The 53,120-nt window shown below is 63.5% G+C and carries 63 protein-coding genes; 34 read left to right on the top strand and 29 right to left on the bottom strand.

The window, feature by feature from the left end; all coding sequences use genetic code 11:
- The first annotated feature begins 80 nt into the window (after nt 1-80).
- The 4 genes from AC2FM3_RS04340 to AC2FM3_RS04325 all read left to right on the top strand — a co-directional run bounded on the left by AC2FM3_RS04340 (nt 81) and on the right by AC2FM3_RS04325 (nt 5,730).
- Nucleotides 81-1,274, top strand: coding sequence for an aminotransferase-like domain-containing protein (locus tag AC2FM3_RS04340; RefSeq protein ID WP_496679333.1), 1,194 nt, complete (start codon nt 81-83; stop codon nt 1,272-1,274).
- Between the two features lie 44 nt (nt 1,275-1,318).
- Complete coding sequence (locus AC2FM3_RS04335; protein WP_496679332.1) at nt 1,319-1,723, top strand: hypothetical protein; 405 nt, start codon at nt 1,319-1,321, stop codon at nt 1,721-1,723.
- Nucleotides 1,724-1,860: 137 nt separating this feature from the next.
- On the top strand, nt 1,861-5,316 hold the full coding sequence (locus tag AC2FM3_RS04330; RefSeq protein ID WP_496679330.1) for a chromosome segregation SMC family protein: 3,456 nt from the start codon (nt 1,861-1,863) through the stop codon (nt 5,314-5,316).
- Between the two features lie 54 nt (nt 5,317-5,370).
- Nucleotides 5,371-5,730 carry a hypothetical protein gene (locus tag AC2FM3_RS04325; protein ID WP_496679328.1) on the top strand — a complete coding sequence of 120 codons (360 nt, stop codon included), beginning with the start codon at nt 5,371-5,373 and terminating at the stop codon, nt 5,728-5,730.
- 73 nt (nt 5,731-5,803) lie between these two features.
- On the opposite strand, the gene AC2FM3_RS04320 is transcribed toward AC2FM3_RS04325, so the two are convergent.
- The 4 genes from AC2FM3_RS04320 to AC2FM3_RS04305 all read right to left on the bottom strand — a co-directional run bounded on the left by AC2FM3_RS04320 (nt 5,804) and on the right by AC2FM3_RS04305 (nt 9,868).
- On the bottom strand, nt 5,804-6,337 hold the full coding sequence (locus AC2FM3_RS04320) for an extensin-like domain-containing protein (RefSeq protein WP_496679326.1): 534 nt from the start codon (nt 6,335-6,337) through the stop codon (nt 5,804-5,806).
- A 470-nt stretch (nt 6,338-6,807) separates the two neighbouring features.
- Entirely contained in the window at nt 6,808-7,971 is a 1,164-nt protein-coding gene (locus tag AC2FM3_RS04315) for a lytic murein transglycosylase (RefSeq protein ID WP_496679325.1), read from the bottom strand.
- A 14-nt stretch (nt 7,972-7,985) separates the two neighbouring features.
- Nucleotides 7,986-8,906, bottom strand: coding sequence for an adenosylcobinamide-phosphate synthase CbiB (gene cbiB / locus AC2FM3_RS04310; RefSeq protein WP_496679324.1), 921 nt, complete (start codon nt 8,904-8,906; stop codon nt 7,986-7,988).
- Nucleotides 8,903-9,868: a threonine-phosphate decarboxylase gene (locus AC2FM3_RS04305; RefSeq protein WP_496679322.1), complete on the bottom strand. Its 966-nt coding sequence runs from the start codon at nt 9,866-9,868 to the stop codon at nt 8,903-8,905. The genes cbiB and AC2FM3_RS04305 overlap by 4 nt, the downstream gene beginning before the upstream one ends.
- Before the next feature lie 181 nt (nt 9,869-10,049).
- Between AC2FM3_RS04305 and AC2FM3_RS04300 the strand changes: the two genes are divergently transcribed.
- Nucleotides 10,050-10,412 (top strand): response regulator, encoded by a 363-nt coding sequence (locus AC2FM3_RS04300; RefSeq protein WP_490359939.1) that lies wholly within the window; start codon nt 10,050-10,052, stop codon nt 10,410-10,412.
- Here AC2FM3_RS04300 and AC2FM3_RS04295 read toward each other — a convergent pair.
- Nucleotides 10,394-11,383 (bottom strand): glutathione S-transferase family protein, encoded by a 990-nt coding sequence (locus tag AC2FM3_RS04295; RefSeq protein ID WP_496679321.1) that lies wholly within the window; start codon nt 11,381-11,383, stop codon nt 10,394-10,396. The genes AC2FM3_RS04300 and AC2FM3_RS04295 overlap by 19 nt on opposite strands.
- A 181-nt stretch (nt 11,384-11,564) precedes the next feature.
- Here AC2FM3_RS04295 and AC2FM3_RS04290 point away from each other — a divergent pair, with 181 nt between their 5' ends.
- A complete protein-coding gene (locus tag AC2FM3_RS04290; protein WP_496679319.1) occupies nt 11,565-11,918 on the top strand; it encodes a hypothetical protein in 354 nt (117 codons plus the stop codon).
- Between the two features lie 11 nt (nt 11,919-11,929).
- Here the strand turns inward: AC2FM3_RS04290 and AC2FM3_RS04285 are convergent, their stop codons facing one another.
- On the bottom strand, nt 11,930-13,102 hold the full coding sequence (locus tag AC2FM3_RS04285; protein WP_496679317.1) for a MalY/PatB family protein: 1,173 nt from the start codon (nt 13,100-13,102) through the stop codon (nt 11,930-11,932).
- A gap of 94 nt (nt 13,103-13,196) precedes the next feature.
- On the opposite strand from AC2FM3_RS04285, the gene def (AC2FM3_RS04280) reads away from it, so the two are divergent.
- The 5 genes from def (AC2FM3_RS04280) to AC2FM3_RS04260 are packed head-to-tail and all read left to right on the top strand — an operon-like array spanning nt 13,197 to nt 15,607.
- Entirely contained in the window at nt 13,197-13,715 is a 519-nt protein-coding gene (gene def, locus AC2FM3_RS04280; protein WP_005981311.1) for a peptide deformylase, read from the top strand.
- Nucleotides 13,712-14,206: a peptide deformylase gene (gene def / locus AC2FM3_RS04275; protein ID WP_496679312.1), complete on the top strand. Its 495-nt coding sequence runs from the start codon at nt 13,712-13,714 to the stop codon at nt 14,204-14,206. Before def (AC2FM3_RS04280) ends, def (AC2FM3_RS04275) begins: the two co-directional genes overlap by 4 nt.
- Before the next feature lie 6 nt (nt 14,207-14,212).
- Nucleotides 14,213-15,133 carry a methionyl-tRNA formyltransferase gene (fmt, locus tag AC2FM3_RS04270; protein ID WP_496679310.1) on the top strand — a complete coding sequence of 307 codons (921 nt, stop codon included), beginning with the start codon at nt 14,213-14,215 and terminating at the stop codon, nt 15,131-15,133.
- Nucleotides 15,133-15,369, top strand: a complete 237-nt coding sequence (locus tag AC2FM3_RS04265) for a hypothetical protein (protein ID WP_005981317.1) — start codon at nt 15,133-15,135, stop codon at nt 15,367-15,369. Before fmt ends, AC2FM3_RS04265 begins: the two co-directional genes overlap by 1 nt.
- A 1-nt stretch (nt 15,370) precedes the next feature.
- The gene (locus tag AC2FM3_RS04260; RefSeq protein WP_149776373.1) at nt 15,371-15,607 is read left to right on the top strand and encodes a GlsB/YeaQ/YmgE family stress response membrane protein; all 237 of its coding nucleotides are present in this window, start codon (nt 15,371-15,373) and stop codon (nt 15,605-15,607) included.
- Nucleotides 15,608-15,616: 9 nt separating this feature from the next.
- Here AC2FM3_RS04260 and AC2FM3_RS04255 read toward each other — a convergent pair whose 3' ends face one another.
- The 8 genes from AC2FM3_RS04255 to AC2FM3_RS04220 all read right to left on the bottom strand — a co-directional run bounded on the left by AC2FM3_RS04255 (nt 15,617) and on the right by AC2FM3_RS04220 (nt 20,075).
- Nucleotides 15,617-16,033: a hypothetical protein gene (locus AC2FM3_RS04255; protein WP_496679306.1), complete on the bottom strand. Its 417-nt coding sequence runs from the start codon at nt 16,031-16,033 to the stop codon at nt 15,617-15,619.
- On the bottom strand, nt 16,005-16,208 hold the full coding sequence (locus AC2FM3_RS04250; RefSeq protein ID WP_496679304.1) for a hypothetical protein: 204 nt from the start codon (nt 16,206-16,208) through the stop codon (nt 16,005-16,007). The genes AC2FM3_RS04255 and AC2FM3_RS04250 overlap by 29 nt, the downstream gene beginning before the upstream one ends.
- A gap of 41 nt (nt 16,209-16,249) precedes the next feature.
- Complete coding sequence (locus AC2FM3_RS04245; protein WP_496679303.1) at nt 16,250-16,873, bottom strand: trimeric intracellular cation channel family protein; 624 nt, start codon at nt 16,871-16,873, stop codon at nt 16,250-16,252.
- Nucleotides 16,870-17,337 carry a ribonuclease HI gene (gene rnhA, locus AC2FM3_RS04240; protein ID WP_496679301.1) on the bottom strand — a complete coding sequence of 156 codons (468 nt, stop codon included), beginning with the start codon at nt 17,335-17,337 and terminating at the stop codon, nt 16,870-16,872. Before rnhA ends, AC2FM3_RS04245 begins: the two co-directional genes overlap by 4 nt.
- Nucleotides 17,330-17,914: a class I SAM-dependent methyltransferase gene (locus AC2FM3_RS04235; RefSeq protein WP_496679298.1), complete on the bottom strand. Its 585-nt coding sequence runs from the start codon at nt 17,912-17,914 to the stop codon at nt 17,330-17,332. The genes rnhA and AC2FM3_RS04235 overlap by 8 nt, the downstream gene beginning before the upstream one ends.
- Nucleotides 17,911-18,363 carry a DUF3429 domain-containing protein gene (locus tag AC2FM3_RS04230; protein WP_496679296.1) on the bottom strand — a complete coding sequence of 151 codons (453 nt, stop codon included), beginning with the start codon at nt 18,361-18,363 and terminating at the stop codon, nt 17,911-17,913. Before AC2FM3_RS04230 ends, AC2FM3_RS04235 begins: the two co-directional genes overlap by 4 nt.
- Nucleotides 18,360-19,310, bottom strand: coding sequence for a 4-hydroxy-3-methylbut-2-enyl diphosphate reductase (gene ispH / locus AC2FM3_RS04225; RefSeq protein ID WP_496679295.1), 951 nt, complete (start codon nt 19,308-19,310; stop codon nt 18,360-18,362). Before ispH ends, AC2FM3_RS04230 begins: the two co-directional genes overlap by 4 nt.
- 192 nt (nt 19,311-19,502) lie before the next feature.
- On the bottom strand, nt 19,503-20,075 hold the full coding sequence (locus AC2FM3_RS04220; RefSeq protein WP_496679293.1) for a LabA-like NYN domain-containing protein: 573 nt from the start codon (nt 20,073-20,075) through the stop codon (nt 19,503-19,505).
- A gap of 136 nt (nt 20,076-20,211) precedes the next feature.
- Between AC2FM3_RS04220 and folK the strand changes: the two genes are divergently transcribed.
- The 10 genes from folK (at nt 20,212) to AC2FM3_RS04170 (ending at nt 28,230) form a co-directional block, all read left to right on the top strand.
- Nucleotides 20,212-20,790, top strand: a complete 579-nt coding sequence (folK, locus tag AC2FM3_RS04215; protein ID WP_496679292.1) for a 2-amino-4-hydroxy-6-hydroxymethyldihydropteridine diphosphokinase — start codon at nt 20,212-20,214, stop codon at nt 20,788-20,790.
- Between the two features lie 86 nt (nt 20,791-20,876).
- Nucleotides 20,877-21,230, top strand: a complete 354-nt coding sequence (rpoZ, locus tag AC2FM3_RS04210; RefSeq protein ID WP_496679290.1) for a DNA-directed RNA polymerase subunit omega — start codon at nt 20,877-20,879, stop codon at nt 21,228-21,230.
- 26 nt (nt 21,231-21,256) lie between these two features.
- Nucleotides 21,257-23,389 (top strand): RelA/SpoT family protein, encoded by a 2,133-nt coding sequence (locus tag AC2FM3_RS04205; protein ID WP_496679289.1) that lies wholly within the window; start codon nt 21,257-21,259, stop codon nt 23,387-23,389.
- Nucleotides 23,390-23,405: 16 nt separating this feature from the next.
- Nucleotides 23,406-24,104 carry a DUF2062 domain-containing protein gene (locus AC2FM3_RS04200; RefSeq protein ID WP_496679288.1) on the top strand — a complete coding sequence of 233 codons (699 nt, stop codon included), beginning with the start codon at nt 23,406-23,408 and terminating at the stop codon, nt 24,102-24,104.
- Nucleotides 24,097-24,870 (top strand): pyridoxine 5'-phosphate synthase, encoded by a 774-nt coding sequence (locus tag AC2FM3_RS04195; protein ID WP_496679286.1) that lies wholly within the window; start codon nt 24,097-24,099, stop codon nt 24,868-24,870. Before AC2FM3_RS04200 ends, AC2FM3_RS04195 begins: the two co-directional genes overlap by 8 nt.
- Nucleotide 24,871: 1 nt before the next feature.
- Nucleotides 24,872-25,315: a holo-ACP synthase gene (gene acpS / locus AC2FM3_RS04190; protein WP_496679283.1), complete on the top strand. Its 444-nt coding sequence runs from the start codon at nt 24,872-24,874 to the stop codon at nt 25,313-25,315.
- Between the two features lie 29 nt (nt 25,316-25,344).
- Nucleotides 25,345-26,181, top strand: coding sequence for a signal peptidase I (gene lepB / locus AC2FM3_RS04185; RefSeq protein WP_496679280.1), 837 nt, complete (start codon nt 25,345-25,347; stop codon nt 26,179-26,181).
- Nucleotides 26,178-26,858: a ribonuclease III gene (gene rnc, locus AC2FM3_RS04180; protein WP_496679279.1), complete on the top strand. Its 681-nt coding sequence runs from the start codon at nt 26,178-26,180 to the stop codon at nt 26,856-26,858. The genes lepB and rnc overlap by 4 nt, the downstream gene beginning before the upstream one ends.
- A gap of 137 nt (nt 26,859-26,995) precedes the next feature.
- Complete coding sequence (era, locus tag AC2FM3_RS04175) at nt 26,996-27,904, top strand: GTPase Era (protein WP_496679278.1); 909 nt, start codon at nt 26,996-26,998, stop codon at nt 27,902-27,904.
- Nucleotides 27,901-28,230: a DUF1491 family protein gene (locus AC2FM3_RS04170; protein ID WP_170448889.1), complete on the top strand. Its 330-nt coding sequence runs from the start codon at nt 27,901-27,903 to the stop codon at nt 28,228-28,230. The genes era and AC2FM3_RS04170 overlap by 4 nt, the downstream gene beginning before the upstream one ends.
- Before the next feature lie 12 nt (nt 28,231-28,242).
- Here AC2FM3_RS04170 and AC2FM3_RS04165 read toward each other — a convergent pair whose 3' ends face one another.
- The gene (locus AC2FM3_RS04165; protein WP_496679276.1) at nt 28,243-29,016 is read right to left on the bottom strand and encodes an FkbM family methyltransferase; all 774 of its coding nucleotides are present in this window, start codon (nt 29,014-29,016) and stop codon (nt 28,243-28,245) included.
- 98 nt (nt 29,017-29,114) lie between these two features.
- Nucleotides 29,115-29,777 (bottom strand): PAQR family membrane homeostasis protein TrhA, encoded by a 663-nt coding sequence (gene trhA / locus AC2FM3_RS04160; RefSeq protein WP_496679275.1) that lies wholly within the window; start codon nt 29,775-29,777, stop codon nt 29,115-29,117.
- 159 nt (nt 29,778-29,936) lie between these two features.
- Between trhA and recO the strand changes: the two genes are divergently transcribed.
- On the top strand, nt 29,937-30,662 hold the full coding sequence (gene recO, locus AC2FM3_RS04155) for a DNA repair protein RecO (protein ID WP_496679272.1): 726 nt from the start codon (nt 29,937-29,939) through the stop codon (nt 30,660-30,662).
- On the opposite strand, the gene AC2FM3_RS04150 is transcribed toward recO, so the two are convergent.
- The 3 genes from AC2FM3_RS04150 to AC2FM3_RS04140 form a co-directional block, all read right to left on the bottom strand.
- The gene (locus AC2FM3_RS04150; RefSeq protein WP_496679269.1) at nt 30,646-31,038 is read right to left on the bottom strand and encodes an META domain-containing protein; all 393 of its coding nucleotides are present in this window, start codon (nt 31,036-31,038) and stop codon (nt 30,646-30,648) included. The two genes, recO and AC2FM3_RS04150, sit on opposite strands and share 17 nt — an antisense overlap.
- Nucleotides 31,039-31,063: 25 nt before the next feature.
- A complete protein-coding gene (locus AC2FM3_RS04145) occupies nt 31,064-31,591 on the bottom strand; it encodes a hypothetical protein (RefSeq protein WP_496679268.1) in 528 nt (175 codons plus the stop codon).
- A 246-nt stretch (nt 31,592-31,837) separates the two neighbouring features.
- Nucleotides 31,838-33,529 carry an acyl-CoA dehydrogenase family protein gene (locus tag AC2FM3_RS04140; protein WP_496679265.1) on the bottom strand — a complete coding sequence of 564 codons (1,692 nt, stop codon included), beginning with the start codon at nt 33,527-33,529 and terminating at the stop codon, nt 31,838-31,840.
- Between the two features lie 143 nt (nt 33,530-33,672).
- Here AC2FM3_RS04140 and AC2FM3_RS04135 point away from each other — a divergent pair, with 143 nt between their 5' ends.
- Nucleotides 33,673-34,437, top strand: a complete 765-nt coding sequence (locus AC2FM3_RS04135; protein ID WP_496679264.1) for a sulfite exporter TauE/SafE family protein — start codon at nt 33,673-33,675, stop codon at nt 34,435-34,437.
- A 4-nt stretch (nt 34,438-34,441) separates the two neighbouring features.
- On the opposite strand, the gene AC2FM3_RS04130 is transcribed toward AC2FM3_RS04135, so the two are convergent.
- From AC2FM3_RS04130 to AC2FM3_RS04120, 3 genes are all read right to left on the bottom strand, one after another.
- A complete protein-coding gene (locus AC2FM3_RS04130; RefSeq protein ID WP_496679263.1) occupies nt 34,442-34,984 on the bottom strand; it encodes a hypothetical protein in 543 nt (180 codons plus the stop codon).
- Between the two features lie 30 nt (nt 34,985-35,014).
- Nucleotides 35,015-35,305 (bottom strand): hypothetical protein, encoded by a 291-nt coding sequence (locus tag AC2FM3_RS04125; protein ID WP_496679261.1) that lies wholly within the window; start codon nt 35,303-35,305, stop codon nt 35,015-35,017.
- Nucleotides 35,306-35,709: 404 nt separating this feature from the next.
- A complete protein-coding gene (locus tag AC2FM3_RS04120; RefSeq protein WP_496679259.1) occupies nt 35,710-37,308 on the bottom strand; it encodes a phosphoenolpyruvate carboxykinase in 1,599 nt (532 codons plus the stop codon).
- A 340-nt stretch (nt 37,309-37,648) separates the two neighbouring features.
- Here AC2FM3_RS04120 and AC2FM3_RS04115 point away from each other — a divergent pair, with 340 nt between their 5' ends.
- From AC2FM3_RS04115 to AC2FM3_RS04085, 7 genes are all read left to right on the top strand, one after another.
- Nucleotides 37,649-38,353, top strand: a complete 705-nt coding sequence (locus tag AC2FM3_RS04115) for a response regulator (protein WP_496679258.1) — start codon at nt 37,649-37,651, stop codon at nt 38,351-38,353.
- Between the two features lie 61 nt (nt 38,354-38,414).
- Complete coding sequence (locus AC2FM3_RS04110; RefSeq protein ID WP_496679525.1) at nt 38,415-40,100, top strand: ATP-binding protein; 1,686 nt, start codon at nt 38,415-38,417, stop codon at nt 40,098-40,100.
- A 3-nt stretch (nt 40,101-40,103) separates the two neighbouring features.
- Entirely contained in the window at nt 40,104-40,574 is a 471-nt protein-coding gene (locus tag AC2FM3_RS04105) for an HPr kinase/phosphorylase (protein WP_496679256.1), read from the top strand.
- Entirely contained in the window at nt 40,559-41,452 is an 894-nt protein-coding gene (gene rapZ / locus AC2FM3_RS04100) for an RNase adapter RapZ (protein ID WP_496679253.1), read from the top strand. The genes AC2FM3_RS04105 and rapZ overlap by 16 nt, the downstream gene beginning before the upstream one ends.
- Nucleotides 41,449-41,841 (top strand): PTS sugar transporter subunit IIA, encoded by a 393-nt coding sequence (locus AC2FM3_RS04095; protein WP_496679251.1) that lies wholly within the window; start codon nt 41,449-41,451, stop codon nt 41,839-41,841. The genes rapZ and AC2FM3_RS04095 overlap by 4 nt, the downstream gene beginning before the upstream one ends.
- Nucleotides 41,842-41,858: 17 nt before the next feature.
- On the top strand, nt 41,859-42,128 hold the full coding sequence (locus tag AC2FM3_RS04090) for an HPr family phosphocarrier protein (protein ID WP_040634596.1): 270 nt from the start codon (nt 41,859-41,861) through the stop codon (nt 42,126-42,128).
- A 37-nt stretch (nt 42,129-42,165) separates the two neighbouring features.
- On the top strand, nt 42,166-43,065 hold the full coding sequence (locus AC2FM3_RS04085; RefSeq protein WP_496679249.1) for a lysophospholipid acyltransferase family protein: 900 nt from the start codon (nt 42,166-42,168) through the stop codon (nt 43,063-43,065).
- An 81-nt stretch (nt 43,066-43,146) separates the two neighbouring features.
- Here AC2FM3_RS04085 and AC2FM3_RS04080 read toward each other — a convergent pair whose 3' ends face one another.
- Nucleotides 43,147-44,022 (bottom strand): 3-hydroxybutyryl-CoA dehydrogenase, encoded by an 876-nt coding sequence (locus AC2FM3_RS04080; RefSeq protein WP_496679247.1) that lies wholly within the window; start codon nt 44,020-44,022, stop codon nt 43,147-43,149.
- Nucleotides 44,023-44,188: 166 nt separating this feature from the next.
- Between AC2FM3_RS04080 and AC2FM3_RS04075 the strand changes: the two genes are divergently transcribed.
- The gene (locus AC2FM3_RS04075) at nt 44,189-45,010 is read left to right on the top strand and encodes a DUF6473 family protein (RefSeq protein ID WP_496679246.1); all 822 of its coding nucleotides are present in this window, start codon (nt 44,189-44,191) and stop codon (nt 45,008-45,010) included.
- A gap of 49 nt (nt 45,011-45,059) precedes the next feature.
- Here AC2FM3_RS04075 and AC2FM3_RS04070 read toward each other — a convergent pair whose 3' ends face one another.
- The 6 genes from AC2FM3_RS04070 to AC2FM3_RS04045 all read right to left on the bottom strand — a co-directional run bounded on the left by AC2FM3_RS04070 (nt 45,060) and on the right by AC2FM3_RS04045 (nt 49,429).
- On the bottom strand, nt 45,060-45,989 hold the full coding sequence (locus AC2FM3_RS04070) for an electron transfer flavoprotein subunit alpha/FixB family protein (protein ID WP_496679245.1): 930 nt from the start codon (nt 45,987-45,989) through the stop codon (nt 45,060-45,062).
- Nucleotides 45,989-46,747, bottom strand: coding sequence for an electron transfer flavoprotein subunit beta/FixA family protein (locus AC2FM3_RS04065; RefSeq protein WP_496679244.1), 759 nt, complete (start codon nt 46,745-46,747; stop codon nt 45,989-45,991). The genes AC2FM3_RS04070 and AC2FM3_RS04065 overlap by 1 nt, the downstream gene beginning before the upstream one ends.
- 311 nt (nt 46,748-47,058) lie before the next feature.
- Entirely contained in the window at nt 47,059-47,631 is a 573-nt protein-coding gene (locus AC2FM3_RS04060; RefSeq protein WP_496679241.1) for a cob(I)yrinic acid a,c-diamide adenosyltransferase, read from the bottom strand.
- Nucleotides 47,632-47,835 (bottom strand): twin transmembrane helix small protein, encoded by a 204-nt coding sequence (locus AC2FM3_RS04055; protein WP_040634599.1) that lies wholly within the window; start codon nt 47,833-47,835, stop codon nt 47,632-47,634.
- 79 nt (nt 47,836-47,914) lie between these two features.
- A complete protein-coding gene (locus AC2FM3_RS04050) occupies nt 47,915-48,742 on the bottom strand; it encodes an SDR family NAD(P)-dependent oxidoreductase (protein ID WP_496679239.1) in 828 nt (275 codons plus the stop codon).
- Nucleotides 48,743-48,811: 69 nt separating this feature from the next.
- Entirely contained in the window at nt 48,812-49,429 is a 618-nt protein-coding gene (locus AC2FM3_RS04045; protein WP_496679236.1) for an SH3 domain-containing protein, read from the bottom strand.
- Between the two features lie 200 nt (nt 49,430-49,629).
- Here AC2FM3_RS04045 and AC2FM3_RS04040 point away from each other — a divergent pair, with 200 nt between their 5' ends.
- The 3 genes from AC2FM3_RS04040 to AC2FM3_RS04030 all read left to right on the top strand — a co-directional run.
- Entirely contained in the window at nt 49,630-51,978 is a 2,349-nt protein-coding gene (locus AC2FM3_RS04040) for a DNA topoisomerase IV subunit A (RefSeq protein WP_496679234.1), read from the top strand.
- Between the two features lie 100 nt (nt 51,979-52,078).
- Nucleotides 52,079-52,669 carry a hypothetical protein gene (locus tag AC2FM3_RS04035; protein WP_496679232.1) on the top strand — a complete coding sequence of 197 codons (591 nt, stop codon included), beginning with the start codon at nt 52,079-52,081 and terminating at the stop codon, nt 52,667-52,669.
- A gap of 112 nt (nt 52,670-52,781) precedes the next feature.
- On the top strand, nt 52,782-53,120 hold a 339-nt coding region (locus AC2FM3_RS04030; protein WP_496679230.1), incomplete at its 3' end, for a GTP-binding protein.

Here is a 53,120-nt window from a genome sequence, read left to right as displayed (position 1 = left end):
CTGAAACAATAGGTCAGTATTATTGACTTTAAGCGCGGAGGTCATAGCGTCGGTCCGACCCAGCGGAGGAGGCTCGGCCCATGCATCAGCTATTTGCCACGCGCGCCGCGCGAATGAAGGCGTCTGAAATCCGAGAGCTGCTGAAACTGCTGGATCAACCCGGCATCATTTCCTTTGCCGGCGGTATCCCCGACCCGGCGCTGTTTCCGGCCGAGGCCTTTGCCCAGGCATTCCAACAGGCGTTTGGGGCTGGCAGCGGCGCGCAGGCGCTGCAGTATTCCGTGTCCGAAGGGTACCTGCCGTTGCGGGAATGGATCGCCGACCACATGCGTCAGATCTGCATCGACTGCGGCCCCGATGATGTTCTGATCACCTCGGGCTCGCAACAGGCGCTGGACTATCTGGGCAAGCTGTTCCTGTCGCCCGGCGACACGGCGCTGATCGGATGGCCGACATATCTGGGAGCCTTGGCGGCCTTTAACGCCTATGAGCCTCGCTTTGACCGGTTGCGCGCAGGCGGCAACGCGGGCGCGGCGCAATATCGGGCCGCGGCGGGGCCGGGGGCGGTCAAATACGCCTATCTGTCGCCCGACTTTGCCAACCCGACCGGCGAGACCGTCGATCGGCTGGGGCGTGAGGCCCTTTTGGATTTGGCCGAGGAGTTGAACTGCGCCCTAATCGAGGACGGTGCCTATCAGGCCCTGCGCTATGACGGGCAGGCGATTCCACCGATCCTTGCGCTGGAACTGGAGCGGAAGGGCGATCTGCAAGCGTGCCGAACCATCTATTGCGGCAGTTTTTCCAAGACTCTGTCGCCCGGGTTGCGAGTTGGCTGGGTCGTGGCGGCGCGGCCCGTCATCTCGCAGCTTGTGTTGATGAAACAGGCCGCCGACCTGCATTCGGCCACCATCAACCAGATGGCCGTGCACCAAGTTGCCCAAACCTGTTTCGACAGCCACATCCCGAAAGTGCGCGCAACCTACCGCGCGCGCCGCGACGCGATGCTAGCGGCGTTGGAACGGCACATGCCCGAAGGCGTGCAATGGACCCGGCCCGAGGGTGGCATGTTCATCTGGCTGACCCTGCCGCCCGGCTCGGATGGCGCACAGCTACTGGCCCGCGCGCTTGAGACGGTCAAGGTCGCCTTTGTGCCCGGACAGGCCTTTCACCCAGATGGCAGCGGCGCCAATACGATCCGGCTGAGTTTCTCCAACTCGGACGAGGCCAGGATTGCCGAGGGCATTGCCCGGTTGGGCACGGTCCTGCGCGGGTAAGTTCGGGAAAGCTTTCGTTAACCATTTTGCCGCAAAGCTGCGGCATGATCCGGTTCCTCGCCTTGCTGTTGCTGGCCGGCTGCTCGGCCGGCACGCCCCATTTCCGTGACCTGCCCGCAACCCGCGTGGCCATAAACGGCAGTGTGTTCGACGTGCGCCGGCGCGGTGACCTCGCAGAGGCGGTCCGCATCAACAGCCAATATGCCCCGCGGCTGGGGCCGGTCCGAGATCGGGCCGCCTTGGCCATGGCGCAGGTCTCGGGCTGTCCGGTCGCCGATGTGCTGGGCGACGCGGCGGTGACCGTGGGAATCCTGGCCTGCGACCGCAGGGCGTCGGACCGGCTGCTGATGGCTGCGGTCACGCCGACCAACTATGAATGCATCGACTTTGGAACCTATGAAAGCGGATCGGACACCGGATACCAGGTGTTCGAGTGTTCGCCTTATTAAATCCGCGCGATTCCGCCCAAATCAGCAAGATATTGTGGATAACTTGGCCCAATATCCCATATCCTGCGCAACTTCGTTGACTCGCGGCCATTCCCTTGTCCAGACTTTGAAGGAACGGGAATCATGGAAACCGGCCTTTGCGCTTTACCAAACTCAAACTCACCGGCTTCAAAAGCTTTGTCGATCCGACCGATCTGATCATCGCCGACGGGTTGACCGGTGTTGTGGGGCCCAACGGCTGCGGCAAGTCCAACCTGCTCGAGGCGCTGCGTTGGGTGATGGGCGAGAACCGCCCCAAATCGATGCGCGGCGGTGCTATGGAGGACGTGATCTTTGCCGGTGCCGCCACCCGTCCGGCGCGCAACTTCGCCGAGGTCGTCCTGACCATGGACAACTCGGAACGTCTGGCTCCGGCCGGGTTCAACGACAGCGATCAGATCGAAATCGTGCGCCGCATCACCCGCGACGTGGGCAGCGCCTACAAGGCCAACGGCAAAGACGTGCGCGCCCGCGACGTGCAGATGCTGTTCGCCGATGCTTCGACCGGCGCGCATTCGCCCGCGCTGGTGGGGCAGAACCGGATCGCCGAGCTGATCAACGCCAAACCCCGCGCTCGCCGCCGCATTCTGGAAGAAGCCGCCGGTATCTCGGGCCTATACCAGCGCCGGCATGAGGCCGAACTGAAGCTCAAAGGCACCGAGGCCAACCTGACCCGCGTCGATGACGTTCTGGAACAGTTGGGCACGCAGCTGGCGCAGCTGGCGCGCCAGGCCCGTCAGGCCGCGCGGTATCGCGAGATCGGCGAGCAATTGCGCCAAGCCGAAGGCATGTTGCTGTATCGCCGTTGGAAAGAGGCCGACATGGCCCGCCAGCAGGCCGAAGAGCGTCTGCGTGACCGCATCACCGAAGCCGCGCGCGCCGAGGCCGAGGCCCGCGCCGCCAGCGCGAAACGCGCCGAGATCGAAGAAACCCTGCCGCCTCTGCGCGAGGAGGAGGCCATCGCCGCCGCCGTCCTGCAGCGCCAGCAGGTGCAGCGCGATCAGCTGTCCGATCAGGAAACCCGCGCGCGCCAGACCATCGAAACCCTGACTGCCCGCATCCAGCAACTGGGCCGCGACATCGAGCGGGAAACCGGTTTGAACCGCGACGCAGGCGAGATGATCGAACGGCTGGAATGGGAGGCCCGCGAACTGGCCAAGGCCGCCGAGGGCCATGACGACAAGCTGGCCGAAGCCGCCGAAATTGCCCGAGAGGCCGCCGCGGTTCTGCAGGAGCGCGAGGATCTGCTGGCGCAGGAGACCGAGGACACCGCTCGTCTGGTCGCGCGTCACCAATCGGCGCAGCGCCTGGTCGAGGACAGCCGCAAGACGCTGGCACGCTCAGAGGCCGAAGAGGAAAAGGCCCGCGCGGCCGTTGCCGAGGCCCGCGCCGCGCTGACCCGCGCCGACGAAGCGTTCGAGGCCGCGCAAGCCGCCGAGGAAGAGGCGCGCGAGGCCGCCGAAGCCGCCGAAGAAGCGCTGGCCGCCGCCGACGAACTGCGCGGCGAGACCCAGGCGCGCGAGGCCGAGGCCCGCGCCCAACGGTCTGAGGCCGAGGGCGAGCTGGGGGCGATCCGGGCCGAGACCACTGCGCTGGCCAAGCTGGTCGAGCGCGACACCGCCGAGGGCGGACAGGTGCTGGACTTGCTTCGGGTCGAGCCGGGCTTTGAAAAGGCGCTGGGGGCCGCGCTGGCGGATGACCTCCGCGCCCCGCTGGTCGAAGGCGATGGGCCGTCGGGTTGGGTGCAGGTGCCGGGCTATGACGCCGATCAGCCTTTGCCGGACGGGGCCGAGCCGCTGGCGCTGCACGTATCGGGGCCGGACCGTCTCAGCCGTCGCATCGCACAGATCGGCCTGATCGACGCGGATCAGGGCGCGCGGCTGCAACCTTTGTTGAAACCCGGCCAGCGGCTGGTGTCGCGCTCGGGCGATCTATGGCGCTGGGACGGGTTCCGCGCCTGGGCCGAGGATGCCCCCAGCGCCGCGGCGCTGCGGCTGGAGCAGCTCAACAAGCTCGAGGTGCTGAAACAGCAGCTGGCGCAGGTCGAAGCGCAGGCCGACGGCGCCCGCGCCGCGCACGAGGCCCTGTCGCGGCAACTGGCCGAGGTGACCGAGGCAGACCGTCGCGCCCGCGAGGCCCGCCGCGCCGCCGATCAGCGCATGGCCGAAGCCGCCCGCGCGCTCAGCCGGGCCGAGGCCGACCGCAACTTGGCGCAGGGCAAGCTGGAGAACCTGACGCTTGCGGTCGATCGCCACAAGCAGGATGCGATGGCGGCCCGTGCCCAACTGCGCGAGGCCGAGGCCGCGCTGGCCGAACTGGGCGATCTGGACACCGCCCGCGCCCGGGTCGAGGACATCAAGCAGACGGTCGAGGCCGCGCGGATCACCATGCTGACGCACCGCTCGACCCATGACGAGCTGCGTCGCGAAGGCGAGGCCCGCACCCGCCGCGCGCAGGAGGTGGCCAAGGACCTGAGCGGCTGGAAACACCGCTTGGAAACCGCCGAGAAGCGCATCGCCGAGCTGGCCGAGCGCAAAGCCAGCTCGGAAGAAGAGCTGACCGAGGCGATGGCCGCGCCCGCCGAGATCGCCGAGGCGCGCGAAGAGCTGAACGAGATGATCGAGGCCGCCGAGGCCCGCCGCGCCGAGGCCACCGACAAGCTGGTCCATGCCGAAACCCTGCAACGCGAAGCCGTGCTGGCTGAGCGCGAAGCCGAGCGCAAGGCCTCGGAGGCGCGCGAAGCCCGCGCCGCGGCCGAGGCGCGGTCCGAGGCGGCCAAGGAAAGTGTCGCCGCCGCCGCCGAGCGCATCGCCGAGGATCAGCAACTGACACCGAACCAGCTGTTGAACCAGCTGGACGTGAACCCTGACGACATGCCCGCCGCCGATGCCCTGGAAGCAGAGGTGAACCGCCACAAGCGCCAGCGCGACGCGATGGGTGCGGTGAACCTGCGCGCCGAGGAGGATGCCAAGGAGGTTCAGGAGGAGTTCGACACGCTCAACAGCGAGAAATCCGATCTTGAAGAAGCGATCAAGGCGCTGCGCAGCGGTATCGCCAGCCTCAACCGTGAGGGCCGCGAGCGCCTGCTGACCGCATTCGAGCAGGTCAACGCGAACTTCGCCATGCTGTTCAAGCATCTGTTCGGTGGCGGCGAGGCCAACCTAGTGATGGTCGAGAGCGACGACCCGCTGGATGCGGGGCTCGAGATCATGTGCCAACCGCCCGGCAAGAAGCTGTCGACGCTCAGCCTGCTGTCGGGCGGGGAACAGACCCTGACCGCCACCGCACTGATCTTCGGGGTGTTTCTGGCCAACCCGGCGCCGATCTGCGTGCTGGACGAGGTCGACGCGCCGCTGGACGATGCCAACGTGACCCGGTTCTGCGATCTGCTGGACGAGATGTGCCGCCAGACCGACACGCGGTTCCTGATCATCACCCACCACGCGGTGACCATGGCTCGGATGGACCGTCTGTTCGGCGTGACCATGCAGGAACAGGGCGTCAGCCAACTGGTCTCGGTCGATCTGAAGAAGGCCGAGCAGATGGTCGCCTGACCGCTCACCGCAACGTTATTCCGCGATCGTGCCGGGCCGGGCTAGGCTGGCCGCATGAAACATCTGTTGCTGATCGGCGCGGCTTGCGCCGCCTCGCCTCTCTGGGCTGCCGAATGGGCCACCCGCCCCGGCGACGTCCCCTTGAGCCCCGCTGAACTGGATGCGTTGGCAGGCCGCACGCTGACCTTCCATGACGACGGTCAGTCGAAATACTCGGCCGGTGGGTCTTATTCCTATACCTATTCAGCGGCCAATGGCGGCGGAACGGCCTTCGGGACCTACAGCATCGCCGCTGATGGCAGCATCTGTGTGCAGTATCGAAATGGGTTCGACCGCTGCGATCTGTATGTGCGCAACAAAGACCGGCTGATTCTGATCACCGAAAAAGGCGAACGATTCCCGGTGCGGCCTTGATGTCATGGCGTTCAGATCCATCGGGCTCGGCCCCGATGCGTGGAGCCTGGCAGTGCATGGCTTTGGCCGGATGCTAGCGGCACAGCGCCCCCTTGCGGCGCTGAGCCGTGTCGAAGTGGAAGTGATCACGGTGGTACTTGTCCGCCGCCGGGCCGAGCACGGTACCGAACAGCCCGCAGGCTTCACGATGTAGGCGGCGTAGAATGGGGCCGAATTCCAGTGTATTCCACCCATCCCGCACGGACACGATCGTGCCATCCCTGAGTTGAAACGCCGAAATGTCTACGGCCCGACCGCGCGCATGTTCGGACAAAGGCGCATAGCGGTGGTTGTTCTGCGTCCGGCAGGAATAGTGTCCGACAAGCCGGACCTCGTCCAATCCGCCGCCCAGATCTGCAAAGGCCGGTTTGGCCATGGTCTCGATCCATGTATTGAGGGTGATTGCCGTTCGGCAATCCATCAACGCCTTCTGGCTCAGTCGGATGTCCGACATGCTGTGGACCTGAACCGGGCGGCCGATGCCGCAGCCCCGGTACGTTCCGGCGAAGCGTCTGCGAGGTTCGCCAACGATGGTCCAGTCATCGCACAAGGCGCCACGTTCGCGCATGCGCTGGCGGCCCTCTCCGATCTTGGAAAACTTGCACGGTCGTAAGGCAGGGCGGGGCGAGACTGCGACGGGCGTGCGGACAATGTCAGAGGGTACAACGACTGCTGCAGGCTGCGCGGTGTCGCCGGGATCAGGCGGCGCGGGAATGTCAAATCCTTGCAAGTTGGGTACCGGACCCTCGGCGCAGTTGGGGGCGGCGAATGCCGGCCCGACACCAAGACACAGCAGAACACTCAGAACACGGATCACACCAACCTCCAGACAGCCGGGCAGGGTGCTTGCCCGATTTCAGCCGGGCCGCACCGAGTGCGGATCGCCGCGTCCGCCCCTGCGATCCGGTCCGGGAAACTTTTCACCTCTGGAAGTTAAGCGGATGCCGCGCCGTCGGATCAACCGTTTTCTGCCGTCGGTCATCGGGCCGCCGGTTCGAGCGGTTGGCTTCGCACTGGCCTTTCCTGTGCCGCGCCCGCTCAGAGCTGGTTCAGCAGATCCACCGTTGGCCAAGCATCTGCGGGCAGGCCCAGCCGGGCCTGCTCGGCCTGAACTGCGGCCCGCGTACCGGCGCCAAGAATACCGTCGATCTTGCCCACGTCGTGCCCGCGCGCCTGCAGCTTGGCCTGCAGCTGCTTCATCTGAGCGCCGGTCAGGCCCGGTTCGGGGTTGCCCGCAGCATAGACTTGTGCGCCCTCGAGACGCGTTCCGAAATAGGCCGCGGTCAGGACATAGACAAAGCTCTGGTTCCACTCGAAATAGACATCGAAATTTGGATAGGCCAGAAAGGCCGGCCCCTTGCGCCCCTGCGGCAGGATCAGCGAGGCCGGCAGGTTGGCCAGCGACCCGCTACGCGCCTGCACACCCATCGCCTGCCAGTCTGACACCGGGCGCGGTTTGCCCGGCCCGCTCAGCGACCAGTCCATTTGCGCAGGCACGGTGACCTCCTGCAGCCAGGGCTGACCCGGCTGCCAACCCAGATGCGACAACATCTTGCCCCCGGACATCAGTGCATCGGGGGCCGACGTTTTCAACCGCACATGCCCGTCGCCATCACCGTCCACGCCGTTTTCCAGAATGTCACGGGGCAGCATCTGCACCATGCCGATCTCGCCCGCCCAGGCGCCGGTGGTGCGGTTCGGGTCGAAATCGCCGTTCCGGAACAGCTCGATCGCGGCGAAGATCTGCGGCCGGAACAGCTCGGGGCGGCGGCAATCATGGGCCAGCGTCACCAAAGCATTGCGGGTGTTGAAATCGCCCTGGAAGGCGCCGTAATCCGTCTCGAACGCCCAGAAGGCCAGCAGGACCCCGCGCGACACACCGTATTCGGCCTCGATCCGGTCGAACACGGCGTCGTATTTCTGCGCCATCGCCTGGCCGCGCCTGATCCGGTCCTGCGAGATCAGGCGGCGCGAGAATTCGATGAACGGTTTCTGGAACACGCCCTGTGCCCGGTCGGCCTTCAGCACCTTGGGGTCCTGTTGCACACCGTTGAAGAACGCATCGACCGTGGCCGTATCGAACCCCTGCTGCACCGCTTCGGCCTTCAGCCCGCGAACGAAGGCGCTGAAGCCGCCGCCGCATTGTGCAAGGGCCGGGGCAGCGAACAGGCAAGCGGCCACAAGGCCCGAGACAATGCGCATGACGAAAACCATCCTCAGAAAACTGTGTTCAGAACAACCCACACCGTCAGCCCCGCCAACGCAAGCCCCCAAACCTGCCAAAGCATTCTGCACGCGCGGAAAACCTCCGTTGCGCCGATCGAGCGCCGGGCTTCGCCGTTGACCCAGGCCAGATCGCGCATCTGCCCGCCATAGCTGCGCGGCCCGGCCAGTGCCACGTCCAGCGCGCGGGCCATTGCGGCCTCTGGCCAGCCGGCATTGGGCGAGATGTGGCGCCGCGCGTCCGCCAAGATGGCCCGCCATTGGCGCCACTGCCCCGACAGGGCCACGATCATCAGGCAAGTCAGCCGCGCCGGGATCAGGTTCAGCAGATCGTCCAGCCGGGCGGCGGCCCAGCCGAAGTCTCGGTACGTGTCGTTGCGGTACCCGATCATGCTGTCGGCGGTGTTCACCGCCTTGTAGACCAGCAACCCCGGCAGGCCGCCCAGCAAGAACCAGAAGGCGGGGGCGATCACCCCATCACTCAGGTTCTCGGCGGCGCTTTCGATGGCCGAGCGCGCCACCTGTGCCTCGGTCATCTGCGAGGTGTCGCGCGACACGATCATCGCAACCGTGGCGCGGCCCTCGGGCAGGGACTGCCGCAGTGCGACGCCCACGGCGCGGACATGCGCCACCAGAGAGTTCTGCGCCAACAGGATCGCACAGACCACGACCTCGACCACCCAGCCAAGCCATGTCAGCGCCGCACCGACCACCCAGCCGCTCAAGAGCAGCAGAAGGGCGACGAACACGCCCTTGGCCCGTCGATGCGTGCCGTGGTTCAGATGGCGGTCCAGCCAGCCGATGGCGTTGCCCATCAGCACCGCCGGGTGCCGCAGGCGCGACCACAGCCAGTCGGGCTCGCCCAATGCGGCGTCCAGCAGCATCGCCAGGGCCAGCGTCAGCGCGGCGCTCACAGCGCCGCCTCGAGCCGCAACCAGCCATGCTCGGGGGGCAGGCCCAGCCGCAGGAACCGGTCGGAATAGGGGAAGATGCGGCTCCAGATATGGGCCTGTGCCAGCCGGTCCTGCCAGGCGGCGGCATCGTCCACGTCATACAGGCGGAACAGGGTGGTGCCGCCGACCAAATGCGCGCCCTTGCCAGTCATCAGCGTATCTAGTCGATCCGCATCACGGACCAGCCGGGCGCGTGTGGCCTCGGCCCAGGCTGTGTCATTCAAGGCCTGCGCGCCGATGCGCAGGGCCGGGCCGGACACCGCCCAGGGGCCGATCAGATCGTTCAGACGCGCGATCAGGTTGGGGTCCCCGATGGCAAAGCCCAGTCGCAGGCCCGCAAGACCCCAGAACTTGCCAAAGCTTTTCAGAACGATCACGCCGGAGCGTTCCGACAGGCGGATCAGAGATGCCTCGGGCGTCACGTCGCAAAAGCTTTCGTCGATCACGGTCAGTGGCGCGTCGGCATCCTCGGCCTGCCAAATCCGGCCGTCGGGATTGTTGGGATGCACGATCACCCGTGCCGGCGCCGGACCGTCAGGCTGCACCCTCCAGCCCTGCGCGGCAAAGGCGGCAGCATGTTCGTTGTAGGTAGGCGTGGTGATCTGGACCGCACCAACGGGGGCCAGTGCCGGGATCCGCGCGATCAGGGCCGAGGCGCCCGGCGCGGGCAGGATTGCCGCGCCCTCCGGCACGCCCCAGAAGCGACGGGCCGCATCGCTGAGCCGGGCAAAGGCCCCGTGATCCGGCAGGGCGGTCCAGTCTTCAGGCATGAGGTCCGCCATAGGATAAGGATGCGGGTTGATCCCGGTCGACAGGTCGATCCATTCCGCTCGCGCACCGCCATGGCTGGCGATGGTTTGGTCCAGGCCGCCGCCATGGTCGCGCTGGTTGCGCGGGTTCAAATCCTGGATGCTGTCCGTCATGCGTTTTCTTGCCTGTTCGCGCGATTTACCCAGGTTCAAGCGGATTCACGCCGAATTTACAAGGGAATCCGCCCGTTCTGGAAATGTGGAAGTGGCCGTTAACACTTTGTTAACGAAATCGCGGGATCAGGGGCGTAGGGGATGGCACTTCGGACTGTATCAAGTGCCAAGGTTGTTGCAAATGAAAGTTTTGATTGTTGAGAGTAACCCTGACCTCGGTCGGGTGTGGCAGCGGCACCTGGAACGCCAGGGTGCCGAGGTAACGCTGGTTGACAGCCAGGAGACCGCGATCCTGGCGCTGTATGCGACGCCGTTCGAAGTCATCATTCTGGATTTGGTGCTGGAGTCCGGCAGCGCGCTGGCCGTGGCGGATTTTGCCAACTATCGCCGGCCGGACGCGCGGGTGATCTTTGTCACCAATACCACCTTCTTCTCGGACGGGTCTATCTTTGCGCACAGTTCGAACGCCTGTGCCTATGTCCAGAGCAACACGCCGCCCGAGGATCTGGCGGCCATGGTCGAACACTACGCAGCGGGGCGCTGATCGCGTCCGTGCGGCTGCCAATAGTCCAGAACCGGGTTGATCGGGATGATCCGGTGCGGATTGATGCTGTCGTGGCTGTAGTGATAGTGCCGCACGATGTGATGCAGGTTCACTGTGCCTTCCACCCCCGGCCACTGATACAGCTCGCGCGTGTAGGCCCACAGGTTGGGATAGTCGATCAGCCGTCTGCGGTTGCATTTGAAATGCAGGTGATAGACCGGGTCAAACCGGATCAGGGTCGTGAACAGGCGCCAGTCGGCCTCGGTCAGGCGATCCCCCATCAGATAACGGTTCGTGGACAGCCGGTCCTCCAGCCAGTCCAGCGTGTCGAACAGGGGGTGCACGGCCGTGTCATAGGCCTCTTGCGTGGTTGCAAAGCCCGACTTGTAGACACCGTTGTTCACGTTTGAATAGACCCGCGCGTTGACCTCTTCGATCGCGTCGCGCATTTCGGCGGGCCAGTAGTCGTCGGTGTTGCCGGTGATTTCGTCGAAGGCCGCATTGAACATGCGGATGATCTCGGAGCTTTCGTTCGACACGATGGTCTGTTGCGCCTTGTCCCAAAGGATCGGTACCGTCACCCGGCCCGAATACTGCGGATCGGCGCGGGTGTAGACCTGATAGGCATAGTCCAGGCCATAGAGCGTGTCTCCGGTGGCGCCGTGGTCGTCCGTCTGGAAGGTCCAGCCGTGCTCCAGCATGTCGGGATGAACGACCGATACTGTGATCAGGTCCTGCAGCCCCTTAAGCTGACGAAAGATCAGCGTGCGATGCGCCCAGGGGCAGGCCAGACTGACATAAAGGTGATACCGGTCGGCTTCGGCCTTGAACCCGCCCTTGCCCGACGGGCCGGGGCGGCCGTCGGCTGTGATCCAGTTGCGGAACTGGGCGGCCGAGCGTTTGAAGGCCCCACCGGTGGATTTTGTGTCATACCATTTGTCGTGCCACACGCCGTCGATCAAAAGGCCCATCCCGGCTCCTCCACTTTGCGTCTGGCCACAATGATAAGACGCATAGTCCTTCGTTCCTATGAGGTTCAGCGCGCAAGGTCCCTGCGCGGATGCACAACGCCGCCCGCGCTCATGCGACCAAGTTCACTGGATTTTTAAGAAAATGAGGTCAGAATGGAATCGGCAACCGGGGGAGTTTTTCATGAGTACCTATGTTTCCAAGGAAATCAGCGCGGAATTGGACGCCGCCCGAATCGCCGCCCTGAAGAAGGCCAGCCGTTTGCGGGTGGAAGTGGGCGACAAAACCTACAGAGTCCTCAGATTGTGGAAGGACGGGTTCACGGTCGAATCTGATACCACGCCGCGCCTGCGCGGGCTGGTCGACATCTATGACGGAGCGCGGCATCTGTATCAGTGCCTGATCATTGCGGCAGATACTGAAGGCCCGGAAATGCGGTATGAGTTCAAACGCAGCACGGCCCATGTCGACACTGCGCCACTGGACTATGCGCGTGACCCCGACGCCCCGATTGCCCTGCTCGGGCCGGCGGAGTAGGCCTGCCAAGTCTACTGCAAATCGCTGAAGGCCGCCTTCAACCGCGTGCAGGCCTCTTCGACCCGCGTGCGTTGGGTGGCCAGGTTGAAGCGTTCGAACGTCTCGCCCCCAGTGCCAAAACCTGGCCCGGGTGAGGTGGCGATCCGTGCGTCCTGCCGCAGACGCCGCACGAATTCGGCATGGTTCATTCCGGTGCCCGAGAAATCGACCCAGGCCAAGTAGGTCGCCTGCAGGGGCATCGACCACAGGCCGGGGATCTCGGAAATCGTCTCATCGAACAGCGCACGGTTGCCGTTCAGATGGTCGATCTGGGCATCCACCCATTCGGCGCCTTCCGGCGTGTAGGCCGCGGTGATCATGGCCACGCCAAGTGCGCTGGGGTCATAGTCCAAAGTGTTCAGCCGGTGGCGCATCTGCGCCCTCAGCGTGTCGTCTGGAATGATCATGTTGCCGGTGCGCTGGCCTGCGATGTTGAAGGTCTTGGACGCCGCTGTCAGCGTCACCGTCCAGGGCCGCGCATCCGGCGCGGCCACGTCCATCGGCACGAATTTGTGGCCCGGATAGACCAGATCGTGATGGATCTCGTCCGAGATCAGGATCAGCCCGTTGCGTTCGGCAAAGGCCGCCACCGCACGCAGCTCGTCCACTGTCCAAACCCGCCCGGACGGGTTCTGCGGCGAACACCAGATCAACATCCGTTCGGACCCGTCCAGCCGCGACTGTGCGTCGTCCAGGTCGATCTCATAGGTATCGCCGGCCCGCACCAGCGGGCATTCCACCACCCGGCGGCCGGTCTTGTTCACCTTGTGCGCAAACTCGTGGTAGACCGGCGTGAAGATCACCACTCCGTCCCCCGGTTCGCTCCACACATCGAGGCTCAGCGCGATGGCGTTGCCCAGACCCTGTGTTGTCAGAACCCAATCGGTCTCGATCGCCCAGTCGTGGCGGTTCTGCATCCACCACTGCACCGCCTGCAGATAGGCCGGGTGCTGCCAGGAATAGCCGAACACCCCGTGATCGGCCGCCCGGCGCACCGCGTCGATCACGCAGGGCGCGGTGGCATAGTCGGAATCGGCGGTCCACATGGCCAGCCCGTCCTCGGGCGAGACGCCGAACAGCTGCTCCATCTTGTCCCATTTCGAGCTGAAGGTGCCCCGGCGGTCGATCAGGTCGTTGAAAGTCATGTCTGCTCCATTTGTTGGCTTGAAAGCTATCGGGAAATTCGCCCGGTGCAAGGGGGGCGTTGCGGCCGCGCCCGCGATGACCTAAATCAGCCCCATGAAACGCAACATCCTGATCCATCCCGATCCCCGCCTGAAAAAGGTCTGTGCGCCCGTGGACGACCTGTCGGACGAGCTGCGCGCGCTGGCCGACGACATGCTGGAAACCATGTATGACGCGCCGGGCATTGGGCTGGCCGCGCCCCAGATCGGCGTGCTGGAACGGTTGATCGTGCTGGATTGCGTCAAGGAGGAAGGCGCCACCCCCCGCCCGCTGGTGATGTTCAACCCCGAGATCATCTCGGCCTCGGATGAGACCAGTGTCTACGAGGAAGGCTGCCTGTCGATCCCCGATCAGTTCGCCGAGGTTACCCGCCCGGCCGAGGTCGAGGTCGCCTGGATGGACCAGAACGGCAAGGCGCAGCGCGAAACCTTCGACGGGCTCTGGGCCACCTGCGTGCAGCACGAGATCGACCACCTGAACGGCAAGCTGTTCATCGACTATCTCAAGCCGCTGAAACGGCAGATGATCACGCGCAAGATGGTCAAGCTCAAGCGTGAGCTGGCCCGCGCATGACCGTCCGTCCCTGCCTGCCGTGGCCCGACAAGCGCCTGCGCACCAAGGCCGAGCCGGTAACCGAGATCACCGATGAGATCCGCGCCATCTGGGACGACATGATCGACACGATGGAGGCAATGCCCGGCGTCGGCCTAGCGGCGCCCCAGATCGGCGTGATGCTGCGGCTGGCGGTCGTGGATGGCTCGACCGAGCGTGGCCGCGCGGTGCGCCTGGCCAACCCCGAAATTCTGCACAGCTCGATCGAGCTGCGCGAGCATGACGAGGCCAGCCCGAACTTGCCGGGCGTGTCGGCCAAGATCAAACGTCCGCGTGCGGTGACGGTCCGATTCCTCAATGAAAAAGGCGAGATCGACCAGCGCGATTTCGTCGGCATCGAAGCCACCAGCGTGCAGCACCAGATCGACCATCTGAACGGTCGGATGTATTTCGACCGTCTCAGCAAGGTCAAACGCGACATGCTGCTGCGCAAGGCGAAAAAAGCGGGGTAGGGCGGCATGCGCGTCATCTTCATGGGAACGCCCGAGTTTTCGGTGCCGGTGCTGGATGCGTTGGTGCAGGCCGGGCATGAGATCGCCGCCGTCTATTGCCAGCCCCCGCGCCCGGCCGGTCGCGGCAAGAAGGACCGGCCCACGCCGGTGCATGCCCGCGCCGAGGCGCTGGGCCTGCCGGTGCGCCATCCCACCTCGCTGAAATCGCCCGAGGAACAGGCAGCCTTTGCCACGCTGAAGGCCGATGTGGCGGTGGTCGTGGCCTATGGGCTGATCCTGCCGCAGCCGATTCTGGACGCGCCCCGGCATGGCTGCCTGAACATCCACGCCAGCCTGCTGCCGCGCTGGCGCGGGGCCGCGCCGATCCACCGGGCGATCATGGCGGGCGATGCCGAGACCGGCATCTGCATCATGCAGATGGAGGCCGGTCTGGACACCGGCCCCGTTCTGCTGCGTCAGGCCACCCCGATCGGAGCCGAGGAAACCACCGCCCAGCTGCATGACCGCCTGTCGGCGATGGGCGCCGATCTGATCGTGCAGGCACTGAACCGCCTGCCCGAGCTAACCCCCGAACCGCAGCCCGAGGTCGGCGTGACCTATGCCGCAAAAATCGACAAGTCCGAGGCCCGCGTGGACTGGTCGCGCCCCGCTGTCGAGGTCGATCGCCGGATCCGTGGCCTGTCGCCCTTTCCCGGCGCCTGGACCGAGATCGAGGGCGAGCGCGTCAAGCTGCTCGCCTCGCGCCTGTCGGACGGGCAGGGCGTGCCGGGCGAGGTACTGGACGACGAGCTGCGCGTGGCCTGCGGCACCGACGCGGTCGAGTTGCTGCGCTTGCAACGGGCGGGCAGGGCGGCGCAGGATAGGGAAACCTTCCTGCGGGGCTGGTCGATCCCGGCCGGAACCCGCCTCAGCTCGGAGACGTCCTGATGTTCATGGTGATGATGGGCACCGTAGTGATTGCCGGCATCGTCGGCTATCTGTCCGAGGTGACGGGCTTTACCCACAACGGTTATCTGCAATCCATCATCATCTGCGTGGGCGGGGCGTTCCTGTTCTACTTTATCCGCATCATGTTCGGCATCAGCTTTGGGCCGCCGGGGCTGGATGCGGTGATCTCGTCGGTGGGGGCCTTGATCATCGTGCCCACGCATTGGAGGAAATGAGATGCCCGTCCTTGCCCTGATCGTCATCGGAGCCGCAGCCGGATTTCTGGCCACCCGCCTGATGCGGATCGAGGCGGACATCCCCACCACCCTGCTGATCGGTATCGCCGGGGCCGTGGTGGGCGGGCTGATCATGCGTGCCTTGCTGACGGTCATGGGTTGGATGCCCGGATTCGTCGGCGCGGTGCTGGGCGCGCTGCTGCTGATCTGGATCTGGAAGACCTATTTCCGGCGCTGACCCGAGGCCCTAGCGCGCGTCATAGATGTCCGCGGATCCAAGGCGCTGAACGGGCTGGGTTGTCATGTCGAACCGGTTCGCTTCGCCCGCAGTCATCCAGTGCATGTCCTCGGCCGAAGCCGCATCCAGAGTGAACCAGTAGAAATCCCCGTCCACGTCGATATCGCGGAAATAGTCCAGATACCTGTCATGCTCGGGGTGATCTTCCGGCAGCTCTGCGGCTATGAACCCACCGCCCGCCCAGCTATGGACCCCGACACAGGCGCCCGGTTGCAGGGTCCGTCGATTGCCCGCCAGAAACAGATCGGTTCCGCCCGATGCCACCAGACCGTTTGACGGAACGACGGTATCGAACCCTTCGGCCCGTACGACGCGGCCGAAGATCACGTTGGCGTCGTCATCCACCGACCCTTCGATGTTCTGCAACACCAGCGTCCTGCAACCCCGGATTATGGGCGATGACCTCCTCGAAGGCGCTGAGCGAGGTGTGGTCGATCGTTCCCGTCACAATGATCTTGTCCCCGCGCGCAACGAAACTCAGCGGCGTGTAGTCCTCGGCGCATCCAGCCAGCAGGGGCAGGCAGATCAGCAACCGTGTCATCGGATGAATCCTTGCGCCTTTTGCCCTTGTCCGGCGGGCGGTTATTGCCGCGGCGGGCGTGCCTTGTAGACCGGCAACTGCCAGCCGAACAGCAGCGATCCGGCCCGCAGCGCCCAACAGGACAGCGCGCAAAGGCCCAGCGCCAGCAGCGTCTCCAGCCCCAGACGGGTGGCCATCACCGCCACCAGCGCCCCCGTGAAGGCGCACGAGACATAGAGTTCGCCCTGTTTGAGCACCAGCGGCACCTCGTTGCAGACCACGTCGCGCATCAGCCCGCCCAGGCAGCCGGTGGTCACACCCATCAACACCACGATCACGCCCGACTGGCCAAGCGCCAGCGCCGCGCCGGTGCCCGCGGCAACGGCGATCGACAGCGCGAAACTGTCCAGCCAAACCAGCCAGTTGTAGCGGCTTTCAACCAGATGCGCGGTGAAGAACACGACCACCGCCGCCGCCACCGCGATCAGGATATAGTCGGGCTGACCCACCCAGAAGACCGGGTGCCGATCCAGCAGCAGATCACGCACCGTGCCACCGCCCACCGCCGTCAGACAGGCGATGAAGGCAAACCCCACAAGGTCCAGCTGCGCCCGGCTGGCCACCAGCGCCCCGGTCAGCGCAAAGACCAAAACCGAGGTATAGTCCAGCAGGGCCAGACCACTCATGTGCGGGCCTTTTTCGGCTTGAACGGGGACATGCCCGCGCGTGCCAGTTCGTCGGCGCGTTCGTTTTCGGGGTGGCCGGCATGGCCCTTGACCCATTCCCAGGTCACGTCATGGCGCTGTTGCGCTTCGTCCAGCCGCTGCCACAGGTCCACGTTCTTGACGGGCTTCTTGTTTGCGGTCTTCCAGCCGTTGCGCTTCCACCCGTGGATCCAGCCCGTCACCCCGTTTTTCACATAGGCGCTGTCGGTCACGATGGTGATTTTCGAGGGCCGCTCCAATGTCTCGAGCGCGCTGATCGCAGCCAGCAGCTCCATCCGGTTGTTGGTCGTCTCGGCCTCGCCGCCGCTCAACTCGCGCTCTTTCAGGACGGTTTCGCCATTCATGGCCCGCAGCAGCACGCCCCAGCCTCCGGGGCCGGGATTGCCGGAACAGGCACCATCGGTATAGGCAAATAGATCAGGCATGGGCCAGCACCAGAATGAAACCGTCATACGATCCGGCCAGCCCCTTTCCCATACCGGTGGTGACACGGTCAATGACGAACCCGGCCTCGACCAACGCGGTCTCGATCTCGGGGCGCGTGAAATAGGTGTAGTAGCGGTCAAGTTCGTCGCGATGCTCTCCGGTGCCCAGTTTCAGGCCCAGAAAGAACACACCGCCCGGCTTCAGGGCCTGGTGGATGGCGGTGAGGTGTCGCGGGAAATCGGCGCGCGGGGCGTGCAGCAGGGAAAAGCTGGCATAGACCCCATCGTATTCGGCTGTTTCGGTCACGTCGTCGAACGTGCCCAGATACGCCTCCACGCCATTTGCGCGGGCGTGTTCGACAAAGGCCGGTGTGGCGTCCAGCGCCCGAACCCGAAGCCCCTGGCACAGAAAGAATCCGCTGTCCAAACCCGGACCCGACCCCAGATCCAGCACCAGCCCGTCGCCGACCGCCTGCGCGAATGCTGCGCGCGATTCGATCTGTTCGGGCGGCAGCGGCACTTTCAGATAGTCGTCCACACGGGTTGTGTAGGCGTCGATGGTTCGTTTGTCGCTCACAGGAATACTCCAACGGCCAGGCAGGCCAGAACGACGGCGCTCAGCAGTAGCCGCAGTTTCATCCACCAGCGCGGGGTCAGGCCCCACGACCAGAACAGCGCGTCCAGCACCAGCAGACCGGCAAAGCCGATCATCAGGTTGGTACCCGCGTCGACCGGCCCGCCGCCGGTGGTGAAAAACGCCCACAGCGCCGGCAGGACCGACAGCCCATAACACAGCGCCGCCCGGTTGCCCGAGGTCTTGGTGGCAAAACCCCACAGAACGCCGGACATGAAGCTGAGGATCACAGCGCCATAGAACAGCTGCACATAGGGCCCCACGAACCGGGGGCCCAGCGCGCGGCTGCCCCAATCATTCAGGTCTCCGCTCAGGTAGGTCAGCGCGCCCCATACAAAGGGGATCAGACCGGCCAGGCCCAGAACTAACGGTGCGCGGGGGATGCCGCTCATGCGGGCACGCGCAGAATGCGAGGCACCTTGAACTCGACATTCTCGGTGGCGGTTTCGACGGTTTCGACGGTCACGTCATAACGGTCGCGGAAGGCGTCGATTACCTCGTTCACAAGGACTTCGGGCGCAGAGGCGCCGGCGGTGATGGCGATGCTGGAAATCCCTTCCAGCGCGCGCCAGTCGATGTCGGTGGCCCGCTGCACCAGCTGGGCATAGGTGCAGCCCGCTTTGGACGCCACTTCGACCAGACGGCGCGAGTTTGAGGAGTTGGGCGCACCCACCACCAGCAGCGCATCTGACTTGGGTGCGACGGTCTTCACCGCCTCCTGACGGTTGGTGGTGGCATAGCAGATGTCTTCCTTGTGCGGGCCGACGATGGCCGGGAAGCGGTCCTGCAGCGCGGCCACGATGTCGCGCGTGTCGTCCACCGAGAGGGTAGTCTGGGTGACAAAGGCCAGTTTTTCGGGGTCGCGGACCTGCACCTTGGCCACATCGTCAACCGTTTCCACCAGCAGAACCTCGCCCTCGGGCAGCTGGCCCATGGTGCCGACGGTTTCGGGGTGGCCCTTGTGCCCGATCATGATCATCTGCAACCCGGCCTCGGCGTGGCGCTGGGCCTCGATATGGACCTTGGATACCAGCGGGCAGGTGGCGTCGACAAAGAGCATCTCGCGCGCGGCTGCGGCGGCGGGCACTGACTTGGGCACGCCATGGGCGGAAAAGATCACCGGCCGGTCATCGGGGCATTCGTCCAGCTCTTCGACAAAGACGGCACCCTTGGCGCGCAAGCCGTCCACGACGAACTTGTTGTGCACGATCTCGTGCCGGACATAGACCGGGGCGCCCCATTTCTGCAGGGCCATTTCCACGATCTTGATCGCGCGGTCCACACCAGCGCAGAACCCGCGCGGGGCGGCCAGATACAGGGTCAGGGGGGGCTTGGTCATGCGTCTGTCTCCTTGACAGGGACAGGTAAGGCTTTTCCGCCCTCGGGTCCAGATGGGGCGGGTGTCATTTCGCTGACACAAACACATGCCAAGGTGCCGGTGTTTGAGCACAGGTTCTTTTTTGAAGACGCGCGGCTGGGGCTTTCCGTCCCGGCCGCGCCATTGATCCGCAGGTGTGGGCCGTGAGAGACGTTACTTCCCTGCCACCGCCACATTGCGCGGCTCGTCCGACGCCTCGCGCGGCGGGCGCCCGATCACGTCGCGCAGATCGTCCAGTTCGATGAAGTTGTCGGCTTGGCGCCGCAGTTCGTCCGAGATCATCGGCGGCTGGCTGCGGATGGTCGAAACCACCGACACGCGCACGCCCTGACGTTGCAGGCTGGCAATCAGCGGGCGGAAATCCCCATCGCCCGAGAACAGCACGATATGATCCACCCGTGGCGCCAGTTCCATGGCATCGACTGTCAGTTCGATATCCATGTTCCCCTTGACCTTACGGCGCCCCATGCTGTCGGTGTATTCCTTGGCCGGTTTGGTCACCATGGTGAAACCGTTGTAGTTCAGCCAGTCGACCAAGGGGCGGATCGGCGAATATTCGTCGTTTTCCAGCAGCGCTGTGTAGTAAAAGGCCCTCAGAAGCTTCCCGCGACGCATGAACTCCTGACGCAGCAACTTGTAATCAATATCAAATCCCAGGGCTTTCGCGGCGGCGTACAGATTCGAGCCGTCGATGAACAGCGCCAGCCGTTCGTCCTTGTAAAACATAAAATCGTCCTTCCGGTATTGACCAGCGCGCGGTGGTGTAAGTGAGTGAGTGATGAGAAATCACGCGCCGGCCACTTTAAAATAAGAGATTCCGCATATATCGCAAGTGCGCTCAGGTCTGAACATAGGGTTATTTATGGTCAACTCCACGTCAAAAGCGGTCATCGCGCTGGGGGCAAATCTCAAACTGAGATCATATGAACCCAAGGTGACACTTCGCAGGGCTGTCGACGCGTTGGCCGGTGAGGGCTTGGTGATTCGCGCTGTCAGCCGGTTCTTTTCGACCCCGTGTTTTCCGGCGGGCGCCGGACCGGACTATGTCAATGCCGCCGCGCTGGTCGAGACCGAGGCGGCCCCGCAGGAGGTTCTGACCCTTCTGCACAGGGTCGAGGCCGATTTCGGCCGTGCCCGCCAGCAGCGCTGGGGGATGCGCACACTTGACCTGGACCTCGTCTGCTGGGGCGATCGCGTTCTGCCCGATGCGGCCGCGTTCGACCATTGGCTGAACCTGCCGCCCGACCGGCAGCGAGAGGCGGCTCCCGAGCAGTTGATCCTACCGCATCCGCGCCTGCAGGACCGCGCCTTCGTTCTGGTTCCGATGGCGGAGGTGGCGCCGGGCTGGCGGCACCCGGTGCTGGGCCTGACGGTTAATGAAATGATCGAACGCCTGCCGCCGGACGATGTCGCCGCGGTCACGCCGCTCGATGCCGCGTGAAAAAGGGCATTTCCCGCTTGTCATGGCGGGGATTCGCGCTTAGATAAGCGTCTTCCTGACATGGATTCATTAGTGGAGAGCGCCTCATGGCCCGCGTGACGGTCGAAGATTGCGTAGACAAGGTTCCGAACCGGTTCGAACTGGTGATGCTCGCTGCCCACCGCGCGCGCGAAATTTCCGCCGGCGCGCCGATCACGATCGACCGCGACAACGACAAAAACCCGGTCGTAGCCCTGCGCGAGATTGCCGAGGAAACCCAGACCTCGGACGAACTGCGCGAGCGTCTGATAGAGGCCAACCAGACCCAGATCGAGGTCGACGAGCCTGAAGAGGATCAGATGGCGTTGCTGATGGGGGCCGAATCGGACAAGCCCGCAGATGACGACATGTCGGAAGAAAAACTCCTGCGCGCCCTGATGGAGGCTCAGGGCCAGGGGTAAGCCCTAAACACGAAGGTGCGGACCGGATGATTTCAGCTGAAGACCTGGTTGCGCTGGTCCGCAACTACAACCCCAAGACAAATTCCGATCGCATCATCCGGGCCTACGAGTTTGGCAAGAAGATGCACGAAGGCCAGTTCCGGCACTCGGGCGAGCCCTATTTCTCGCACCCAGTCGCGGTGGCGGCCATTCTGACCGAACAGCGTTTGGACGATGCGACCATCATCACGGCGCTGCTGCACGACACGATCGAGGACACCAAGGCGAGCTACTCCAAGATCGCCGAGTTGTTCGGTGACGAGGTGGCGATGCTGGTCGACGGTGTCACCAAGCTGACCAATCTCCAGCTTTCCAGCCGCGAAACCAAGCAGGCCGAGAATTTTCGCAAGCTGTTCATGGCCATGTCCAAGGACCTGCGGGTCATTCTGGTCAAGCTGGCCGACCGTCTGCACAATATGCGCACGATCAAGGCGATGCGCCCTGAAAAGCAGGTGCAGAAAGCGCGCGAGACGATGGACATCTTCGCGCCTCTGGCCGGCCGGATGGGCATGCAGTGGATGCGTGAAGAGCTTGAGGATCTGGCCTTCCGTGTCCTCAACCCCGAAGGCCGCCAGTCGATCATCCGTCGTTTCATCACGCTGCAGCGCGAAACCGGTGACGTGATCCACCGCATCACCGGGGACATGCGACGTGAGTTGGAGAAAGCGGGGATCGAGGCCGAGGTGTTCGGCCGCGCCAAGAAACCCTATTCGATCTGGCGCAAGATGCAGGAAAAGGATCAGGGCTTCTCGCGCCTGTCCGACATCTATGGCTTCCGCATCATCACCCAGACCGAGGAAGACTGCTATCGCGCGCTGGGCGCGATCCATCAACGCTGGCGTGCGGTGCCGGGGCGGTTCAAGGATTACATCAGTCAGCCCAAATCGAACGGCTATCGCTCGATCCACACGACCGTTTCCGGGCGTGACGGCAAGCGGGTCGAGGTGCAGATCCGAACCCGGCAGATGCACGATGTTGCCGAGTCCGGTGTGGCGGCGCATTGGTCCTACCGGGACGGGGTACGGACCGAGAACCCCTTTGCGGTGGACCCTGCCAAGTGGATCGCGAGCCTGACCGAACAGTTCAACGCCGAGGAAGACCACGAGGATTTTCTCGAAGCGGTCAAGCTCGAGATGTATTCCGACCAGGTGTTCTGCTTCACGCCCAAGGGCGATGTGGTCAAGTTGCCGCGTGGGGCAACGCCGATCGATTTCGCCTATGCGATCCACACCCGCATCGGCCATGCCTGCGTGGGGGCCAAGGTCGACGGCATCCGGGTGCCGCTGTGGACCCGGCTCAAGAACGGCCAATCGGTCGACATCATCACCGCAGACGGCCAGACGCCGCAGGTGACATGGCTTGAGATTGCCGTGACCGGCAAGGCCCGCACCGCCATCCGCCGCGCCCTGCGCGAGGTCGACCGCGAAAGATTCATCAAGCTGGGCCGCGAATTGGTGCGCGCGGGGTTCGAGCACGTGGGCCGCAAGGCGACCGACAAGGCGCTGGAGACCGCTGCCAAGCAGCTGCGGATCAAGGACAGCGACGAGTTGCTGGCCCGGGTCGGCAGTGCCGAACTGACAGCCCATGACGTGGTCGCCGTGGTCTATCCCGAACTGACCAAGGATGAGGGCGAGGCGATCCCGCTGCGCCGCGCGGTGATTGGCCTGGAACCGGGCCAGAAATTCGAGCGTGCGCCCTGTTGTCAGCCGCTTCCGGGGGAAAGGATCGTGGGCATCACTTCGCGCGGGAAAGGTGTAGTGGTGCATGCCATCGACTGCGGTCGCCTGACCGAATTCGAAGACCAGCCGCAGCGCTGGGTTGATCTGCACTGGCATTCGGGTACGCACCCGGCGGCGTACGGCGCCACGCTGGATCTGACCATCGGCAACGATGCCGGGGTGCTGGGGCGTATTTGCACATTGATCGGCGAGAAAAAGGCCAATATCTCGAACTTGGAATTCGTGGACCGCAAACCGGATTTTTACCGCCTTTTACTCAGTGTCGAGGTGCGCGACCTGCAACAGCTGCATTCGCTGATGCTGATGCTCGAGGCCGAAAGCGATGTCGCGGCGGTCGAACGGTATCGAAACACGCGGGACGCTGCGGTCGCAGCAAGCTGAGAGGGGACACGCAGGAGTGGTATTCAAGCGCCGTGATCGCCGCTCTGCTCTTCAGGCCGCCTCGGAGTTCGTTTATCCGCGCGGCGGTTGGACCCGGGCCTTTCACTATGTCAAACACCGCGTCCGGCGTCTGCCCGATACGCCCGAGCGTATCGCGCGCGGCATTGGCGCCGGAGTGTTCGCCTCGTTCACGCCGTTCTACGGGTTGCATTTTGTGGTGGCTGCGGTGCTGGCCCGGCTGATCAACGGCAACATTCTGGCCGCGCTCAGCGGCACGTTTTTCGGCAACCCGCTGACCTATGTGCCGATCGGGGTGATCTGCCTGCAGACCGGGCATTTCCTGCTGGGCACAAAATATGATGAGGGCGACACCCAGGGGCTGATGCGCAAATTCGCCGATGCGCTTGGGGATCTGAAGAACAATTTCGTGGCTCTGTTCACCGACCGCGTCGCCGACTGGCATGGCTGGGCGCAGTTCTATGACGGCGTATTCTACCCTTACATGATCGGCGGTATCATCCCGGGTATCGTGGCCGGAGTGATCTGCGGCTATATCAGCCTGCCGCTGATCCGCACCTATCAACAGCGCCGCCGGGCCAAGATCAAAGCCAAGTTCGAGGAAATCAAACGCCGCGCCGAAGCAGCCCCTGCCGTTTCGCAAACAAACCCTCTACGCTCGGCGCGGGCGACCAGAAAGGAATCGAAAGATGTCTGACACTCACCTGCGTCTGGGCGTGAACATCGACCACGTGGCCACCGTGCGCAACGCGCGCGGCGGGGCATATCCCGACCCGCTGCGCGCGGCCAAACTGGCCGAAGAGGCCGGTGCCGATGGCATCACCGCGCATCTGCGCGAAGACCGCCGCCACATTTCCGACGCCGACATCGAAGGCTTGATGCAGGTGCTGTCTGTGCCGCTGAACTTTGAAATGGCTGCCACCCCCGAGATGCAGGCGATTGCCCTGCGCCACAAGCCGCACGCGGTCTGCATCGTCCCCGAAAAGCGCGAGGAACGCACCACAGAGGGCGGGTTGGAAGTCGCGCGCGAGGAAAATCGTCTTGCCCACTTCATCGCGCCGCTGCGTGACGCGGGCTGCCGCGTATCTATCTTCATCGCCGCCGACCGCAAGCAGATCGAGGCCGCCCACCGCATCGGCGCGCAGGTGATCGAGCTGCACACTGGCGCCTATTGCGACGCCCATGCCGAAGGCCGGATGGACGACGCGCGACGAGAACTGGACGCGCTGCGTGAGATGTCCGCCTTTGCTCATGCGCTGGGGCTCGAAGTACACGCCGGCCACGGTCTGACCTATGACACGGTGCAGCCCGTGGCAGCCTTCCCCGAACTGCGCGAACTCAACATCGGCCATTTCCTGATCGGTGAGGCCATCTTCCGCGGTCTGGGTCCGGCCATCCATGAAATGCGCCGCCTGATGGACGAGGCGCGAGCGCCGTCGCATTCAGGAAAGGTCGACGCCTGACATGATCCTCGGCATCGGCACCGATCTGGCGAATATCGACCGTATCCAGGGCACGCTTGACCGGTTCGGCGACCGGTTCCGCAACCGTGTCTTCACCGAGACCGAGCAGCGCAAGGCCGAGCGGCGCGCCGACACCGCCGGCACCTATGCCAAGCGCTGGGCCGCGAAAGAGGCCTGCTCCAAGGCGCTGGGCACCGGCTTGCGCATGGGCATCGCCTGGAAGGACATGGCCGTGACCAACCTGCACACCGGGCAACCCGTGATGCACGTCACCGGCTGGGCGGCTGAGCGGCTGCGCGAGATGACGCCCGATGGGCACGAGGCCATCATCCACGTCACCCTGACTGATGACCACCCCTGGGCCCAGGCTTTCGTTGTGATCGAGGCCCGCCCCGTGGCCGATTCGGACGCGGCCTTGACTTGGCCTCGATCGCCCCGCATGTAGCCCCAACGACGCAAGGACTGGAGAGCAGTATGGCCGAGCAAGCCAAATCCGGAAACGCCATCTGGGAGACGATCAAGACCATCGTCTATGCCCTGCTGATCGCGGGCGTTTTCCGCACTCTGTTCTTTCAGCCTTTCTGGATTCCGTCGGGATCGATGAAACCCACGCTGCTGATCGGCGACTTCCTGTTCGTCAACAAGATGGCCTATGGCTACTCCTACGCCTCGTGCCCCAGCCTGATCATCCCCAGTGTCGGACTCAACATCGATGCCGAAGACATCTGCGGCTGGATGGGCGGAGACAACACCCGTCTGCTGGGCGGAGAGCCGGAACGCGGCGATGTGATCGTGTTCCGCCACCCGGTCACCGGCCGCGACTACATCAAACGGCTGATCGGCCTGCCGGGCGACCGCATCCAGGTGCGCGGTGGGGTGGTCTACATCAACGGGGTCGAGGTCAAGCAGACCCCCGACGGCACTTTCACCGAGATCGCCGAGCCGCAAGGCCCGCAGCGCCTGCGCCCGCGCTGCGAAAACGGCCCGGTCGGTGTCGGCGGCACCTGCGAGAAGTCACGCTTCATCGAAACCCTGCCCAACGGCGTTCAGCACGAAATCCTGAACATCGGCAACCAGGGATCGGACAACACCGGTATCTACCTCGTACCCGAGGGCCACTATTTCTTCATGGGTGACAACCGCGACAACTCGGCCGACTCGCGCCTGCCGCAATCGGCTGGCGGGGTAGGTTACGTGCCTTATGAAAACCTGATCGGTCGCGCCGATCGCATCATGTTCTCGTCTGCGGGCCGGTCGATGCTGTTCTTCTGGACCTGGCGGGGCGACAGGTTCTTCAAGGCAATCCATTGAAGCTGTCGGCTGACATGAAGGCGTTCCAGAAACGCCTCGGGCACCAGTTCGCCAATCCCGAACTGCTGGTGCGGGCGCTGACGCACGGGTCGGTCTCTTCGGCCACACGGCCTGACAACCAGCGGCTCGAATTCCTCGGTGACCGGGTCTTAGGCCTGGTGATGGCCAGCGCACTGCTCGAGGCCGACAAGACCGCCACCGAAGGCCAGTTGGCGCCGCGGTTCAACGCGCTTGTGCGAAAGGAGACCTGTGCCGAGGTCGCCCGTCAGATCGACCTGGGCGCAGTGCTGAAGCTGGGGCGGTCCGAGATGATGTCGGGCGGCCGCCGCAAACAGGCGTTGCTGGGCGACGCGATGGAGGCGGTGATTGCCGCCGTCTATCGCGATGCCGGGTTCGAGGCTGCACGTGACGTGATCCTCAAGCTCTGGGGAGATCGGATCCATACGGTTAAGGCTGATGCCCGCGACGCCAAGACCGCGCTTCAGGAATGGGCCCAGGCCCGCGGTCAGAAACCGCCCAGCTATGTCGAGCTGTCGCGCACAGGGCCTGATCACGCTCCGGTCTTCACCATCGCCGCCCGGCTGGAATCCGGCCCCGAGGCTCAGGCCACTGCGCCCTCCAAGCGTCAGGCCGAACAGGCCGCCGCACGTGCCTTGCTGGACAGTCTGCCCAAGTAATCGGCCCGCCTTCATCTGGCTGAAAATATCCCGGGGGGCCCGGGGGCTGGCCCCCCGGCTCACGACGCAGTCCAGGGCTGGCCCCCGACGCCGTTCTGCGCTAGGGAAACAGACTTGCAACCAGGACCAACGACACCATGACGACACGCGCCGGATTCATCGCCCTGATCGGAGAGCCCAACGCAGGCAAATCCACCCTTCTGAACCGCATGGTCGGGGCCAAGGTCTCTATCGTGACGCACAAGGTGCAGACCACGCGCGCCCGTATCCGCGGCGTTGCGATGGAGGGTGATGCGCAACTGGTCTTCGTCGACACGCCGGGTCTGTTCAAACCCCGCCGCCGGCTTGACCGCGCGATGGTCGCGGCGGCCTGGGGCGGGGCGGCCGATGCCGACATCATCGTGCTGATGGTCGAAGCGCATCGCGGTATCACCGAAGGCGTCGAGCGCATCCTGGATGGCCTGTCCGAGATCGCGCAGGGCCGTAAGGTGGCGCTGGCGATCAACAAGATCGACCGGGTCGAAGCCCCCGCGCTGCTGTCCCTGACTCGCGACCTGAATGACCGCTTCTCCTTTGCCGAAACCTTCATGATCTCGGCCGAGAAGGGCCACGGCGTCGAGGACCTGCGTGCCTGGCTGGCCCAGCATCTGCCCGAAGGCCCCTGGCTTTATCCCGAAGACCAGATCGCCGATCTGCCGCTGCGCATGATCGCGGCCGAGATCACGCGCGAGAAGCTGACCCTGCGCCTGCACCAGGAGCTGCCCTATCAGCTGACGGTCGAGACCGAGAACTGGGAAGAGCGCAAGGATGGTTCGGCCAAGATCGACCAGGTGATCTATGTCATGCGCGACGGCCACAAGGGCATCGTGCTGGGCAAGCGCGGCGAGACGATCAAGGCCGTCAGCCAGGCCGCCCGGGCCGAGTTGGAGGAATTTCTTGATCGCAAGGTCCACCTGTTCCTGCAGGTGAAGGTCCGGCCCAACTGGCTGGAAGAGGCCGAGCGCTACTCGGAAATGGGGCTGGATTTCAAAGACGGCAACGCATGACCCGCCTGACGGCCGAGTTCTGGGTCCACGCCTATCTGGCCCGGCTGCGCCTGCACGAGATCCCGGCCTTTGTCGTGGCGCATGGCGACGACACCGCCGGCGCGGTTCTGGTCAAGCTCAACACGCTCGACGGAAATGCCATCGCCTTTCAGCGCAGCTTCGACCTGCTCAGCGGCGCGCGCAAATGGATCGAACTCGCCAAAGGCCCCGAGGCCGAGGTGGACGAGGCCATTGCCCGTCAGCGCAGCTTTGACCCCGACCTCTGGGTGATCGAGGTCGAAGACCGGCAGGGCCGGCACCTGTTGAACGAAGAGGGGCTGGACTGAGATCTGGACCTTTCAGGTCAGCCGATACAGCGCGTTGCGCCCGAATTTACCGCGCAATTCATATCCGTTTTGCTCCAAAAGACCCGCAATATCGACCGACCAGAAGCGTTCGTGCTGGAGTTCGAAGAAGATCGATTTGGGTTTCTGGGTGGCCGAAGCTTCGGTGATCAGCGGGGCAAGCACCCGGTCTTCCTGGCCCTCGACATCCACCTTGACCAGGTCGATCGGCGTATCCGGGTCGGATGGCAGAAACTCGGTCAGCGTCCGCACCTGAACCGATATGCCTTTGGCACCGCGCATCGGTTCGCCCAGTCTGGCCAGCCCCAGGTTTCCCTGCGCTGGCACAAACAGCTCCATCTCGCCGCTATTGTCCGAAATCGCGCAATCATGGACCCGGATGCAGTCAAATGCGTTCAGGTGGATGTTTTCTTCCAGCCGCGCCCGCATGACAGGGTTGGGTTCGAATGCATGGATCACTGATCCGGGTGCCGCGACCGCTGCCAGGCGCAGGGTGTGAGCCCCGGCATTGGCGCCAACGTCATAGGCCACGATCGGGCGGTCTTTGGGCAGGTCTTTCAGAATATGCCGCAAAGCACGTTCTTCCTGGGTGCGCCCCATGCGCCAGATCTGAAATTCCGTGTTGTTGTCGGCGGGATGAATGCGCATCCGGCACCCGCGATAGTCGACCTCGGTGGGTTTCAATTCGCGGCGGATGCGTTTTCTGATCTTGTTGGGGGTGTCCGGGTCATTGAAGATGTCGCGTAGAAGGTCATTCGGCCAGTCCATGGCGGTAGATCCCGTTTTAGTTCCCCGTTCCGAGTGCTTTCTATCAGTGGGATCTGCGCTGAAAAACGCTTATTCCTGATCGGGCCTTTCCGCGCCCGTCAGGATGCTCCGGGCACCCACAGGGGCGACAGTGCCAGCCAGACGCCCGCGAACATGGCGACCCCGCCCAGGTTCACCCAGACGTGCCAGATCGCATAGCGGTAGGGCAGCGTCTTGCGGGCATAGAACGCGGTTCCGACTACATAGCAGCCCGACCCGGCCAGAATGCACCAAAGTGTCGCTACGGGTACGCTCCGCAGGTCGGGCAGGGCCAGCAGCCCCAGCGCTCCCAGTCCTAGGTAGGACGCGGTCGACCAGCGCGATTTCACGGTTTCATTGGTTGTCTTGTTCCAGACCGCCACCGCCGTCAGAGCCCAGCACACCACCAGCAGACCCATCGTCCAGGGCGTGCCAGCCAGAACGAAGAACGGCGTGAAGGTGCCGGCGATGCTGGGATAGATCGCCGCGTGGTCGATGCGCCGCAGCAGCGTCCGCCGCTCGTGCAGCGGCAGAAAGTGATAGGCCCAGGACGCCATGTTCGACGCCAGCGCGCACGCCACATAGACCAAGACCGCAGCCACCAGCGCACCTTGCAGATGGGCCATCGCTTTTGACAGCAGCGTGCCGCCCGCGCCCAAGATCAACGCCAGCCCCAGCGAATGCACCGCCATATCCGCGCGGCGGAAGGCGGGGGAAATGCTGGGAAAGGTTGCGTCGGTCATGTCTGGCCTCGTGGCTGCCCGTTCCGGGTAATGCCGCTGCGAATTCAAGTCCACAATTCCGGCGCGTCAGTTGGAGTTCTTCGATTGAATTTGCTTCTTTTTGCGCCGCGCCGTACCGTCACGGTTCGACGCGACCTCAAGGCAAACCAAAGGCCCCGCATGGACTGGCGCGACCATGGCATTCTTCTGACCACCCGCCGCCACGGCGAAACTGCGGCCATCATCGAGGTGTTCACCGAAACCCATGGCCGCCATGCGGGCGTGGTGCGCGGGGGTGCCAGCCGCAAGATTGCGCCCATCCTGCAACCCGGCGCGCAGTTGGACGTGCTATGGCGGGCGCGATTGCAGGAACATATCGGCACCTTCCAGGTCGAGCCGCTGCGCTCGCGCGCGGCGGCGGCGTTTTCGGGGCGGTTGGCGTTGTCAGGGCTGAACGTGGTCGTGGCGCTGCTGTCCTTCTGCCTGCCCGAACGCGAACCACACCCCGGCCTCTACCGGCAGACGGAACAGCTGATGGATCTGCTGGGCCAGGATGAGATCTGGCCGCTGGCCTATCTGCGCTGGGAACTGGCCCTGCTTGAAGAGTTGGGCTTTGGGCTGGACCTGACCCGCTGCGCCGTGACCGGCACGACCGAGGGGCTGGCCTATGTCTCACCCAAGACAGGTCGGGCGGTCAGTGCCGAAGGCGCCGGGGATTGGGCCGAACGGCTGTTGCCTCTGCCGCCGGTGTTGCGTGGGCAGGGGGCCGCCCCGGATGACGAGGTCGCCGCCGGGCTGCGCACAACCGGCTATTTCCTGGCGCATCGCGTGGCGCCATCGCTGGGTCACACGCCGCTGCCCGAAGCCCGCGCCCGCTTTGTCGATCAGTTCACTCGGCGGCTTTGAACACCATCTCGTGCCCGTCCTCGTTGCGCAGGATCAGCACGTCGCCCGACACCTCGGACTGCGTCATCGCCAGCAGCGCGGCGAAATAGAACCCTTCGGCCTCAAGCCCGGCGCAAGCGGCGCGGGTGGCGGTCAGGTCGGCGATTTCGAACCACGGATAGGGCGCGCTCAATGTGCCCGAGTAGCTGTTGCAGGGCGCGTTGCCGGCAATCTTGCCTTCTTCGGGAAAGCGCAGCAAGGCGCTCGCGTCATAGGACTGGCCGTTCACCTCCTGCAGCACCCAGGTGCGGTCGGCTGCGCCATAGGCGGCGACGCTTTCGTCGCGATCACATTGCAACAGGGCAAGGGCGGGCAGGATCAGGCTCAGGCGCAGCATGAGGGCTTTCTATCCCGACTTGGCGTCATTGCGCCAGCAGTTCGGTGCGCACCTCCATCCGTGGACGCCAGTTGTAGCGCGTGTCCTCGCGCACCGGCGCCCAGAACAGGTCACCCCCGTTGCGCCAACCGTCCAGCACGATCGCGTCATAGGGCCCGCCGCCCTTGGCGCTGATCGCGGCGGAGTGGTGGATGATGCGGAACGGGGTCGGCGGCGAGGTGATCCAGTGCAGGTCCAGCGTGCGGAAGTTCTCTTGCCGCAGCCGCTTCAGGATATCCTCGGCCCAGTCATTGCACAGCCCGCGTTCGCGAAAACCGTTGATGACCTTGGCGTTGTGAATGATCGCCGGATCGGTGACCCGATACTCGGCCCTCAGCTGCAGCGCATAGTCATGAGCGATTCGTGCCGCGCGGGCGGCTTCCTGCGGATCGACATCGGGGCCGAGGTTCTGAATGGCGCGGGTCAGACCGGCAACATCGCCCGAGGGTGTGCCGGACGGCGTGCTGCATCCCGCAAGCAGGAAGCCAAGAACAAGGATCAGAAGGCGCGCCATGGTCACTCCGCAAAGATCAGGTCGGCATCTGCGTAGCCGCGGCGCAGCATGATGCGGTTCGATAGCTACTTAGCTGAAACCTGTACCGGGGCCCAAGCGGGAAATTAGCGCGCCATCGTGTCTGGTGGGTCGAGTTGGGTGAATTGAATGCGGCAGATCTGGTCATTCGGCACTACTGGATTGCCACAAAAGAAAAGACCCGGCACCGGGCCGGGTCAAGTTGGGGAAACCGCGACATACTGGCGCTCAGGCCAGCAGACGCCGCGCGATGACTTGCGCCTGGATCTCGGCGGCGCCTTCAAAGATGTTCAGAATGCGGGCGTCGCACAGAACGCGGCTGATCTTGTATTCCAGCGCGAAACCGTTGCCGCCGTGGATCTGCAACCCGTTGTCGGCCGCCGCCCAGGCAACACGCGCGCCCAGCAGCTTGGCCATCCCGGCCTCCAGGTCGCAGCGGTGGCCGTTGTCCTTCTCCCAGGCGCTGAAATAGGTCAGCTGACGGGCGATCATGATCTCGACCGCCATCATCGCCAGCTTGCCCGACACGCGCGGGAATTTGATCAGGGCCTTGCCGAACTGTTTGCGCTCCTGCGCGTATTGCATGGCGATGTCCAGCGCGCTTTGGGCCACGCCGATGGCGCGGGCGGCGGTCTGGATGCGCGCGGACTCGAAGGTTTCCATGAGCTGCTTGAAGCCCTTGCCTTCCTCGCCGCCGAGCAGGTTCTCGCCCTTGACGTGGAAGCCGTCGAAGGCCAGCTCGTATTCCTTCATGCCGCGATAGCCCAGCACCTCGATCTCGCCGCCGGTCATACCGGGGGTCGGGAATGGGTTGTCGTCGGTGCCGGGCGTCTTTTCGGCCAGGAACATCGACAATCCGCGATGGTCGGTGGTTTCGGGATCGGTGCGTGCCAGCAGCGTCATCACATGGGTGCGCGCGGCATGGGTGATCCAGGTCTTGTTGCCGGTGATCTTGTAGTCGCCGTTCTCGTCCTTGACCGCGCGGGTGCGCAGGCTGCCGAGGTCCGAGCCGGTGTTGGGTTCGGTGAACACGGCGGTGGGCAGGATCTCCGCACTCGCGATCTTGGGCAGCCATTGGGCCTTTTGTGCATCGGTGCCGCCCGCCAGGATCAGTTCGGCCGCGATCTCGGACCGGGTGCCCAAGCTGCCGACGCCGATGTACCCGCGGGACAGTTCCTCGGAAACCACGCACATCGACGCTTTGGACAGGCCGAACCCGCCATATTCCTCGGGGATGGTCAGGCCAAAGACGCCCATCTCGGCCAGTTCCTCGATGATTTCCATCGGGATCAGTTCGTCCTTCAGGTGCCACTCGTGCGCGTTGGGCTCGACCCGATCCAGCGCATAGCGGCGGAACTGCTCGCGGATCATCTCAAGCTCTTCATCCAGGCCCGAGGCGCCGAACATCGTGGCCCCGGACTGGTCTTGCATCAGCTGAACCAGACGGCTGCGCGCGGCCTGGCTGTTGGCCTGTGCCATCAGCGTCTGCACCTCGGCGCATTGGAAGCCCGACAGCGCATCCCAGCCCAGCCCCAGATCCTGCAGGCGCACGACCTCGCCCTGGTTCATCGGGATGCCGCCGGCGACCTGGTGCAGGTATTCACCAAACGCGATTTGGTGCAGCAACTGCTCCATCTCGCCGAACTTGCCCTGGGCGTCCAGCGCCTCGGCCCATTTCTGCATCTGCTGCAGCGACTGGTTGTAGGTGGCCAGCCAGGCCAGCCCATGCGCGGCGGTCTGGTTCGCTTCGACCAAGGCGCCCGAGACGCGACCCTCGGCCGTGACCATCTCGCGCACCGCATCGCGCGCCCGGTCAAAGACGGACTGAACCGCCGGCAGCGCGGCCCCCGTTAGGGTCAGAAGATCGGGCAGAACCGGCTGAGAAGTCATGTTCGTCATATCTTGTCCGTCATGGGCCATGAATCACGTCCTTTGCTGGGTTGTCTGGTCATATCATGCTGCAAGTGCAGCGCAACAAAAATTCACAAAATGCGTCGAAAAGGTCCAAAAATTACGCAACGATTTTTGCGATGCAGAAGAAATGCAGGGTGTTATTTAAGGGCATGACACTGTTTTCGATGCTGAGTTGGCCCGAGCTCTGCCTTGCCTTCGCGGTGGCCTTTCTGGCCGGTGCGGTCAAAGGCATGGTCGGGTTTGCCATGCCGATGGTTCTTGTTTCGGGGCTGAGCATGATGCTGCCGCCGCAACTGGCCCTGGCCGGGCTCATCCTGCCCACGTTGGTCACGAACGGGTTTCAGGCCCTGCGCGAAGGGCGTGCGGCGGCGGTGTCGGCCATTCGGCAGTTCCGGGTGTTCCTGATGGTGGGGCTGGTGTTCCTGCTTGCCAGCGCGCAGTTGGTCAGCCTTGTGCCGGCGCGGGCGTTCTTGTTGCTGGTCGGTCTTCCCGTCACGTTTTTTGCCGCGATGCAGTTGCTGGGGTTCGGGCTGAGCCTGTCCCGGCCTTCGGCGCGGATAGAAGCTGCGATTGGCGCGATGGCAGGGTTCGTCGGGGGCATTTCCGGGGTTTGGGGGCCGCCAACCGTGGCTTATCTGACCGCGCTGAACACGCCCAAGTCCGAGCAGCTGCGGATACAGGGGGTGATTTACGGATTGGGTGCCGTGGCGCTGGCCGTGGCGCATGTGGGATCGGGGGTGCTGCGCGCCGATACGGTGCCGTTTTCCATGGCGCTGACAGTTCCCGCGGTGGCAGGCATGTGGTTGGGGCTGCGCTTGCACGACCGGATCGATCAGGCCACATTTCGCAAGGCAACGCTGCTGGTGCTGATGGTCGCCGGTGCAAACCTGTTGCGGCGCGGTCTGGTCGGGTGATCGGTCAGGTCTGGCGGTCGACTACGCGAAAGGCGAAATACAAGCCGAACATCAAAAACAGCAGCCCTGACATGTCACCAATAAGAAACGCAACATATTCCGAGGTCGAACTGCCGAAGGCCAAGTTGGTCAAGATGGACACCAGAATCGATGTGATCACACCGACCCCCATGATGCAGGCCCAGCACGGGCTGCGGCCAGGGGCGGGAAACAGATCCCACCCCGCCCATTTCAGCAGGTAGAACACCGCCGGTGCCGTCGTGACCGCGATGGCAATCGCCAGCAGTCGGTTTGCCAGAAACACATCCGCGCCGCCCAGCAGTGCGAATACGATGAACACTCCGGGAAACAGCGCCGGAATGGCCCGCCATCCAAGCAGCCAGGCCGCCAGAACCCGCACGCCATGTGGCAGAAACAGCAGGCTGGCGCGGCTTGGGTATTCCGGGAAGAAAACGTTCTGCAGAGGCATCAGAACCGAAAACGTCAGAAATGACGCTCCGACATATGCCAGCGAGGCGAAAAACGTGTCAGTGATCCACGATCGCATGAGGTTCAGCTGAACGAGCGCAGCAGCAGGTCAACGCGGCGCATTGACGATATAGCGGCCCCTGTTTGCGTTTCCGCTGTGCGCCAGATAGCCTTTCTGCACCAGCGATTTCAGTGCGCGGAAAAAAGTCGGTCTGGATATGCTTTGCACCAGGGTGTGTTCGATCAATCCATAGGTGCGGATCTCGGAACCGTTCTTGGACAATTCTTCGGCCGCATAATAAATGTCACGTTCAACCGGAGATAGTTCCTCGAGACCCAGTGTACGCTCCATGCTGTGTACCAGTTTGCGCAATTCGGCCAGTTTCGAGATTTCGGTCATGTTCATTCCTGATATTCTTGCTGCCAACATAACGCCCCGTTTGGGTGGAACAGTTTCGGTGGAACACTTGGCACGCCCCGAAGCGGCATTCCGCTGTCACGTTGACACTAGCCCCCTACTAGTCCACTATACTCTTGATTAGACGGCCTGTTCTTGTGGTGAGTGAACAGATGCAGGTCGCCCACAAGGTATTTTCAGTGTATCTTCAGTCCCGGCCCGGTGCGCAAGCGCCGGGCTATTTGCGAGTTGAGAAGTTTCTCTATCGCAAGTTCGCATGCCAAGCAACGCATTTGTATGCGCAACATCGGAATTACAACCATAGGGATAGTGAGGTTCCGTTGGGTTCCGCCACACGAAGAACGGGGGCCGCGTGGCCCCCGTCTGCTGCAGTGGTCTGCGCGGTGTCAGCCGATCGCCACGGCCCGGATATCTTCGTCGATGAAAGGCAGGTACTGCTCGAAATTCTCAGCAAACATCTGCACCAGCTTTTCGGCCTGTTTGTCGAAGGCGGCCTGATCATCCCATGTCCGGCGCGGATCCAGCAGCACTTCGGGGACGCCCGGTACCGCCACCGGTACATCAAAACCGAAATTGGCATCCTTGCGGTATTCCGCGTCGGCCAGCGAGCCGTCCAGAGCTGCGGTCAGCAGGGCGCGGGTGGCCTTGATCGGCATCCGGCTGCCTACACCGTAGGCGCCGCCGGTCCAGCCGGTGTTCACCAGCCAGCAGGTGGCGCCGTGCTGGGCGATCTTGTCGCGAAGCAACTTACCGTATTCCTCGGGGCGGCGCGGCATGAACGGGGCGCCGAAGCAGGTCGAGAAGGTGGGTTGCGGCTCGGTCACGCCGCGCTCGGTTCCGGCGACCTTCGAGGTGAAGCCCGACAGGAAGTGGTACATTGCCTGCGCCGGGGTCAGCCGCGCGATGGGAGGCAGCACGCCGAAGGCATCGCAGGTCAGCATGATAATGTTCTTCGGATGGCCGCCCAAAGCGGTTTTCGACGCGTTCGAGATGTATTCCAGCGGATAGGCGCAGCGCATGTTCGCGGTCAGGCTGTCATCGTCGAAATCAAGTTCCCGGGTCTCGGGGTCAAAAACCATGTTCTCGACCACGGTGCCGAATTTCGAGGTGGTCGCGTAGATCTCGGGTTCGGCCTCGGGGTTTAGGTTGATGGTCTTGGCATAGCAGCCGCCTTCGAAGTTGAAGGTGCCGCGGTCGGACCAGCCGTGTTCGTCATCACCGATCAGAACGCGCGCCGGGTCCGCCGACAAAGTGGTCTTTCCGGTGCCCGACAAGCCAAAGAACACGGCTGTGTCGACCGGGTTGCCGACGGCGTGGTTGGCCGAGCAGTGCATCGGCATCACACCTTTTTCCGGCAGCAGGTAGTTGAGCAGCGTGAACACGGATTTCTTGTTCTCGCCGGCGTATTCGGTGCCGCCGATCAGAATCAGTCTGCGGTCGAAGTTCAACGCGATCACGGTGTCGCTGCGGCAGTCGTGCCGGGCCGGATCCGCCTTGAAGCTGGGGCAATTGATGACGGTGAAATCGGCGACGAACTCGTCCAGGTCCTCGCGGTCGGGGCGGCGCAGCATGTGGCGGATGAACAGGCTGTGCCAGGCCAGCTCGGTGACCATGCGCACGTTGATCGCATAGGTGGGATCGGCCCCACCGACCAGATCCTGCACGAAGTAATCCTTGCCCCGCATGTGCGCCAGCATGTCGTCGTAAAGGGCGTCAAAGCCCTCGGAGCTCATGGCGGCGTTGTTTTCCCACCAGATGCTGTCGGCCACGCTGTCGGTCTTGACCACATGCTTGTCCTTGGGTGAGCGGCCGGTGAACTTGCCGGTCGAGACCAGGAAGGCCCCGCCGTTGCCCAGCGTGCCTTCGCCCCGTTTGAGGGCCTCTTCGATCAGCGCCGGTTCGATGAAGTTGTAATAGACATTGCCCAGACCCCCGATGCCCTGATCTTCGAGGCGAAATTGCGGGTTAACCCGTCCAGATGTCATGCGTGTCTTCTCCTGTGGCGGCGCCGGAAAAAAATCCTTCAGCGCACTTTGGGCATTTTTGCCGGGAAACCGGCGGATGCTCGTGTCTTAACATGGGCGCCAAAGGCATGAACAGGACGGTTTGGCACAGTTAGCGCCATCACATCCAAGTTTAGCGCAACCACGAATTTCCTGTCGGAAAGCGCGACCACTTTCGGCCATCCGTTACGACCTTTTTGTCTCAGCTTCGTGAACAATGTGGCGCGATTCGTACATCCGGATTGATTCGCGGCCTTAAAAAAGCCAAGAATGCCCTACAAAAGCACAAGATAACTTCAGTGAGCAGGTAGAGGGCAGCCCTATGTCTAAGATTGCACTGGTGGACGACGATCGGAATATCCTTACGTCCGTGTCCATGACGCTCGAGGCCGAGGGATTCGAGGTCGAAACCTACAATGACGGGCAGGCCGCCCTGGATGCGTTCAACAAGAAACTGCCCGACATGGCGGTTCTGGACATCAAGATGCCCCGGATGGACGGCATGGACCTGTTACAGCGTCTGCGTCAGAAAACCCAGATGCCAGTCATCTTCCTGACCTCGAAGGACGACGAGATCGACGAGGTTCTGGGTCTGCGCATGGGGGCGGATGACTATGTGAAAAAGCCGTTCTCGCAACGTCTTCTAGTCGAACGGATCCGCGCCTTGCTGCGCCGGCAGGAAGCGATCTCGGGCGATGCGTCGGCGTCGGCGCCCGGCGAGACCAAGGTCATGGAACGAGGCCACCTGCGGATGGACCCGTTGCGCCACGCGGTCAGCTGGAAAGGCACGGACGTGTCCCTGACGGTGACCGAGTTCCTGTTGCTGCAAGCCTTGGCCCAGCGGCCGGGTTTCGTCAAAAGCCGCGATCAGCTGATGGATGTGGCCTATGACGATCAGGTCTATGTGGACGACCGCACGATCGACAGCCATATCAAACGTCTGCGCAAGAAAATGCGCGCGGCCGATCCAGAATTTTCGGCCATCGAGACGCTTTATGGCATAGGATACCGGTACAACGAAGAATAAGCCGGACTGGCTTTAGCAAAGGTGATTGGGTTTCGTGAGGGACACCCAGCAGGGCAGCGAAATGCGCGACGGTGGCGTCGTATTGGGGGATGACTGGGTCATCCCGCAGGACCCCGAATCGGCCGAATTGCGCGCGCGTCGCTCGCGCCGGACGCTGTTCACGTTGCGCAACTCGCCGCTGGCCCGCAAGATCATCACGTTCAACCTGATCGCCCTGGTGACCCTTGTCGCCGGTCTTTTGTATTTGGATGACTCCCGGGCCGAGCGGGTCCAGCAGACGGCACGCGACCTGATCGGCGACGCTAAGTTGGTGTCGAATGTCTTTGAAGCCCAACTGCGGCGGACCGAGGGCGCTCGGGCGACGGCGGATTTGAACATCAAGGACACGCTGTCGTTGCTCAGCATACCCGAAGGCGGCGAGGTATTCGTCTATGATGACACAGGTACGTTGATCGGATGGACGCGGGGCGAATCATCCGTGGCCAGGGTGCCGGGGCTGATCCCGACCGAGGCCGATGCGCCCACGGGCAGCACTCTGATCAGTGACGCCCTGAACGCGGTTTGGAACGGGTTGTACAAGGTCTTCACCGGTGCGGCGCAGGATCAGGCCCCGACGCTGGCCCAGCGCGTTCAGGAAATCGTGCCTGGGGCACTGAACGGCCAGTTGCAGGTGCAGGCGGTTAGCGACGTCATGGGCGACACGGTGATCGTCGCGGCTTCGCCGATCCTGCAAGCCGGGAATCCAATCGGTGCCGTCGCCATCACCGGTCCGCCCGGCGAGATCGACGCGCTGGCCCGCAAGGAGCAGGAGCGCATCCTCCAGATGTTCGTCGTCGCATTGCTGGTTTCGATCGGCCTCAGTCTTGTTCTGGCTTCGACCATCGCCAACCCGCTGGCCGATCTGGCTGCGGCGGCCGAGATGGGCAAGGATCGGGGCACGGGTGTCAATCCGGGGCGCATCCGCATGCCCGACCTCAGCGCCCGCCCGGACGAGATCGGGCGCCTGAGTCGGGCTCTGCGTGGCATGGTGACGGCGCTGTACAATCGCATCGACGCCAACGAGCAGTTCGCGGCCGACGTCGCCCACGAGATCAAGAACCCGCTTGCCAGCCTGCAATCGGCCGTCGGCACCCTGCGGATGGTCAAGCGCGACGACCAGCGCGAGAAACTGCTGGGCGTGATCGAACATGACGTTCGGCGGCTGGACCGGCTGGTCAGCGACATTTCGAACGCTTCGCGTCTGGATGCCGAACTGGTCAAGGAAGAGGAGCAGCCCTTCGATCTGCTCAAGCTGCTGGGCAACATTGGCCAATATCTGGGTGAGGACGCCCGGTCGAAGGGGATCGACTACATCACCGATTTGCCGGCGAAGCCGATCATCGTCAACGGGCTCGAGGCGCGTCTGGCCCAGGTGTTCGTCAACCTGATCACCAACGCCATTTCGTTCTGCGAAAAGGGGGACGCGATCCGTGTCTGGGTGCGGCAGCGCGAAAACCGGGTGTTGGTCGTGGTCGAGGATACCGGGCCAGGCATTCCCGATCAGGCGCTGACAAAGGTGTTCAAGCGTTTCTATTCGCAACGCCCGCCCGAGCATTTCGGCAACAACTCGGGGCTGGGACTGGCGATTTCCAAGCAGATCGTCGAAGCCCATGGCGGCGTAATCTGGGCCGAGAACATCCGGCCGACCGACGCCGACCCGACATCGGATCCGTTGGGCGCGCGCTTTGTCGTGGGCCTGCCCGTCTGACCCATGGGCGTCGGAGATCTTCCGCAGGACCCGGTCGCAGGCAGGGTGGTCGTGCATGGCTCGTGCGTCGCGGTCGGCGGGCACGGGGCTCTGATCCTAGGGCGTTCGGGCGCAGGGAAATCCGCGCTGGCTTTGCAGATGATGGCCCATGGCGCCTGGCTGGTCGGCGATGACCGGATCGCCCTGTGGCTGCACGGGCACTACGTGATGGCCGATGGGGTTGACCCGGTACGCGGCCTGATCGAGGCGCGCGGCATCGGGCTGCTGCGCGCCGAGGTAGCCATGGCCACGCCCGTGCGCTGGTTGGTCGATCTGGACCGTCCCGAACCCGAGCGCCTGCCCGAACCGATGCGGTTTCCTCTATTGGGGCAGTCCTTGCCCTTGCTTCGGGCCGCCGACACGCCCAATCTGGCGGCAGCCTTGATGCAACTGATGAAGATGGGACGAGTCGACCCGCAATGGCCCAGCAAATGAACACGCAGCGCCGCGTTGTCCTGGTGACCGGCCCCTCCGGAGCCGGGCGTTCGACCGCCATCCACGTGCTCGAGGACCTGGGCTATGAGGCCATCGACAACCTGCCCATGGGGCTGCTCATGCGGTTGATGGAGGGGCCTGGCCCCACCCGCCCCCTTGCGCTGGGCATCGATGCGCGCAACCGTGATTTCTCGACCATCGGCTTCATCGAACTGGTCGCCAAGCTGGGTCGTATGGCGCAGGTGGATCTGACCACGCTGTACTTGGATTGCAGCGACGAGGTGCTGCTGCGGCGGTTTTCGGAAACCCGGCGACGCCACCCGGTCGCGGCGGATGCCAGCCCCGAAACCGGCATCTACCAGGAAAAAGAGCTGTTGGCCCCCATCCGAGAGGTCGCGGATACACTGATCGATACCAGCACGCTGAACATCCATCAGCTGCGCGAAGAGGTCGAACGCTGGTTCGCCCCGGAAGGGGGGCGACACCTTGCGGTTTCGATCGAGTCGTTCTCATACAAGCGGGGGCTGCCCCGGGGGCTCGATATGGTGTTCGACTGCCGGTTTCTGGCCAACCCCTATTGGCGCCCCGAACTTCGCTCGGCCGATGGTCGAAATCCGGACGTGGCAGCCTATGTACAGTCTGACATGAACTATGCTCCGTTTTTCGAGCGGGTCGTCGACCTGCTGCAGGTTCTGCTGCCGGCCTTTCGGGCCGAGGGAAAGGCCCATCTGTCGGTCGCCTTCGGATGCACCGGAGGGCAGCATCGGTCGGTCGCGGTGGCCGAGGCCGTTGCAAAGGCCCTTGCGGACAGGGGCCAGCCGGTGGCAACTAGGCACCGGGAAATGGAACGTCGATCGTTGAATGTGAGGCCGGATTGATCGGAATTGTAATCGTGGCGCATGGCGGATTGGCACAGGAATACCTGGCGGCCATGCAGCATGTCGTAGGCCGGCAACCCGGGCTGGTGGCGATCGCGATCGAGCCGGATCATGACCGCGAGGAAAAACAGGCCGAGATCTGCCGCGCTGCCGATGCGGTGGATGTCGGCGATGGCGTGGTCGTCGTGACCGATCTGTTCGGGGGCAGTCCCTCGAATCTCAGCCTGCGGGCCTGTGCGCCGCAGGATCGGCGAATCCTCTACGGAGCCAACCTGCCGATGCTGATCAAGCTGGCCAAAAGCCGCCACCTGCCCGTAGGCGATGCCGTTCGCCAGGCGATGGAGGCTGGACGAAAGTACATCAATACGCAAAATGTGACGCTGGACTGAGACCGGATTGAATGGACATGGCCACCAGAACTTTGAAAATCATCAATGAAAAAGGGTTGCACGCGCGCGCGTCGGCCAAGCTGGTCGAGGTGGTCGAAGGCTTTGACGCCCGCGCCGAGGTGTCGAAGGACGGTTTGTCCGCTTCGGGCGACAGCATCATGGGGCTTTTGATGTTGGCAGCCTCGCGCGGAACCACTATTGACGTCGAAACCTCCGGGCCGGATGCTGAGGCGTTGGCGGATGCGTTGGAAGCCCTGGTGAACGACAAGTTCGGCGAAGGGTACTGAGCCCGGCACCGCGACACAGGAACGGGAAGACCAGGAATTGGCGGAAACCACGCACGAAACCAAGACAAGCCCGGTTGCGGATGGGGCGTCGCAACAGGGCGAAGTCTACGACCGCAGAACGCTGACCTACGCAAATTCTTTCGACGATCCCTGGACCGCGACCGCGATCAAGGCGATCGAGTGGTGCACGGGCAAGCTCACCATCCTGCGGATGGTCAACAAGTTCGAAAAGCAGAACGAGAACTACCGTGGCCAGAAGTTCTGGGGCGGCGCGCTCAGGACCATGGGCATCGACCTGACCACGCCCGAGGACCAGATCGCGCGCATTCCCAAGGAAGGTCCGGTCGTGGTTGTCGCCAACCACCCGCACGGGATGGTGGATGGCATGATCCTGGCAGAACTTATCGGTCGCGTTCGCCAGGACTATCGTATCCTGACCCGCTCAGTCTTGACCGGGCTCGACGAGGCGGCGACCTCCTTCATGATCCCGGTGCCGTTCCCGCATGACCCTGAAGCCCAACCCAAGATGCTCGAGATGCGCGCCAAGGCGATGGAACATCTGAAGAACGGGGGCGTCGTCGCCCTGTTTCCATCGGGGGTGGTGATGTCATCTGACACTTGGTTCGGACCTGCGCAGGAACGTGAATGGAACGTGTTCACCGCCAAGATGATCCGCCGGTCCGGGGCCAGAATCCTGCCGATCTTCTTCCCGGGAAGCAACTCCCGCTGGTACCAGATCGCCAACAAACTGTCGCCGATTCTGCGTCAGGGCCTCTTGCTGCACGAAATCGTCCGCTCCTGCAACAAGCCGCAATCGCCGGTAATCGGAGAGCCGATTTCCGATGCTGACATGGAGCTGCTTGAACGAGACCCCCGTGGCTTCATGGCCTGGCTGCGCCAGCACACCTTGGCGCTCGGCCAATCGCGCGCTTCGTGACCCTCGAGTTCATCTGGCCATAAATATCCCGGGGGTGAGCCCGGATGAAATCCGGGCGAGGGGGCTGGCCCCCTTGTTCCGTCAGCGTGTGGGAACGGGCACCTCGCCGCGATAGTCATAGAACCCGCGGTCGGTCTTGCGCCCCAACCATCCTGCCTCGACATATTTCGTCAGCAACGGGCATGGGCGGTATTTGGTGTCCGCCAGCCCGTCATGCAAAACGTTCATGATGGCCAGGCAGGTGTCCAGCCCGATGAAATCGGCCAGTTCCAATGGCCCCATCGGATGGTTGGCACCCAGTTTCATCGACTGGTCGATCGACTGCACGCTGCCGACCCCTTCATACAGCGTATAAACCGCCTCGTTGATCATCGGCATCAGGATGCGGTTCACGATGAAGGCCGGAAAATCCTCGGCGCTGGCGGCGGTCTTTCCCAACCGGTCCACCACCGTCTTGCAGGTGGCAAAGGTCTCTTCGTCGGTGGCGATCCCCCGAATCAGCTCGACCAGTTGCATCACCGGGACCGGGTTCATGAAATGGAAGCCCATGAAACGTTCCGGCCGGTCTGTCCGGCTGGCCAGCCGCGTGATCGAAATCGACGAGGTGTTCGACGTCAGAATTGTGTGCGGCAGAAGGTGCGGTTGCAGGTCTTCAAATATGGCCTGTTTGATCGTCTCGCGCTCGGTCGCGGCCTCGATCACCAGGTCGGTTTTGCCGATGTCGGGCAGGTTCAGCGTGGTTTTGATCTTGGACAGTGCCGCCTGCATGTCGTCTTCGGTGATTTTCCCACGCGAAACCTGCCGGGCCATGTTGCCGCTGATCGTTTCAAGCGCCGAATCCAGCGCCTCTTTGCTGATGTCGTTCAACAGAACGTCATACCCAGCCAACGCCATGACATGAGCGATTCCATTGCCCATCTGACCAGCGCCGATCACTCCGACTGATTTCACGTCCATGCTGAGCTGCCTTTTGCGTTGAGGTTCAGGGGCGACCTTATCGGCAGTCCGGGCAGGGCGGCAAGGGGCAGTGACCTGTAGAATTCGCGTAAAAGTCGACCATTGAGATTTTCTTAGTACCTGTGGCCCGACAATGGCATCCGGGTGAAGAAAATGGGTGGATGACATGAGTTATCACGAATCCGGCGCGCTGAGCGCCGAAGAGCCGCTGTGCCGCTATGCAGGCTCGGAGCGATGGTATCGCGGGCCAAAACTGGCACTGGACCGACCATATCTGGCCTGCGTTGGCGCCGATGAAACCTTTGGCCGTTTCGTTGCGCGCCCATTTCCGTCTGTCCTCGACGACAAGCTCGACATGCCATGCATCAACCTAGGCAGCCTGTTTTGCGGAGTCGACGGGCTGACGCTGGACACCTGTCTGCTGGACCTAATGAACAACGCCAAGACATGTGTTTTGCAGCTGCCGGGGATTCTGGGCCAAACCAACCCTTTCTATAGGGTGCACGTCCGGCGCAATGACAGGGTGCTTGAAGCGACTGCGGATCTGCGCGCGCTCTACCCCGAGGTGGATTTCGCCGAAATCCACTTCGTCCGACATCTGATTTTGCGACTGGCCGAGTTTCAGGATGCCCGCTTCGAAATGGTGGCAGACTCGCTGAGGCGGGGGTGGCTGACCAAGCTGAGCGATTTTCTGACCGAGGTAAAACCGCCGGTCGTGCTGTTGTGGTTGGACATCGTGCACAGCCCCGACGCGCAGCACCTCAGCCTGCCGGAAACGGTGCAGGTCTCCGCCTCAATGGTCTCGGAACTGGCGCGGCACTGTGCTGGGAAGATCGAGATGGAGGTGCGCCCATCGGGTGAGTCTGACGATCTCGAGGATATGCTTTTCGGCACGATGCAGCAGCCGATGGCGGAGTACATGATCGGACCGGCCACGCATCGCGCTATTGCCGAGCGGTTGCTGTCCGCGATCCGGGATCTGGACTGAGAAAGGCCCGCCAATCGGCGGGCCTTGATCGTTTCGAAGTCGGGCTTTTTCAGGCCAGCTTTTCGGTAAGCTCCGGCACGGCCTGGAACAGGTCGGCGACCAGGCCGTAATCGGCCACCTGGAAGATAGGAGCCTCTTCGTCCTTGTTGATCGCGACGATGATCTTCGAATCCTTCATGCCAGCCAGGTGCTGGATCGCGCCCGAGATACCAACCGCGATGTACAGATCCGGTGCCACGACCTTGCCGGTCTGACCCACCTGCCAGTCGTTGGGGGCATAACCCGAGTCAACTGCGGCACGCGAGGCACCAACCGCCGCGCCCAGCTTGTCGGCCAGGGCTTCGATCAGTTTGAAGTCTTCTTCCGAGCCGACGCCGCGGCCGCCCGACACCACGGCCTTGGCCGAGGTCAGCTCGGGGCGGTCGCTTTCGGCGACCTTGTCTTCGACCCATTCCGACAAGCCGGGGTTTTCACCGACCGATACGGTCTCGACCGGGGCCGAGCCGCCTTCGCCGGCCGCATCAAAGCTGGCGGTGCGGAAGGTGATGACCTTCTTGGGATCGTTCGACTTGACGGTCTGAATCGCGTTGCCCGCGTAGATCGGGCGCTCGAAGGTCGAGCCATCGACCACGCCCGACGCGTCCGAGATCACCATCACGTCCAGCAGCGCGGCCACGCGCGGCATGACGTTCTTGGCGTCGGTGGTGGCCGGCGCCACGATATGCTCATAGCCGTCGGCCAGGCTGACGATCAGCGCGGCGGTCGATTCGGCCAGACGGTGGCCCAGCGACGGGTCTTCGGCGACCAGGACCTTGGACACGCCGTCGATCTTGGCGGCGGCTTCGCCGGCAGCGGCGGCCGAGCCGCCCGCGGCCAGAACGGTCACGTCACCCAGCTGCTTGGCAGCGGTGACCGCCTTGGCGGTTGCGTCCATCGCCAGTTCACCATTGTTGACTTCGGCAAGCAGAAGTACAGCCATTACACAGCCCCCGCTTCTTTGAGTTTCCCGACCAGCTCGTCGACCGAGCCCACGATGATGCCAGCGGCGCGTGCCGGCGGCTCTTCGGTCTTGACGACTTCGAGGCGCGGCGTGACGTCGACGCCATAATCGGCGGCGGTTTTTTCATCCAGCGGCTTTTTCTTAGCCTTCATGATATTCGGCAGCGACGCATAGCGCGGCTCGTTCAGGCGCAGGTCGACGGTGACGATGGCGGGCATCTTCACGCTGATGGTCTGCAGGCCGCCGTCAACTTCACGCGTGACTTTGGCGGTGTCCCCTTCGATGTCCAGCTCAGACGCGAAGGTGCCCTGGCTCCAGCCCAGCAGTGCCGCCAGCATCTGGCCGGTGGCGTTCATGTCGTTGTCGATCGCCTGCTTGCCGCACAGAACCAGTCCGGGCTGCTCTTCCTCGACCACCTTGGCCAGGATCTTGGCGACGGCCAGCGGTTCGATGTCCTGGTGGACGTCATCCGCGGCGACCACCAGAATGGCGCGGTCTGCGCCCATCGCCAGCGCGGTGCGCAGCGTTTCCTGCGCCTGCTTGACGCCGATCGAAACGGCCACAACCTCGTCGGCCTTGCCGGCTTCTTTCAGGCGGATCGCCTCTTCGACGGCAATCTCGTCAAACGGGTTCATCGACATTTTGACATTGGCGAGATCAACACCGCTGCCGTCCGCCTTGACGCGAACTTTCACGTTGTAGTCGATCACGCGCTTGACAGGCACAAGTACCTTCATTTTTGCGTACGCTCCTTACAAAAACGGCAAGCCGCAATGCGACTCCACCAATGCTCTCGTCGGCCTAGATAGCGCCTTGCGGGGCGTCGGGACAGGGCAAAATCGTCACGTCATGTCGTGGGGACGTCGCGTTTCACGCTTTTTGACGTGAAGGAACGAAATATTGTTACCCGGCCGATGGGCGGTTTTGCCGCGCCGGATGGTGCGAAAACGTATTCAAGAGTCTCGGGTTCCAGCGGTTTGCGCCCGCCCTTCGGGCCGGCGCTTCGCTATTCCGGTCGCCACACCGTCCACTGGACGTTGTGGCGCTTTCAGCGGTTCGCGCCCGGAACCCACAAGACGTCATCGTGGCCGCTGTTGTTGGCGCAGCGGGCTGCAACGAAGAACCAGTCGCTGAGGCGGTTGAGGTATTTCACTGCGGCCTCGTTCACCGGTTCCATGTTGGTCAGTTCGACGGCCAGACGCTCGGCGCGCCGCGAGACGGTGCGGCAGACATGCAGATGCGCCGCCAGCTTTGATCCGCCCGGCAGGATGAAGCTGCGCAACGGTTCGAGGTCGGCATTCATCGCGTCAATTTCCGTTTCCAGACGGTCGATCTGGGCCGGGGCGATCCGCAGGGGCGGGTAATCGGCCTCGGCGTCTTTTTCCATGTCGGGGCGGCACAGGTCAGCGCCCAGGTCGAACAGATCGTTCTGGATGCGGGCGAGCGCCGCATCGACCTCGCCCTCGGCCTCGGTGCGAGCCACGCCGACAAAGGCATTCAGCTCGTCCACAGTGCCATAGGCCGCCACGCGGCCCGAGTACTTCGCAACCCGTTCGCCATTGCCCAGCGCGGTTTTGCCATCGTCCCCGGTGCGGGTATAAATCTTGTTCAGAACGACCATCTACTGCACTCCCTGTCCACGCAGATAGACGTAGAGCACGATCAGCACCACGGCAATGAATTGAAACAGGATGCGCAGCCGCATCATCTTGTTGCTTTTCTTGGCGGCCTCCATGCCGCCCTTGCCGAAATTGGCCACACCAAGCGCCAGCACGACGACGACCGCCGCCATCGCCAAAAGCAGCACACCCATCAAGATATCCATTTCGCCCTCATTCGCGCCTTTGTTCCGTTGCCGAACCATCTAGCCGGACAGGCGGTAAAAGCGAACGGGTAATTTCGCCTCAGATGCGGGACAGGATCCGGTCGATGGCGCCGGTCGGCAGCACGCGCCGCAGATAGCCGGCAATGTAAGTGGGTGTCGTGACATAGTAGCGCGCCTTGGGCGATTTCGCCTCGAGCGCGCGCGCCAGCTTGTTCGTTACGGCCGAGGCGGGCAACTCGAACCGGTCGGGGCCGCTGTCCTCGTAGAGCCGTTTGAGCAGCGCGCCCTCGTATTTCTCGCGTATGGCCGAGTTTTCCCAGTCGATGAACCGTTCGAAGATCGGAATGGCCTTCTCGCGCAGCTTCGAGGTGACCGGGCCGGGTTCGATCAGAATGACCTTGATGCCGGTGTCGCGCAGTTCCAGCCGTAACGTGTCGGTCAGGCCTTCGATGGCGTATTTCGTGGCCACATAGGCACCGCGCCACGGAAAGGCGACCAGCCCCAGAACCGACGAGTTCTGGACGATGCGGCCATGCCCCTGCGCACGCATGACGGGAATCACCTGACGCGTCAGTTCGTGCCAGCCGAATACATTGGTTTCGAAGATATGGCGCAGGCCTTCGGTCGGTACGTCCTCGACGGCGCCGGGAAGCCCATGCGCTCCGTTGTTGAACAGCGCATCCAGCGCGCCGCCCGTGGCCTCCAAAACCTCGGCAAGTCCGGCCGTTATGCTGGCGGTGTCGGTATAGTCGATGCGTGGGCTGTCAAAGCCTTGGGCACGCAGGCGGTCGCAATCGCGCTGCTGCCGACACGCGGCAAAAACGCGCCAGCCGCGTGCACGCATTCCGTGTGCCGCGTCCAGCCCGATACCCGAGGAGCACCCGGTAATGAGGATGGATCTCTGCATGTCGCTCCCGTGGCTTTCCGTCAGCAACAGCTATTGCGGGGAACATGGCAGGGCAATGACGGCATCGCGTCAATTCGCGGTTTTACGGATCAATGAGGCGGAAATCCATCCGACCTGTTGCTCGGGCAACACGCGCAGGCGCAGCCAGCCGGTGCCCGAGTCGCTCAGCACTTCGACCTTCTGGCCCATCCGGGCCTTGCCGATGATCGGATAGATCGTGCCCGGGCCGTCGCGCATGTTTACTCGTGTGCCGGACACTTCGCGAATGTCCTTGGGTGCGGGTGCCACTTGGGTTGGTGTGGCCTCGGGGCCGACGGGCGTCTCGCGCAGCGCCGGGGGTGGGGTCTCATCAAGCGATGCCAGCGAGAAGGTCTGGCCCTGGCTTTCCAGGCCCGCAAGGGACGCGCCCATTCCGGCGGCGACCTGCGCCAACACGGCGCTTGCATCGGGTGTCTGCGCAACGGGCAGCGGCTCGGGCCTTGGCTCGACCGGTTTTGCAGGGCGCGCAACGGCGCGGGTTACAAGCTCCTTCGGCTTCGCGGCGACCAAGCGGTCAGCGGTTCGGGCTTGGGTAACCAGACTGTGCGTGGCAGCGCGTGTGCCGCGCGGCTCGAAATCGGGGCCTCCGCTCATCACGTAGAAGGCCCAGCCCAAGGCGGCGAAGGTAACAACAATCAGGCGCGTCATGGCGCATCCCCCGGCAATCGCATCAACAAAGAAATCGGCAGCATTCAATGGTTGAGATACTACCATAATCGCGCGCCCGAGTCGAAAGTCGGGGGAAATCGCGGGGTTGGGTCCCCCTGTTGCAAAAAGCCGGACTTGTCCCCAGCAAAATATGCGCTGATTGCTTTACCAAGGGCGTCGGGCATCGTATCACATCATCTATGAACGACACGATCGACGACCCCAATATGGAGGCCCCCGACGTGGGGGGCGAGGTGGCGGAGCCGCTGCGCCGGGCAATTGGCGAGCGCTATCTGACCTATGCGCTTTCCACCATCATGCACCGGGCCTTGCCCGATGCGCGTGACGGATTGAAGCCGGTTCACCGGCGAATCCTCTACGCGATGCGCGAGTTGCGACTCAGTTCCTCGGGCGGGTTCCGCAAGTCGGCCAAGATCTCGGGCGACGTGATGGGTAACTACCACCCGCATGGTGACGCCGCGATCTATGACGCGATGGCGCGCCTGGCGCAGGATTTCAACGTCCGTTACCCGCTGGTGGACGGGCAGGGCAATTTCGGCAATATCGACGGCGACAACCCGGCGGCCTCGCGCTATACCGAGGCACGGATGACCATCGTTGCCGAGGCGCTGCTGGAGGGGCTCGACGAGGATGCGGTCGATTTTCGCGACAACTACGACGGCACGCTGCAGGAACCGGTGGTGCTGCCGGCGACCTTCCCGAACCTGCTGGCCAATGGCGCGTCGGGGATCGCCGTGGGCATGGCCACGAACATCCCGCCCCACAACATCGCCGAGCTGTGCGACGCCTGCCTGCATCTGATCAAGACGCCCGACGCACGTGACGACACGCTGCTGAACTATGTGCCGGGGCCGGATTTCCCCACCGGCGGCGTGATCGTCGAGCCGCCCGAGAACATCGCCCAGGCCTATCGCACCGGGCGCGGCTCGTTCCGGCTGCGCTGCAAATATGAAATCGAGGATCTGGGCCGCGGCCAGTGGCAGATCGTGGTCACCGAGATCCCGTATCAGGTCCAGAAATCCAAGCTGATCGAAAAGCTCGCCGAGCTGATCCAGACCAAGAAGATCCCGATCCTGGGCGATGTGCGCGACGAATCCGCCGACGACATCCGCCTGATCCTCGAGCCGCGTTCGAAAAACGTGGACCCCGAGGTGCTGATGAACATGCTCTACCGCAACTCGGATCTCGAGCTGCGGTTCAGCCTGAACATGAACGTGCTGATCGACGGGGTGACGCCCAAGGTCTGCTCGATGAAGGAGGTGCTGCGCGCCTTCCTCGATCACCGGCAAGAGGTGCTGCTGCGCCGCTCGCGTCACCGGATGGCCAAGATCGACCACCGTTTGGAGGTGCTGGAGGGCTTCATCGTCGCCTTCCTGAACCTTGATCGGGTGATCGACATCATCCGCTATGACGACGACCCCAAGGCCGCGCTGATGCGCGAGAACTGGGGCATAGACCATGTCCGCGCCACCAGCGAGGCCGACTATGTCTCGCCCGCGCCGGGCGAGGGCGAGCTGTCCGAGGTTCAGGTCGACGCGATCCTGAACATGCGTCTGCGCAGCCTCCGCCGCCTCGAAGAGATGGAGCTGATCCGCGAGCGCGACAAACTGATGGAGGAACGCGCCGATCTCGAGGATCTGCTGGCCGACGAGTCCCTGCAATGGGCGCGGATCGCCGAGCAGATCAAGGAGACCAAGAAGAAGTTCGGCAAGGACTACGAGGGCGGTGCCCGCCGCACCCGCTTTGCCGAGGCCGGCGCGGTCGAAGAGGTGCCGCTCGAGGCGATGATCGACCGCGAACCGATCACGGTGGTCTGTTCCCAGATGGGCTGGATCCGCGCGATGACCGGCCATATCGACTTGAACCGCGAACTGAAGTTCAAGGACGGCGACGGGCCGCGTTTCATCTTCCACGCGGAAACCACCGACCGGCTGCTGATCTTTGCCTCGAACGGGCGGGTCTACACGGTCAGCGCCGCGAACCTGCCCGGCGGGCGGGGCATGGGCGAGCCGCTGCGCCTGATGGTCGATCTGCCCAACGAGGCGCAGATCGTCGACATCCTGATCCACAAGCCGGGGCGCAAGCTGCTTGTGGCCTCGGATGCGGGCAACGGATTCATCGTGCCCGAGGATGAGGTTCTGGCCCAGACCCGCAACGGCAAACAAGTGTTGAACGTCAAGGATGACGAGCGCGCGGTGATCTGCAAACCGGTCGCGGGCGACCACGTCGCCGTGGTGTCGCAGAACGGCAAGTTCTTGGTGTTCCCAGTCTCGGAACTGCCCGAGATGACGCGGGGCAAGGGCGTGCGTCTGCAGAAATACAACATGGCGCGGGGCCGGCAGGGCACTCTGGAACTGGATGGCGGCCTGTCCGACCTGACCACCTTCAACTGGGAAGAGGGTCTGAAATGGTCGATGGGCGGCGACAAGACCCGGCACGAGCCGGACATGTCGCCGTGGCTGGCCAAGCGGGCCAGCGTCGGGAAAAAGCCGCCCTACGGCTTCCCGCGCGACTACAAGTTCTCGTGATGCGGTTGCGGCCTGCAGGCGAAAACTGCCGATACGGCTTGGCACGGGCCGCATCGGTGCGCTAGATCAGGAAAAAACAGGCCCTATCGAGACGGAACCCATGCGCAAACTGCTGATACTTTTCGCCGGACTGGCCATGATCGGGGCCTGCACCCAGACTTTGGTTGACGAGGCGCCCGAGGACCTTGGCGCCTTCAAGCTGCGGGTCAACTATGCCTATGCGGAAAAGGCGGTACAAGGACCGGTGAGCCGGGACGCGACCCCGCAGGAATGGGTGGATGCGATCCAGAAGGCAGTGGACATCCGGCTGGGCCGGTATCAGGGCACCCAGGAATATGATATCGGCATCAGCCTCGAAGGGTACATGCTGGCGCCGCCGGGCATCCCGGTAATTTACAACCCCAAGAGCACCGCCATCGTCCTGGTCAACGTCTATGATGTGGGCAATAAGCAGTTCTTGGCCAAGGGCAAGCAATTCCAAGTGCTGGAAGACACCACCAGTGACAGTGCGGTCGTGGGGTCGGGCAACAGCCGCACCCGCGAAGAGCAGATGAGCGGGTTGGCCCTCAAGATCGCCGACCGGGTCGAGGAATGGCTGGCCGAAGAACACAAAGAAAACGGTTGGTTCGACCCGCGGCCGAGGCTGATCCAGCCGCTTGAGTCGGGCGAGGCCATACAAAATCCGGCCTGACGCCCGTTTTCCTGATGGTTGTGCTTGATTTTCCGTTGTGAACCCAATATCTCGCGCGCGCAGATGCAAACCGGGACCAAGGGTCCCCCAAACCGCAAAGGGCGCCTGAGGAATGGCAAAGGAAAAGTTTGAGCGTACAAAACCGCACGTCAACATCGGCACGATCGGCCACGTTGACCACGGCAAGACGACGCTGACCGCAGCGATCACCAAGTATTTCGGCGACTTCAAGGCGTATGACCAGATTGACGGTGCGCCGGAAGAGAAGGCGCGCGGCATCACCATCTCGACCGCCCACGTGGAATACGAGACCGACAACCGCCACTATGCGCACGTCGACTGCCCCGGCCACGCCGACTACGTCAAGAACATGATCACCGGTGCGGCGCAGATGGACGGCGCGATCCTGGTTGTGAACGCAGCTGACGGCCCGATGCCGCAGACCCGCGAG

It is taken from the genome of Ruegeria sp. BHSB172, assembly GCF_059613165.1.
The sequence above is the reverse complement of the archived record's forward strand: the minus strand, read 5'-3'. Positions and strand labels throughout refer to the sequence as shown.

What these genes read in the sequence shown, in the direction of transcription:
- era (WP_496679278.1), top strand. Translation starts at nt 26,996, where the DNA reads ATGACGACACGCGCCGGATTCATCGCCCTGATCGGAGAGCCCAACGCA.
- AC2FM3_RS04065 (WP_496679244.1), bottom strand. Translation starts at nt 46,747, where the DNA reads ATGAAGGTACTTGTGCCTGTCAAGCGCGTGATCGACTACAACGTGAAA.
- AC2FM3_RS04080 (WP_496679247.1), bottom strand. Translation starts at nt 44,022, where the DNA reads ATGGACGTGAAATCAGTCGGAGTGATCGGCGCTGGTCAGATGGGCAAT.
- def (WP_496679312.1), top strand. Translation starts at nt 13,712, where the DNA reads ATGACCGTCCGTCCCTGCCTGCCGTGGCCCGACAAGCGCCTGCGCACC.
- AC2FM3_RS04205 (WP_496679289.1), top strand. Translation starts at nt 21,257, where the DNA reads ATGATTTCAGCTGAAGACCTGGTTGCGCTGGTCCGCAACTACAACCCC.
- AC2FM3_RS04115 (WP_496679258.1), top strand. Translation starts at nt 37,649, where the DNA reads ATGTCTAAGATTGCACTGGTGGACGACGATCGGAATATCCTTACGTCC.
- AC2FM3_RS04295 (WP_496679321.1), bottom strand. Translation starts at nt 11,383, where the DNA reads ATGGGCCTTTTGATCGACGGCGTGTGGCACGACAAATGGTATGACACA.
- AC2FM3_RS04305 (WP_496679322.1), bottom strand. Translation starts at nt 9,868, where the DNA reads ATGACGGACAGCATCCAGGATTTGAACCCGCGCAACCAGCGCGACCAT.
- AC2FM3_RS04110 (WP_496679525.1), top strand. Translation starts at nt 38,415, where the DNA reads ATGCGCGACGGTGGCGTCGTATTGGGGGATGACTGGGTCATCCCGCAG.
- AC2FM3_RS04090 (WP_040634596.1), top strand. Translation starts at nt 41,859, where the DNA reads ATGGCCACCAGAACTTTGAAAATCATCAATGAAAAAGGGTTGCACGCG.
- AC2FM3_RS04300 (WP_490359939.1), top strand. Translation starts at nt 10,050, where the DNA reads ATGAAAGTTTTGATTGTTGAGAGTAACCCTGACCTCGGTCGGGTGTGG.
- AC2FM3_RS04145 (WP_496679268.1), bottom strand. Translation starts at nt 31,591, where the DNA reads ATGGCGCGCCTTCTGATCCTTGTTCTTGGCTTCCTGCTTGCGGGATGC.
- AC2FM3_RS04045 (WP_496679236.1), bottom strand. Translation starts at nt 49,429, where the DNA reads ATGACGCGCCTGATTGTTGTTACCTTCGCCGCCTTGGGCTGGGCCTTC.
- AC2FM3_RS04060 (WP_496679241.1), bottom strand. Translation starts at nt 47,631, where the DNA reads ATGGTCGTTCTGAACAAGATTTATACCCGCACCGGGGACGATGGCAAA.
- def (WP_005981311.1), top strand. Translation starts at nt 13,197, where the DNA reads ATGAAACGCAACATCCTGATCCATCCCGATCCCCGCCTGAAAAAGGTC.
- trhA (WP_496679275.1), bottom strand. Translation starts at nt 29,777, where the DNA reads ATGACCGACGCAACCTTTCCCAGCATTTCCCCCGCCTTCCGCCGCGCG.
- folK (WP_496679292.1), top strand. Translation starts at nt 20,212, where the DNA reads ATGGTCAACTCCACGTCAAAAGCGGTCATCGCGCTGGGGGCAAATCTC.
- AC2FM3_RS04150 (WP_496679269.1), bottom strand. Translation starts at nt 31,038, where the DNA reads ATGCTGCGCCTGAGCCTGATCCTGCCCGCCCTTGCCCTGTTGCAATGT.
- AC2FM3_RS04320 (WP_496679326.1), bottom strand. Translation starts at nt 6,337, where the DNA reads ATGCGCGAACGTGGCGCCTTGTGCGATGACTGGACCATCGTTGGCGAA.
- AC2FM3_RS04220 (WP_496679293.1), bottom strand. Translation starts at nt 20,075, where the DNA reads ATGTTTTACAAGGACGAACGGCTGGCGCTGTTCATCGACGGCTCGAAT.
- AC2FM3_RS04165 (WP_496679276.1), bottom strand. Translation starts at nt 29,016, where the DNA reads ATGGACTGGCCGAATGACCTTCTACGCGACATCTTCAATGACCCGGAC.
- AC2FM3_RS04125 (WP_496679261.1), bottom strand. Translation starts at nt 35,305, where the DNA reads ATGACCGAAATCTCGAAACTGGCCGAATTGCGCAAACTGGTACACAGC.
- AC2FM3_RS04290 (WP_496679319.1), top strand. Translation starts at nt 11,565, where the DNA reads ATGAGTACCTATGTTTCCAAGGAAATCAGCGCGGAATTGGACGCCGCC.
- acpS (WP_496679283.1), top strand. Translation starts at nt 24,872, where the DNA reads ATGATCCTCGGCATCGGCACCGATCTGGCGAATATCGACCGTATCCAG.
- AC2FM3_RS04285 (WP_496679317.1), bottom strand. Translation starts at nt 13,102, where the DNA reads ATGACTTTCAACGACCTGATCGACCGCCGGGGCACCTTCAGCTCGAAA.
- fmt (WP_496679310.1), top strand. Translation starts at nt 14,213, where the DNA reads ATGCGCGTCATCTTCATGGGAACGCCCGAGTTTTCGGTGCCGGTGCTG.
- rpoZ (WP_496679290.1), top strand. Translation starts at nt 20,877, where the DNA reads ATGGCCCGCGTGACGGTCGAAGATTGCGTAGACAAGGTTCCGAACCGG.
- AC2FM3_RS04050 (WP_496679239.1), bottom strand. Translation starts at nt 48,742, where the DNA reads ATGCAGAGATCCATCCTCATTACCGGGTGCTCCTCGGGTATCGGGCTG.
- AC2FM3_RS04055 (WP_040634599.1), bottom strand. Translation starts at nt 47,835, where the DNA reads ATGGATATCTTGATGGGTGTGCTGCTTTTGGCGATGGCGGCGGTCGTC.
- rapZ (WP_496679253.1), top strand. Translation starts at nt 40,559, where the DNA reads ATGGCCCAGCAAATGAACACGCAGCGCCGCGTTGTCCTGGTGACCGGC.
- AC2FM3_RS04195 (WP_496679286.1), top strand. Translation starts at nt 24,097, where the DNA reads ATGTCTGACACTCACCTGCGTCTGGGCGTGAACATCGACCACGTGGCC.
- rnhA (WP_496679301.1), bottom strand. Translation starts at nt 17,337, where the DNA reads ATGCCTGATCTATTTGCCTATACCGATGGTGCCTGTTCCGGCAATCCC.
- AC2FM3_RS04170 (WP_170448889.1), top strand. Translation starts at nt 27,901, where the DNA reads ATGACCCGCCTGACGGCCGAGTTCTGGGTCCACGCCTATCTGGCCCGG.
- AC2FM3_RS04250 (WP_496679304.1), bottom strand. Translation starts at nt 16,208, where the DNA reads ATGACACGGTTGCTGATCTGCCTGCCCCTGCTGGCTGGATGCGCCGAG.
- AC2FM3_RS04230 (WP_496679296.1), bottom strand. Translation starts at nt 18,363, where the DNA reads ATGAGCGGCATCCCCCGCGCACCGTTAGTTCTGGGCCTGGCCGGTCTG.
- AC2FM3_RS04315 (WP_496679325.1), bottom strand. Translation starts at nt 7,971, where the DNA reads ATGCGCATTGTCTCGGGCCTTGTGGCCGCTTGCCTGTTCGCTGCCCCG.
- AC2FM3_RS04105 (WP_496679256.1), top strand. Translation starts at nt 40,104, where the DNA reads ATGGGCGTCGGAGATCTTCCGCAGGACCCGGTCGCAGGCAGGGTGGTC.
- AC2FM3_RS04245 (WP_496679303.1), bottom strand. Translation starts at nt 16,873, where the DNA reads ATGAGTGGTCTGGCCCTGCTGGACTATACCTCGGTTTTGGTCTTTGCG.
- AC2FM3_RS04135 (WP_496679264.1), top strand. Translation starts at nt 33,673, where the DNA reads ATGACACTGTTTTCGATGCTGAGTTGGCCCGAGCTCTGCCTTGCCTTC.
- AC2FM3_RS04120 (WP_496679259.1), bottom strand. Translation starts at nt 37,308, where the DNA reads ATGACATCTGGACGGGTTAACCCGCAATTTCGCCTCGAAGATCAGGGC.
- AC2FM3_RS04325 (WP_496679328.1), top strand. Translation starts at nt 5,371, where the DNA reads ATGAAACATCTGTTGCTGATCGGCGCGGCTTGCGCCGCCTCGCCTCTC.
- AC2FM3_RS04040 (WP_496679234.1), top strand. Translation starts at nt 49,630, where the DNA reads ATGAACGACACGATCGACGACCCCAATATGGAGGCCCCCGACGTGGGG.
- AC2FM3_RS04130 (WP_496679263.1), bottom strand. Translation starts at nt 34,984, where the DNA reads ATGCGATCGTGGATCACTGACACGTTTTTCGCCTCGCTGGCATATGTC.
- AC2FM3_RS04260 (WP_149776373.1), top strand. Translation starts at nt 15,371, where the DNA reads ATGCCCGTCCTTGCCCTGATCGTCATCGGAGCCGCAGCCGGATTTCTG.
- ispH (WP_496679295.1), bottom strand. Translation starts at nt 19,310, where the DNA reads ATGACCAAGCCCCCCCTGACCCTGTATCTGGCCGCCCCGCGCGGGTTC.
- AC2FM3_RS04070 (WP_496679245.1), bottom strand. Translation starts at nt 45,989, where the DNA reads ATGGCTGTACTTCTGCTTGCCGAAGTCAACAATGGTGAACTGGCGATG.
- AC2FM3_RS04265 (WP_005981317.1), top strand. Translation starts at nt 15,133, where the DNA reads ATGTTCATGGTGATGATGGGCACCGTAGTGATTGCCGGCATCGTCGGC.
- recO (WP_496679272.1), top strand. Translation starts at nt 29,937, where the DNA reads ATGGACTGGCGCGACCATGGCATTCTTCTGACCACCCGCCGCCACGGC.
- AC2FM3_RS04035 (WP_496679232.1), top strand. Translation starts at nt 52,079, where the DNA reads ATGCGCAAACTGCTGATACTTTTCGCCGGACTGGCCATGATCGGGGCC.
- AC2FM3_RS04075 (WP_496679246.1), top strand. Translation starts at nt 44,189, where the DNA reads ATGAGTTATCACGAATCCGGCGCGCTGAGCGCCGAAGAGCCGCTGTGC.
- AC2FM3_RS04335 (WP_496679332.1), top strand. Translation starts at nt 1,319, where the DNA reads ATGATCCGGTTCCTCGCCTTGCTGTTGCTGGCCGGCTGCTCGGCCGGC.
- AC2FM3_RS04140 (WP_496679265.1), bottom strand. Translation starts at nt 33,529, where the DNA reads ATGGCCCATGACGGACAAGATATGACGAACATGACTTCTCAGCCGGTT.
- AC2FM3_RS04340 (WP_496679333.1), top strand. Translation starts at nt 81, where the DNA reads ATGCATCAGCTATTTGCCACGCGCGCCGCGCGAATGAAGGCGTCTGAA.
- lepB (WP_496679280.1), top strand. Translation starts at nt 25,345, where the DNA reads ATGGCCGAGCAAGCCAAATCCGGAAACGCCATCTGGGAGACGATCAAG.